Here is a 55214-nt window from a genome sequence, read left to right on the forward strand (position 1 = left end):
TACGTCACACCTCTGTAGCGATCGTTTGTCGATCGGGTCGCCGGGTAGCAGAGTGTGGGGAGGAGGTTCTCAACAACCGTGCGACCTATCGTCGGAATTACGTCCTATGTAGAACCCGCTTCCTGGGGTGTGTGGATCGACCAGGATGCGGCGCTGATCAGAAAGTCCTACGTCGATGCGGTGACCGCAGCCGGCGCGCGGGCGGTGATACTTCCCCCGGATGACACTGATGCGGACGTACTCCGCGCCCTCGATGCACTGATCATTGCCGGGGGCGCGGATCTTGGGCCCGACCTGTACGGGGAGGAGCCCGGCCCACTGACCGACAGCCGCCCCGACCGCGATCGGGGCGAGTCTCTGCTGCTCCAGGCGGCCCTGCGGACCGACCTGCCGGTGCTGGGCATCTGCCGTGGCATGCAGTTGCTGGCGGTGACCTGCGGCGGCCGGCTCCACCAGCACCTGCCCGACGTGGTGGGCTCGGACAAGCACCGCCCGGGTCCGGGCGTCTACGGCTGGCACGGCATCACCTTGGAGCCCGGCTCCCTGGCCGCTGAGGTGGCCGGCGACGGACCCGAGGGCGACGGCCGCATAGAGGTCAACACCTACCACCACCAGGGCGTGGCCGACCCGGGCTCGCTGACGGTCACGGCCTGGGCCGACGACGGCGTGGTCGAGGCGGTCGAAGACCCGACCAAGCCCTTCGTCCTGGGCGTCCAGTGGCACCCGGAAGAGGCAGGCGAACGCCGCATCTTCGAGTCCCTGGTAGACGCGGCCCGCACGTAACGTCAATCCGCCACCCACCCGCCGCACCGACACGCGGCGCGTGGGTGGCGCTGGCTTGTGTGCCGCGAGCCTGGCTCGAAGCGCCAGCGAGTTTCTCCGGCGGGAGCAACGGTCCGTACCCCAATGGATCCGGGACAGCGAATTTCGAGCCTTTGGTTTCCGGAAATCCCGCTAGAGTGAGCTGATGTCCCGGCCTGTGATTGGCCTGACGACCTACGCCGAAGAGGCGAGGTTCGGGCTCAACGACACGTTCGCCGCCGTGCTGCCGCTGGCCTACGTCCAGGCGGTGCACAACAGCGGCGGGCGTGCGGTCCTCATCACTCCCGACGCGCCCGATGTCGACGCCCTCGACGGTCTCGACGGGATCGTGTTCACGGGAGGCTCCGACGTCGACCCGGCCCTCTACGGCGAGCCGGCGCACCCGACCACCCAGGTCAAGCCCGAGCGGGACGCCGCCGAGCTGCTGTTGCTGCGCGCCGCGCTGGCGGCCGACCTGCCGACGCTGGCGATCTGTCGCGGCATGCAGCTCATGACCGTCGCCTACGGCGGCAAGCTGCACCAGCACCTGCCCGAGGTGCTCGGCCACGACAACCACCGGCCGGTGTCCGGGCCCAAGTTCGGCTTCCACCGCGTCGATCTGGCGCCCGGGTCGCTGGCGCGCGGTCTGCTCGGCGAGTCGGTCGAGGTCAACTCGTTTCACCACCAGGGCGTGGCCGACCCGGGCAAGCTGACCGCGACCGGCTGGTGCCCCGAGGACAACCTGATCGAGGTCGTCGAGGACCCGGCGCTGCGGTTCGCCATCGGCGTCCAGTGGCATCCGGAGGACACCACGGACCACCGGCTCTTCGCGGCGCTGGTGGGCATGACTTCCAGCAGCTGAAATCGGGTTCGAAGGCCGCGCGGGCCGGTGGCACCATCGAGGTCATGAAACTGCACGAGAAGATCGACGGCCGCCTGCGGGAGTTCGTCGAGGCCCAGCACATGTTCTTCGTGGCGACCGCCCCGTCCGGTGACGAGGGCCACGTCAACCTGTCGCCGAAGGGCATGGCCGGCACGTTCGTGGTGCTCGGCGAGCATCGGGTGGCCTACCTCGACTTCCACGGAAGCGGTGCGGAGACGCTCGCCCACCTGCGGCAGAACGGCCGCATCACGATCATGTTCTGCGCGTTCGAGGGTCCGCCCAACATCGTGCGGCTGCACGGGCGGGGCACCCACACGCCGATCGGGAGCCCCGACCTCGACGCCCTGCTCGCGCTGTTCCCGACCGCGCCCGACCTGCACGGGCTGCGCGGGGTGATCACGGTCGAGGTGGACCGGGTCAGCGACTCGTGCGGCTACTCGGTGCCGCTCATGAGCTACGAGGGCGACCGCGACCTGCTGCTGCGCTGGGCGCAGCGGAAGGACGAGGCGGGGCTGGCGGACTACCGGCGCGTCAAGAACGCCACCAGCATCGACGGGCTGCCGGCCTTCGACGTCGACGCTCAGGAAGCCGAGACGCCGATCAAGGTGCCGATGCCGTAGGTGGCCGCTGCGGCCAGGGCGCCGAGCACGAGCTGGCGTAGGCCGCCGCTCCACCAGGGGCGCTGGGTGAACCGTCCGACCAGCGCACCGGCCAGGAAGAGCCCGGCACCGCCGGCACCGAGCGCCGCCCAGAGGTTGGACAGGCCGAGCAGGTACGGCAGCAACGGGATGACCGCCCCGATCGAGAAGAACACGAACGAGAGCAGCGCCGCCGCCCACGGGCTCGGGTGGTCCTCGGCGTCGACGCCCATCTCCTCCTGTACGTGCACCCGCAGCGCCTCGCGGGGGTTGTCGCGCAGGGCGTGCGCCACCTGGGTGGCCAGCTCCCGGGGCAGCCCGCGGCGGACCCAGGCGTCGGCCAGCTCCTGGGCCTCCTGCTCGGGGTGCCGCTCCAGCTCCAGGCGCTCCTTGGCCACCTCGGCGCTGACCTGCTCGTTCTGGCTGCGCACGCTGGTGTATTCGCCCAGGCCCATCGAGATCGCCCCGGCGACCAGGCCCGCCACGCCGGTGAGCACCAGGGTGTGCGAGCTGACTCCGCCACCGCCGACGCCGGCGATCAGGGCGATGTTGGTGACCAGGCCGTCCATCGCGCCGAACACGGCCGGGCGCAACCGGCCGCCGGAGACGTCGGCGTGGTGGTGCGGAGCGGGTAGCTCGGGGTCCAGCGCGGTCACGGAAGGGTCAGGATCTCGTGACCGTCGTCGGTCACCACGATCGTGTGCTCGAACTGGGCGGTCCACTTGCGGTCCTTCGTCACGACGGTCCAGCCGTCGCTCCACATGTCGTACTCGTACGTGCCCAATGTGATCATCGGTTCGATCGTGAACGTCATGCCCGGCTCCATCACGTCGGTCGGCCGGGGGCTGTCGTAGTGCGGCACGTAGAGACCGCTGTGGAACGCCTCGCCGATGCCGTGCCCGGTGAAGTCGCGAACGACGCCGTAGCCGAACCGCTTCGCGTAGGACTCGATGACCCGGCCGATCACGTTGATCTGCCGGCCCGGCGCGACCGCCTTGATCCCGCGCATCATCGCCTCGTGGGTGCGCTCGACCAGCAGCCGGTTTTCCTCTGCCACGTCACCGACCAGGAAGGTGGCGTCGGTGTCGCCGTGCACGCCGCCGATGAACGCCGTGACGTCGACGTTGATGATGTCGCCGTCCTCCAGGACGGTGGTGTCCGGGATGCCGTGGCAGATGACCTCGTTGAGGCTGGTGCAGCAGGACTTCGGGAAGCCCTTGTAGCCCAGCGTCGAGGGGTAGGCGCCGTGGTCGACCAGGAACTCGTGCACCACCTTGTCGATCTCGTCCGTGGTCACCCCCGGCTTGCAGTGCTCACCGGCGAGCTGGGTGGCCTGCGCGGCCAGCCGAGAGGCGACCCGCATCTTCTCGATCGTCTCCGGCGTCTGCACGTTGGAGCCACGCCAGGGGGTGGGCGCCTTCTTCCCGACGTATTCCGGACGGGGGATCGAAGGCGGCACCTGGCGCCACGGCGAGATCTTGCCGGGGGTCAGGGGAGCACGGTCGGACATGCTTCACACACTAGCGACGCCGAGGGGTTGCTTGCCGGGGCCAGAGGGGTGTGCCAAGGTTGTGCCGTGGATCAAGAGGAGACGGTCTTCTCCGCCACCAGCGAGGGTGACGCCGACCACCGCCGTGTGGTCGTGACCGGCGAGGTCGACATGGCCACCGCGGACCAGATGTTCCAGGCCGCGACCCGAGAGTCGGCCGAGCACGTCACCCTGGATCTGCGTGCCGTGACGTTCTTCGACTCAGCGGCCATCCAGGCCCTCGTGCGCCTCACCGACCGCATCCCCCACCTGAGCGTGATCCCGTCGCGCCGAGTGAGGCGAGTGCTGGATATCGCGGGGCTGGGCGATCAAGCCTGGCTGTCCGCCGAATAGCACGAAGATCAACGGTCGAAGAGATCGCTGACCGTGCCGTCCACCGGGCGGCCGCGGTCGGCCAGGTCCTTGGCCTGGTCACGCAGGATGATCCCCAGTTCGGACAGGTCGGCCGAGGCCACGCCGGTGCGGCGGACCGCGTCCGCGCCGTTGCGGAAGTACGTGCGGGTCAGCAGGCCGGTGACCGTCGCGGCCGCTAGGCGGGCCTCGGCCAGCATGAGCAGGGCCGTGTCGGTCTCGTACCAGGCCGCGAGGCGGGTGGCTCGGGCGTGTGCGCTGGCGCCGCGGCACCAGGCCTCGCGGGCCAGTGCGGTGAACTCGGCGGTGCGGGCCTCGGCCAACCGGCCAAGGTGGACGTCGCGGAGTCGCTCCAGCCACGCGTCGGGGTCGTGGATCGGTTTCGTGGTGACGTACCGGTCGGCGGCCAGCGGCCAGGACGTGGTCAGGGTGCGGGCGTGCCGCAGGTATTCCTCGGCGCCGACGACGCCGAGGTCGACCAGGACACCGTCGACCCTTCGGGTGACGGGCCGCGGTCCGGCGCCCTGCCGGTAGGTGACCACGACCAGGTCGACGTCGCTGGTGTCGGTGTCGTCGCCGTGCGCGAGTGAGCCGTGCACGCCGATCGCGAGAATGTCGGCCGGATGGCGCCGGCGGGCCGCGTCGGCGACGAGCTCGGCCACCACCCAGCGGGGGTTCGCGAGGTACGGGTTCGGCTCATCGGGCACGGGCGCCATTGTGTCGCCTCAGGTGGGGCCGATCCAATGGATGACCGTCATGCCGCCAATCGTGGGCGCGCTCCCGGCGGGACGCTCGTACCTGTCGATTCGATGGCACGATGCCGGGACACCGCCCCGTCAGACGGGGTCCAACCGGAAGATGTGCATCCGCCGCTCCGGCGCCCGGGTCTGGTAGGTCACGTAGCCCGGCCAGGCCGCGACCAGCAGCCCCCACGCCCGCTCACGCTCCTCGCCGTCCAGGAGTCGGGCCTTCACCGGCACCGCCGCGCCGCCCATGGTCAGCGTCGCGGCAGGGTCGGTGAGCAGGTTGAGCGCCCAGGCCGGCTGCTCAGGACGGCCCCAGTTGGAGCCGATCACGATGAAGCCGTCGCCGTCGGGCAGGCAGAGCAGCGGGTTGTCGCGCGGCGCCCCGGTGCGCCGGCCCCGAGTGGTCAGCAGCGCCGACGGGATCAGGCCGAGGGCCACCACGCGACCGCGGGTGAGCCGGCTGACGATCCGGTCCAGCGGCACGAGCAACGGACCCACCCGGTAGAGAAAGCGGGTGGGTCCGAGGCGCCGGGCCGTCGCCCGAAAGAGTGACATCGACACATTCTGCGGGTACGGGCGCCCGGAGGGGAGGGGCGCCCGTCGATCACTCGGCCGGGCGCCCGTCGATCAGTCGGCCCGGCGCTCGATCGGCAGTCGGGCCCGGGTGACCAGGCCGGTGCCGAGCATCGCGATCACCGGGATCGACACCAGCAGCAGCAGGACGACGCCGGGCACCGCGAACGGGTACGGGATCTCCTGTGGCCAGTGGTCGGTGAACCCCCGGTTGTACGAGGCCAGGATCGCCCAGCCGGTGCCGAGCCCGGCCACCGTGCCGAGCAGTGAGCCGAGCCCCGCGATCACGCCGGCCTGGCTGAGCGTGAGCACCCGCCGCATGCTCGGCGCCGCCCCGATCGCGGCCAGCGTCGACAGGTCCGCCCGACCGTCGGCCGCGGCGAGCCCCGTCGCCACGAAGGTGGCGCCGAGCGCCACGATGATCGCGGCGGCCGCGAGTACCAGCGCTACGAGCGGCACCCCGGTCGGCGCGCCCAGCTCGATCGACGCGTAGCCCCGGCCGGGCAGCTCGGCGACCGCGGCCGCCAACCGGTCCTGGGCGGCCTGGTCGGGCACCTTCGCGGTGGAGACCACGAACCCTTCGGGCACGGTGCTCAGTCCGAGCGCCGCGACCGCGGCGGGCGACACGTAGATGCGCTGCGTCATGCCGATCGCCGGCGGGCCCTGGGAGGCCTCGACGCCCGTGCGCAGTGCGTAGCCCGCGACGGTGGCCGTCCGGAGCACCTTCTCGATGCCGTCGCCGGAGCCGTCGTCGCCGCGTACCTCCAGGGTGAGCTTGCCGTCGGTGAGCAGGTTCGGATCGCTGACCACGGCACCGCCGGCGGCGAGCACGGTGGCCGCCCCCCGGAGGTCCTCCTGCGATGGTGCCGACAGCGCCGCCATGTTGGCACCGGACCCGACCACCGTGTTGAACGACGAGATGCCGATCTGGTAGGCGGCCGTCTTGCAGCGCGGGTCGGCCAACGCCTGCTTCTGCTGCTCCGCGGGGAGCTCGCCGGCGTTGCGGTCGAACGGGCAGGCCAGCGCGGCGGGCATCTTGGCCGACACGTAGCACCACTGGCTCTCGCCGGTGCCGTCCTTCGGGCAGGAGATCCCGTCGACCTGCTGCACACCGGTGACCGCGAGGCTCGGTGCCGCTGCGGCCGCGACCCGTTCCGGTGTCGGCACGCCCTTGTCGGCGTTGGCGAGCTGGATGGCGGCGTAGCCGAGCGGCAACCCGGTCCGGTACTGGTCGACCTGGCGGTCGGTGTCACTGGCCAGGAACGTGCCGAGCGCGACGCAGCTCGCCACCGCGGCCATCACCGCGGAGATCGCCGGAGCGGCGGCCGCGCGGTTCCGGGCGGTGTCCCGCAGCGCGATCCGCGGCCCGAGCGGCAGGGACCGGCCGAGCGACGCGATCACACCGACCAGCGCCGGGGTGATCAGCACCAGGCCGAGCTCGGCCAGCACGAGGCCGCCGAGGATGCCGACGGCCCGCGAGGTCAGCGCGCCGGCGACGGCCACGAGGCCACCGAACACGACGAGCAGGACACCGAGCACCACCCAGCGGCGCCGGGAGCGCAGCGCGCCACGCCGGCCGGTCAGGGCCGCGACCACGTCCTGCCGGGCAGCGGACACGGCCGGGACCAGCGCGGCCAGGACTCCGGTGACCAGCGCGAGGGCCGCCACCAGGGCGAGCGCGACCGGGAAGAACCGGTAGCCGCCGGCCCGTTCGCCGGCCACGTAAACCTCGACGAGCGGCCGGGCGATCACCGCACCGATGGCACCGAGGGCGATGCCGAACACCGCGCCCGCGAGACCGAGCACGATGCCGTCGGCGAGCACGATCCGGCGCAGGTGAGCCGGGGTGCCGCCGTTGGCCGAGACGAGCGCCAACTCGCGGCGGCGCCGCCGGGCGCCGATCGCGAAGGCCGGGCCGGCCAGCAGCACCACCTCGAAGAGGCCGAGGCCACCGATCACGGCGGCGATCTGCAGCCCGTCCGTGTGGCCGCCGCCGTTTTCAGGCAGTACGCCCTCCGGGTTGGCCGGCGGGTCGAGGTTGACCGACCGCGACGCGACCGCGATGCCCTGTGCGTTGAGCTGCCGCACGTCGGACCACAACACGGGACCGGGCGTGTCGACCAGCCAACCGCCGACCTGGGTGAGGTCCGGCGGGGTGACCATCAGCTCGCCCAGGTTGCTGGGCGACTCGACCACGCCGACGACCGAGTACGTCTTGGTGCGGGCGGCGTCCTGCACTGTGCCACCCACGTGCGCACCCATCCGGTCCATCGCCTTGCGGCTCAACGCCACCTCGTTGCCGGCCTTCGGCGCCCTGCCGTCAAGGACGGTGACGATGCCCTTGGCCAGCGGGCTGGCGGCGTCGATGCCGACCACCTCGACGCTGCCGATGCCCGCGGCGGTGCGCATATCCACCCAGGCGCCGCTCATCGGGATGACGGTGCTGCCGGCCGGAAGCTGGGCGAGCACGTCGCGCTCGGTGGGCTGGAACGGCTTACCCGGCCCCGCCTGCTCCTGCTCGTTGGTCCAGCTGTCGCCCGAGAGGTTCTGCTTGACCGGCGTCTGGTCGTACCACTGGAGCTTCGCGTCGGCCGCGCCGATCTGCCGGTCGATCTTCTCGGACGGGCGCAGGTCGAACATGTCGTAGGTGACCGCCGCGAACGCCAGGCCGAGCACCGGAAGGCTGATCAGGACGAGCACCATCGCGGTGCGGCCCTTGGCCCGCCGAGCCTCACGCACCGCGATCCGCAGCGACGTACGCCAAACGCTCATGCCGCCGCCTCCCTTCGGTCGGCGGAGCAAGAGCTCGGACGGCTGAGTTGACTGCGCTCGCTTCGCTCGCTCATGCCTTGGCCTCGAGGAGCTGCTCCGGCTCGCCGACCGGGCTGGTGGTGTCGACCACGACGCCGTCGCGCAGGAAGACCACGCGGTCGGCCCAGGCGGCGTGGCGGGCCTCGTGGGTGACCAGGACGCCGGCCGAGCCCGCGTCGACCCGGTTGCGCAGCAGCCGCAGCACGGCCTCGCCGGTCGTCGAGTCGAGCGCCCCGGTCGGTTCGTCGGCGAGCACCAGCCGTCGTTCGCCGACCAGCGCCCGCGCGATCGCGACCCGCTGCTGCTGCCCGCCGGACATCTCGTCGGGGAAGCGCCGGGCCAGGTCGGCCAGGCCGACCTCCTCCAGCGCGGCTTCGGCCAGCTTGCGGGCCTTGCGTACGGCCATGCCGTCGAGCTCCAACGGCAGCGCCGCGTTCTCGACCGCGGTCAGGCTGGCCAGCAGGTTGAGGTCCTGGAAGACGTAGCCGACGTGCCGGCGGCGCATCCGGGCGAGCTGCTTGCGGTTGAGGTCGCCGAGCACCTCGCCCTCGACCAGCACCGCGCCCTGGCTGGGCGAGTCGAGCCCGCCGGCCAGGTTGAGCAGGGTCGACTTGCCGGAGCCGGACGGGCCCATGACGGCCACGAGCTCGCCGGGAGCCACGCCGATGTCGACGCCGCGCAGGGCGTGTACGGCGGTCTCTCCGGTGCCGTGGGTGCGGTGCACACCGCGCAGTTCGAGGATCACCGGTTGGCCTCCGTCCGGTCGTCGGTGTCGGCGCCTTCCGGCGCGGGGGTGGGAGTGAGCGCGGAGGGCTGGTGGCGGAGCAGGCTGGCCTCGCAGTGGTCGAGCCAGCGCACCTCGGCCTCCGCCTGGAAGACCATCGCGTCGAGGATCAGCCGCCAGGACAGGTCGCTGGGTTTATCGGACCTGTTCTTGAGGCGGGTCAGTTCCTGGAGGGTCTGGATGGTCGACGTGCGCTGGGTCTGCACCACCGCGCGCACGTCGACGCCCGGCGTGGTCAGCGCGAGGGCCAGCTTGATCGCGAGCTCGTCGCGGGGCCGGTCCGTGCGGCTGATCGGGGTGACGAACCAGACCGTGATCTCGGCCCGGCCGAGGTCGGTGAGCTGGTACGGCCGCTGGCCCCCGTCGTTCTCGGGCAGCGGTCGCACCAGGCCGTCGCGCTCCAGGCGGGACAGGGTCGTGTAGACCTGCCCGATGTTGAGCGGCCAGGTGGCGCCGGTCGACTCCTCGAAGGCGGCCCGCAATTGATAGCCGTACATGGGGCCACGCTCGAGCAGCGCGAGGAGCCCGTGTCTGATGGACATGGCTACTGAGTATGCATACGGAGTATGCGGCTGGCAAATCGCCCCAAGATCGGGCTAAGCAGGTGCCTTCCCCGGGAAAGCGACCGTGATCGGGTCGATCTTGGCGAAGCGGCGCCAGCGGGTGGCTCGGACGGCGCAGCCGGTGAGCGCTTCGAGGGCCTGGCGGCGCTGGGTGTCGACGGTGGCCGACAGCGCGGCCCGCCAGACCGCCGCCGTCTTCTCCTCGACGGAGATCGCCACCCGCAGCGCGGCCGCGCGGTCGACGACCGGCTCGGGGAGGCGGTAGGCGGCCGCGGCGGGCGGCAGGCCGGAGCCGGTCAGGGCGAGCACCAGCGCGTCGCGCAGCGTGCGGTGGGCGGCCTCGGCGGCCCGGGCGGCCGACTGCTCGGCACCGGTCAGGTGCACCCCGATCGGCCCGTACGCGAAGATCGCCGCGTACTCGGCGGACAGCGCGGCGGTGAGCTCCCCGGTCACTTGAGTGCCTCCAGGTGGGTCGCGCGGGCGGCGGCGATCGAGCCGACCAGCGCCGCGCGGTGGTTCGGTGTGCGCAGGCAGGCCTGCACCGCCGCCTCGTAGGCGGCCTTCTCGGCCACCCGCAGCGACTCGATCCGCTCCTCGGCGGTCGGTGTGGACGCGGCGACCGAGCCCGACGCGGCGGGGCTGGGCGCCGGGGTGGCCATGATCCGCGACAGCTCCTTCGCGTGCGCGTCGTGCGCCTCGGCGATCGCGGTCAGGGCCGCCGCCCGCTCGGGGAGCTCCGCCGCGGCCGACCGGTGCAGCGCGGCGAGCCGGACCGCGTCGTCGGCCAGCGGGAGCAGGGGGTCGGGCGGTGGTGGCTCGTCGGGCGTCCGGTCGAGCAGCCCGCACCCACCCGCGGCACCCACCGTGAGGGCGGCGCCGAACGCGAGCACTGCGCGGCGTCGTACTCGAAGGGGGGTTTTGTCTTTTTCATCACCACCGTGCACCACGTCAGTCAACACCATGGCCCGCCCGCTCGGGGGGTTCGGTGCGCCGCCCGGCTGGCCCGTGGCGCAGCGCGTTAGGCTCTGCCCAGCCACCGGACGTGGGTCCGGTGGCTCAGCGTCATGGGCATGGGCGCCGACCGACATGAAGGGTGGCCCCGATGGCACAGCGAAGCCGAGCCGCCGGCGGGCGCCCCGCGCCCGGCCCACGGCCGGCCGCACCCCGCGGTGACCTGGCCGCGCGCCGGGCCCGGCTGCGTGCCGTGGTCGAGCCGGTGGTCGACAGCGCCGGCTACGACCTGGAAGACCTGAACATCTCGCGGGCCGGCCGCCGGTTCGTGGTGCGGGTCGTGGTCGACCGCGACGGCGGCCTCGACCTCGACGCCGTCGCCGACATGTCCCGGGCGGTCTCCGTGGCCCTGGACGCCGCCGAGGAGGAGGGCGACGAGCTGGTGGCGGGCGAATACCAGCTCGAGGTCAGCTCGCCCGGTGTCGACCGGCCGCTGACCCTGCCCCGGCACTGGCGGCGCAACATCGGCCGGTTGGTGAAGGTCGGTCCGATCACCGGTCGCGTGGTCGGAGTCGACGACGCCGGTGTCATGTTGGACGTGGCCGGAGAGCACACTGCGATCGCGCACGGCGACCTCGGCCCGGGCCGGGTCCAGGTCGAGTTCAGTCGGGCCGAAGAGGTCGCGGATGACGATCTCGCGGAGTTCGACGACGACGACGAGGACGGATTGGAGGACGAGCAGAGGTGAACATAGACCTCGCGGCGCTGCGCGCACTGGAGCGCGAGCGGGAGATCCCGTTCGAGACCATCCTCGCGGCGATCGAGACCGCACTGTTGACCGCCTACCGGCACACCGAGGGCGCCGAGCCGCATGCCCGGGTGGAGATCGACCGCAAGACCGGGGCGGCTCAGGTGTTCGCGCAGGAGGTCGACGAAGACGGCACGGTGACAAGGGAGTGGGACGACACTCCGCATGACTTCGGGCGGATCGCCGCGATGACGGCCAAACAGGTCATCTTGCAGCGGTTGCGCGAGGCCACTGACGAGGTGCACTTCGGCGAGTACGTGGGCCGCGACGGTGACCTGGTCACCGGCGTGATCCAGGCACACGAGGCGCGCTCCGAGAAGGGCATCGTCACCGTCGACCTGGGCAAGCTGGAGGCGGTCCTGCCCCAGTCGGAGCAGGTCCCCGGCGAGGTCTACGGGCACGGCCAGCGGATCCGCTGCGTCGTCGTGCACGTGGCCAAGGGCTTCCGCGGCCCGCAGATCACCCTGTCGCGGTCGCACCCGAACCTGGTGAAGAAGCTGTTCGCCCTCGAGGTGCCGGAGATCGCCGACGGCAGCGTGGACATCGCCGCGATCGCGCGCGAGGCCGGGCACCGCTCCAAGATCGCGGTGCGCGCCACGGTGGCCGGCGTCAACCCCAAGGGCGCCTGCATCGGGCCGATGGGCCAGCGGGTCCGGGCGGTGATGAGCGAGCTGCACGGTGAGAAGATCGACATTATCGACTGGTCGGACGACCCGGCCCAGTTCGTCGGCAACGCCCTGTCTCCGGCCAAGGCGCTGCGGGTCGAGGTGGTCGACCTGGCCACCCGCACCGCGCGGGTGACCGTGCCCGACTACCAGTTGTCCCTGGCGATCGGGCGGGAAGGGCAGAACGCCCGGCTCGCGGCCAGGCTGACCGGCTGGCGGATCGACATCCGGTCTGACAGCGAACAACCAGCGGCCGATGAGCGCGGCGTGGATCACGCGCCGGAGCCGGGCGGAGCGCCCGCCGGGGCATAGGGGTAGACTGAATGACGGCTCGACGTGCGCGGCCGGAGCGCACCTGCATAGGTTGCCGGCAACGCGCGCCAGCCAACGAGCTCCTGCGGTTCGTGGCGGTCGGCGACGGAGATCATTACCGACTTCGGCCGGATCCGGACCGCAGACTGCCGGGGAGGGGCGCGCATTTGCACCCCGAGCCGGCTTGCCTCGCGCTAGCGTTCAAACGCCATGCCTTCGGGCGGGCGCTACGTAAAGTTGGTGTCGTTGACACCGGCGAGCTAGCCGAGCACATTCACGCGTCAACCATCACGCCCGATCATCCGACTGGGCGGGTTTCGCAGCAGCAGGGTAGGACGACCGACATGAGCACACGATGAAGTCCCAGAAATGACCAGGCTTCAAGTGCACGAGTGAGGTCGCTGCGGGTGCTGCCCGCACGGCCTCGGAGTGAGGAGTGCAGTGGCAGGCAAGGCCCGCGTACACGAGCTTGCAAAAGAGCTCGGGGTCGACAGCAAGACCGTTCTCGCCAAACTCAAGGAGATGGGCGAGTTCGTCAAGTCCGCGTCAAGCACGGTGGAGGCGCCCGTCGCCCGCCGTCTTCGTGGCGCATTCGTAGAGGGTTCCCAGGCACCGGCGCCGTCCGCGCCGCCGGCCGGAAATGGGCGCCCCACTCCCAGTGAGCCGAGGATCTCGGCCAAGCCAATGCCGCCCCGCCGCCCGTCGGCGCCGGCGACACCGTCAGCTCCTTCGGCTCCGACTGCGCGTCCGAAGGGCCCGGTTCCGGGCCCGCCGGCGCCGGTGGCCAAGCCGGCGAGCGCGCACGACATCGAGGTGGCGGCCGCCGAACAGCGTGCCGCGCAGCTCAAGGCAGACCAGGAAGCCACGGTCAAGGCCGCGCAGGAAGCCCGCGCTCAGGAGCGCGAGCAGGTCCGGCGCGAGCCTCCGGCCGACGGTGGCGCACCCTCCCGGCCCCGTCCGGGCCCGGGCAGCGTCCCGCCGCGGCCCGGTTCGCCGGCCGCGCGGCCGGCGTCCGGCCCCACGCCGGGCGGCAACGGCCCGCGTCCCGGTCCTGGCCGTCCGCCGGCACGTAGCGGCGGCAACAACCCGTTCGGCATCACTCCCGGTGGTGGCGGCGGTCGCACGGGCAATGCGCCCAGCGGCGGTTCGCGGCCCAACCCGGGTTCGATGCCGCCTCGGCCGAGCCCGGCCTCCATGCCGCCTCGGCCCAGCCCGGCCTCCATGCCCACGCAGCGTCCCGGCCGTCCGGCCGGTGCTGGCACCGGCCGTCCCGGCGGTCCCGGCGGCGGCGCTGGTCGTCCCGGTGGCGGCGGCGGCGGTTACCGCGGCGGCCCAGGTGGCGGCGGCGGTGCCGGCGGTGGCTTCCGCCCCGGTGGCGGTGGCGGTGCCGGTGGTGGCGGTTACCGCGGCGGTCCTGGTGGCGGTGCCGGTGGTGGCGGCGGTTACCGCGGCGGCCCCGGTGGCGGCGGCGGTCCGGCGGGTGCCGGTGCGCCGGGTCGTCCCGGTGGTGGCGGTCGTGGTCGTGGCGGCGGCGCCGCGGGTGCCTTCGGGCGTCCGGGTGGCAAGCCGACCCGCGGTCGCAAGTCGAAGAAGCAGCGGCGTCAAGAGTTCGACAATCTGTCCGCGCCGACGATGAGCTCGGGTGCCCCGCGGGGCAGCGGGCAGGTCGTCCGGCTCTCGCGCGGTGCGTCGCTCTCCGACTTCGCTGACAGGATCGACGCCAACCCGGGTTCGCTGGTCCAGGAGATGTTCAACCTGGGCGAGATGGTGACGGCGACCCAGTCGTGCTCCGACGACACGCTGTTGCTGCTCGGCGAGCACCTCGGCTTCGACGTGCAGATCGTCAGTCCTGAAGACGAGGACCGCGAGCTGCTGGCTCAGTTCAACATCGACCTCGACGCCGAGGTCGCGAAGGACCGTCTGGTCAGCCGTCCGCCGGTCGTGACCGTCATGGGTCACGTCGACCACGGTAAGACCAAGCTGCTCGACGCGATCCGCAAGGCAAACGTGGTCGAGGGCGAGTCCGGTGGCATCACCCAGCACATCGGTGCCTACCAGGTGCACGTCGAGCACGAGGGCATCGAGCGGGCGGTCACGCTCCTCGACACCCCGGGTCACGAGGCGTTCACCGCCATGCGTGCCCGTGGTGCCAAGGTCACCGACATCGTCATCCTCGTGGTGGCGGCTGACGACGGCGTGATGCCGCAGACCATCGAGGCGCTCAACCACGCCAAGGCGGCCGACGTGCCGATCGTGGTGGCGGTCAACAAGATCGACAAGCCGGAAGCCAACCCGGACAAGGTTCGCCAGCAGCTGACCGAATACGGTCTGGTCGCCGAGGAATACGGCGGCGAGACGATGTTCGTCAACGTGGCCGCCAAGCCCGGCATCGGCATCGACGAACTGCTCGAAGCGGTGCTCCTGACCGCCGACGCGTCGCTGGACCTCACGGCTCCGATCGACGGGCCGGCGCAGGGTGTCGCGATCGAGGCCCACCTCGACAAGGGTCGCGGTGCGGTGGCGACCGTCCTCGTGCAGAAGGGCACGCTGCGGGCGGGTGACTCCATCGTCGCCGGTGGCGCACACGGCCGCGTGCGGGCCCTCTTCGACGAGAACGGCACTCCGGTCGTCGAAGCGGGTCCGGCGCGTCCGGTCCTGGTGCTCGGTCTGACCGCGGTGCCAGGTGCGGGTGACACGTTCCTGGCTGCCGAGGACGACCGCACCGTTCGGCAGATCGCCGAGCAGCGGCAGGCACGGCGGCGAGCGGCGAGCTTCGCCAACTCGCGGGGCCGGGCCACGCTCGAGACGCTCATGGAGCAGCTCAAGGAGGGCGAGAAGACCTCGCTCAACCTGGTGCTCAAGGGCGATGTCTCGGGTTCGGTCGAGGCTCTCGAGGACGCGCTGTTCAAGCTCGACATTCCGGAAGAGGTCCAGCTTCGGATCATCCACCGGGGCGTCGGCGCGATCACCGAAAGCGACGTCATGCTGGCCAGCGCCTCGTCCGAGGCCGTCACGATCATCGGCTTCAACGTCCGGGCCTCCAACAAGGTCCGCGAGACGGCCGACCGCGAGGGCGTGGAGATCCGGTACTACACGGTCATCTACCAGGCCATCGAGGAGATCGACGCGGCGCTCAAGGGGCTGCTCAAGCCGGAGTACGAGGAGGTCGACCTCGGTTCGGCGGAGGTCCGCGAGGTCTTCCGTTCGTCGAAGGTCGGCATGATCGCCGGTTGTATCGTGCGGTCCGGCCTGTTGCGCCGGAACGCCAAGGCACGGGTGCTGCGCGACGGCGCGGTCGTGGCGGAGAACGTCACGATCAGCTCGCTCAAGCGGTTCAAGGACGACGCGACCGAGGTCCGCGAGGGCTTCGAGTGTGGTCTGACCCTGGCCGGTTACGGCAACCTCCAGATCGGCGACTCCATCGAGACGTTCGAGATGCGCGAGAAGCCGCGCTGATCACGGCTTGACGAAACGGGCGGGTGGCTTCGGCCACCCGCCCGTTCCAGTTCGACTGAAATAGCTATTTGATCTTCCTGGTACGGGGTTAGGCTGTGCGCCGATGTTCACAGGAACCGCGGTATTCGACGTGCTTCTGCCGGGCGACTCGCGATCGCTGAAGGCCAAGCGCTCCTACGTCCGGCCGATCGTCGCGGCGCTGCGACGCTTCGAGATCTCCGTCGCCGAGGTGGGCTCGCTCGACCTGGTCGGGCGGTCCGAGATCGGCGTGGCGGTGGTGTCCGCCGACCACGGTCACGTGGCCGAGGTGCTCGACGCGTGCGAGCGCCTCATGGCGGGCCGGCCGGAGATCGAGTTGCTCTCGGCGAAGCGCCGGCTGCACGGCGAGGATGACTGACAGTAGTGGGCCGTGGTGCCCGGGTGACGGGCCACGGCGGTCCGCTCGCCCAAGTGGCACGCGGGTAATGTCTGAGCGTAGGCAAGACGGCGGAGGTGACGAGATGACGGACCCGGCCAAGGTGCGCCGGCACGCCGAGCGCGTGCGGGAACTGGTGGCTTCGGTGGTGCGCACCCAGATCAAGGACCCTCGGCTAGGCATGATCACGATCACCGACTCGCGGATCACCGCCGACCTGCGCGACGCGACCGTCTACTACACGGTGCTCGGTGACGTCGCCGAGCAGGAGGCGACCGCGGCCGCGCTGGAGAGCGCCAAGGGCGTGCTGCGCAGCACTGTCGGTAAGGCCCTGGGGCTGCGGCACTCGCCGACCCTGACGTTCGTCCAGGACAACGTGCTGGACCAGGCGAAGCACATCGACGAGCTGCTCGCCAAGGCGCGCACGTCCGACGCCGAGGTGCAGCGGCTGGCGGCCGGTGCCACCTACGCCGGCGAGGCTCAGCCCTACAAGCTCGACGAAGATGACGACGAAGACGACGACGAGGTCGCCAACGACGCCCCGATGGAGGATCGCCGGTGACCGACCTCTCGGCCACGGCGGTGGCCGCCGGCGCACCCGCTGGACCGGGTGAAGCCGACTGGGCCGCTGCCGTCGCGGCGGTGCGCGGGCTGCGCCCGACCGACAAGGTGCTGCTCATCTGCCACGTCAACCCCGACGGTGACGCGCTGGGCAGCATGCTGGCGTTCGGCCTCGGGCTGCGCCGCCTCGGCGTCGCCAACCTGCAGTGCACGTTCCCCGGCCCGCTGGACGTCCCCGAGCCGTTCGTCGCCCTGCCGGGCCTCGACCTGCTGGTGCCGGAAGCCGACGCCGCACCCGCGCCCGAGCTGGTCCTCTGCTTCGACGCGGCGGCCACGTCGCGGCTCGGCGGTCTGGTCGACCGGCTGACCACCGCGAAGACCGCCGTGGTGCTCGACCACCACGCCTCCAACCCGGGCTTCGGCACCATCAACATCGTCGACCCGGACGCGGCGGCGACCTCCGTGGTCGCCGACGAGCTGCTGCGGCGGCTCGACGTGCCGCTCGACGCAGAGATCGCCGAGTGCCTCTACGTCGCGCTGGCCACCGACACCGGCTCGTTCCGGTTCGCGATGACCACGCCCTCCGTGCACGAGATGGCCGCGCGGCTGCTGGCGACCGGGATCAGCCCGGGCGACATCTCCCGCCGAGTCTTCGACACGCGGCCGTTCGGCGCGGTCCGGCTCTACGGCGACGTGCTCGGTCGGGCCACGCTGGAGCCCGCGGCCGCCGGTGGTCGTGGTCTGGTGTGGACCTACGCGACCCTTGACGACCTGGCCCGCCACGAGCAGAAGCCCTACGTCCTGGAGCCGCTGATCGACTCGGTGCGGTGCGCGGCCGAGGCCGACGTGAGCCTGGTGGTCAAGCAGGTCGGTGCGGCCGAGTGGGCGGTCTCCATGCGCAGCAAGGGCGCGATCGACGTGAGTCGGGTCGCGGTCGCGCTCGGCGGTGGCGGGCACAAGTTGGCCGCCGGCTTCACCGGCCGGGGCACCGTCGACGAGGTCATCGAGGCCATCCGCTCCCAGCTGGGGTAGCCGCTCACACGCGCCTCCGGCCACAATCGATGGATGGAGGAGCTGGAGCTCGCCACCACCGACGCACCGCCCCACTGGGACCGTGCCGTGGTCACGCTGCCGGTGCTCGGGTTCCTCTCGCTGATCGGTGGCCAGCTTCCGTCCTATTCGACCCGGGCCAACGTCTACACGATCTGCGTCGGCGGGGCGATGCTCTGGCTCGGCCTCACCGGCAAGGTCCGTCGCCCACTGCCCGGCCGGTTGGGTCCCGGCACCACCTGGTGGCTGCTGCCGATCGGGATCTTCGGGGTCTTCGAGGGAAGCACGTTCCTGCTCGGCTCCACGCCGGACTTCCCGACGTTCTCCCGGTTGGCGGACCCCCTGCTGGAAGACGAGCTGCTGCGCACGGCCGGCTATTTCGTGTGGCTGTCGAGCTTCTGGGCGCTGGTGCGCCGATGAGCCTGACCAGGGCCATCGCCATCGCCGGCTTCCTCGTGGCCATTGTGGCCTGTGCGGTGGTCGAGGTGCTGGCCCGTCGGCGGGACTCGACCATCCCGACGCTGGGCGAGGTCTGCGCGCACGCGATCGCGTACGAGGTGGGCAGGGTGCCCGTGGGGCGGATCGGGTTCTTCGGTTTCTGGTGGTGGCTGGGCTGGCATCTGTTCGCGCGCTGAACGATCGTTCCGCCTATTGGGAACGTCGCGCGAACTCTGGGACCTGAACGCTAGCTTGGTTGGTGACACGGTGGTAACCCGCCGTGCTGCCTCCAGGGTCACACCAGACCCGGGCTCGACGCAGCGACGCGTTCCGCGCCGGTGATCCCGGCGCCGCCGTCGGGCGACCACCCGCCAGCTCCGCCCTGGAAGGACGCTGTTCATGAGCACGAAGCGCAAGCACGAAAAGCAGAGTGACGAAGAGCGCGAGGCCGCCCGGCGCGCGCTGCAGACGTCGATGGACACCCGCCAGTAGGGGGTCTTCGGCAGATCGTCCAAGGACCTGCTGTCGCGGTTCGCCGTTCGGCCGAACCACGACAACAGGTCCTTGTGCGTTGAAGCTCCGCGCGAGGTAAGGCACGTGTCGCGGTTGCATCCCTTACAACTCGCGTGTCAGGATGCCTCCCGATGGACACCGCGACCACCTCCCGCAAGATCGCCGGCCTGGCCCTGCCGGCCCTGGTCGTGCTGGCCGCCGAGCCGCTCTACGTGCTGGTCGACACCGCCGTCGTGGGCCACCTCGGCAGCGTCCCGCTGGCCGCCGTCGCGGTCGGCGGCACCGTCCTGACGATGGCCGCGTGGCTGGGCACGATCCTGGCCTACGGCACCACCGGCCGCGCCGCCCGGCGCTTCGGGGCCGGTGACCGCGCCGCCGCGGTGCAGGAGGGTCTCCAGGCGTCCTGGCTGGCGTTCAGCACCGGCGTCGTGATCGCGATCGGCATGCAGGCGGCGGCCGGCCCACTGGCCCGCGCGCTGGCTGGCAACCCGGAGATCGCCGGCGCGGCCGCGCAGTGGATGCGGGTCGCGGCGATCGGCGCGCCCGGCCTGCTGCTCGCCGCCGCCGGCAACGGCTGGATGCGCGGCGTCCAGGACACCCGGCGACCGCTGCGCTTCGTCCTCGGCGCCAACCTGCTCTCCGCGGCCCTGTGCCCGATCCTGGTGTATCCGGCCGGCCTCGGCCTGGTCGGTTCCGCGATCGCCAACGTGGTCGCGCAGACGGTGTCCGGCGTCTGCTTCGCGGTCGCCCTGCTCCGCGAGGACATCTCGTGGCGGCCGCACCTCCGGGTGATCGGCGAGCAGTTGCGGATGGGGCGCGACCTGCTGATCAGGGGTGGGGCGTTCCAGCTCAGCTTCCTGTCGGCGACCACCGTGGCGGCGCGGTTCGGCACCGCGACCGTGGCCGGGCACCAGATCGCGATGCAGCTCTTCTTCTTCACCGCGCTGGTGCTCGACGCCGTGGCGATCGCGGCGCAGTCGCTGGTCGGCGCCGCCCTCGGTGCCGGTGACGCGGCGGGTGCGCGGGTGCTGGCCCGGCGGATCGCGTTCATCGGAGTGGTCTGCGGCGTGGCGTTCGCGGTGGTCATCGCCGCCGGCTCCGGGGTCGTGCCGCGGCTGTTCAGCTCCGACACGGCGGTGCTCGACCAGGCCGGCGTGGCCTGGCCGTGGTTCGTGGCGATGCAGCCGGTGGCCGGCCTGGTGTTCGCGCTGGACGGAGTGCTGATCGGAGCCGGCGACGTGCGCTACCTGCGCGACCTGACCGTGGTCGCGGCGCTGGGCTTCTTCCTGCCGGCCATCTGGACCGCGTACGTGCTGGACTGGGGCCTGGCCGGCATCTGGGCGGGGTTGACCCTGTTCGTGGTGGTCCGTTGCGTGGCCCTGCTGATGCGTCTGCGCACCGGCGGCTGGGCCGTGGTGGGAGCGGTCCGTTGACCGTCTGGCAGGCTTGACCGCCGTGACGGTTGACGGGCTGATCGTGGTGGACAAGCCGGGCGGGATGACTTCGCATGACGTGGTCTCCCGGTTGCGGCGGTTGGCGCGCACGCGGCGGGTCGGGCACGGCGGGACGCTGGACCCGATGGCGACCGGGGTGCTGGTGATCGGGGTCAACAAGGCGACCCGGCTGCTGACGTACGTGATCGGTGCCGAAAAGTCGTACGCGGCGACGGTCCGGCTCGGGCAGTCGACCGTCACCGACGACGCCGAGGGCGAGGTCGTGGCGACCGTCTCCGCCGCAGGAGTGACCGACGCGGCGATCCACGCGGCCCTGGAGGCCCAGCGCGGTGAGATCGACCAGGTGCCCAGCGCGGTCAGCGCGATCAAGATCGACGGGCAGCGGGCGTACAAGCGGGTCCGGGGTGGCGAAGAGGTCGCCATCCCGCCGCGGCGCGTGACGATCTCGCGGTTGGAGCTCCTCGACATCCGGCGGGTCGGCGACGCGGTCGACGTGGACATCGACGTGACCTGCTCGTCCGGGACCTACATCCGGGCCATCGCCCGCGACGCGGGTGCGGCGCTCGGAGTCGGCGGGCACCTGACGGCGTTGCGGCGCACGGCCGTCGGCGGCTTCACCCTGGCCGAGGCGCGGACGTTGGAGCAGCTCGAAGCGGTCTCGCCGGACGTGGTCAACCTGCCGATGGCGGACGCGGCGCGGCGCTTCATGCCGACCCGGGAGGCCTCGGACGAGGAGGCCCGGACGCTCTCGCACGGTGGGCCGCTGGTGGCCGCCGGGATCGAGGGTCCGTACGCGGTGGTCGGGCCGGCCGGTGAGCTGCTGGCCGTGGTCAGCGAGCAGGGCGCCAAGGCCAAGCCGGAGATCGTGCTCGCGGCGGCGGGGTGACCCCCGCCCTGATCTAGGCTTTGCGCATGGAGCGGTGGCGGGGATATCAGGCTGCGCCGGGTGGGTGGGGGCGGTCCGCCCTGACCATCGGCGTGTTCGACGGGGTGCACCGCGGACACCAGGCGATCATCGGGCACCTGGTGAAACGGGCCAACGACCTGAGTGTGCGGTCGGTGGTGGTCACGTTCGACCCGCATCCGGCCGAGGTGGTGCGGCCCGGGTCGCACCCGGCCATCCTGACCGAGCCGAAGCGCAAGGCCGAGTTGATCGAGGCGCTCGGGGTCGACGTGCTCTGTGTCGTGCCGTTCACCCAGGACTTCTCGCGGGTGCCGGCCGAGGAGTTCGTCCACGACGCCCTGGTCCAGAGCCTGCACGCGGCGCTCGTGGTGGTGGGGGAGAACTTCCGGTTCGGGCACAAGGCCGCCGGAGACGTCCCGCTGCTCGAGCGGCTGGGGCGCACCTTCGGGTTCGGCGTGGAGGGGGCACCGCTGGTGTCCGAGGACTCCACCGTCTTCAGCTCGACGTACATCCGGAGCTGCATCGACGCCGGTGACGTGCGGGCGGCGGCCGCGGCGCTCGGGCGGCCGCACCGGCTGGAGGGGATCGTCGTGCGCGGCGACCAGCGGGGGACCGAGATCGGCTTTCCGACCGCGAACCTGAGCGTGCACCGGTACGCGGCGGTGCCGGCCGACGGGATCTACGCGGGGTGGCTGCTGCGCCGAGGCGAACGGCTGCCGGCCGCCATCTCGATCGGGACGAACCCCACCTTTTCCGGTCGTGAACGGCGCGTCGAGGCGTATATCCTCGATTTCGACGGTGACCTCTACGGCGAGCGGGTGGCCCTCGACTTCGTCGTGCGGCTTCGTGACATGCTCAAGTTCGACGGCGTCGAGCCGCTGGTGGCGCAGATGCACGACGATGTCGCGCAGACCCGGCAGGCGCTGGCCAGGTGACGTCCCGGCGGCCGATCGATGCCAGGCTGGTAGCCTGGTAAAGACGTCGGTTCACCGACGCCCGGCCTCGCGTGCCTGCACGACGCCGCGGGAGCGAGGTTCGTCACCATCACACGAATGCAGGAGATCATGGCGCTCGATCAGGAGCAGAAGAGCAAGATCCGCGCGGAGTACGCGACCGCCGAAGGTGACACCGGTTCGCCGGAGGTCCAGGTGGCCGTGCTGACCAAGCGCATCGCCGACCTCACGGAGCACCTCAAGGTGCACAAGCACGACCACCACAGCCGGCGCGGCCTGCTGTTGCTGGTCGGCCGCCGGCGGCGGCTGCTCAACTACCTGCAGAAGTCCGACATCACCCGCTACCGTGCGCTCATCGAGCGCCTCGGCCTGCGGCGTTGACGAAGCGGGGGAGTGACCGTCCGGTCGCTCCCCCGCTCCACAACTTCACACCCACATTGGCCAGCTTGACCGTCGGCGATCGGTAGTTGTCGACGCACCGGTCCTCGGTAGTGGCCCCCGGGCCGGCCGGCACACAGATGCCGGCTCCCCCGGGCGCTTCGATCGAAGACCGGACGCAGAGCAGCTCCCCCTCGCATCGGGGTCGAGCCGTGCCACGACCGAAGGAGCACAACGCACTCATGACCGAGACCAAACTCGGCGACAAGCAGAGCACTGCGGTGATCGACAACGGGGCCTTCGGGACCCGCGAGATCACCTTCTCCACCGGCAAGCTGGCCCGGCAGGCGCCCGGCTCCTGCATCGCGCAGCTTGGCGACACCACCGTCCTGTCGACGACCGCGGCCGGCAAGTCGCCGCGCGACCAGTTCGACTTCTTCCCGCTGACGGTCGACGTCGAGGAGCGGATGTACGCGGCCGGGCGGATCCCGGGCTCGTTCTTCCGTCGCGAGGGCCGCCCCAGCGAGGACGCGATCCTCACCTGCCGCCTGATCGACCGGCCGCTGCGCCCCTCGTTCGTCAAGGGCCTGCGCAACGAGGTCCAGGTCGTCGAGACCATCCTGTCGCTCGACCCGGCCCACCCGTACGACGTCGTCGCGATCAACGCGGCCTCGCTGTCGACCAAGCTGTCCGGCCTGCCGTTCTCGGGCCCGATCGGCGCGACCCGCATGGCGCACATCGACGGCACCTGGGTCGCCTTCCCGACCCACGAGGAGCTGGCCCGGGCCACCTTCGACATGGTCGTGGCCGGCCGCGTGCTCGCCGACGGTGACGTCGCGATCATGATGGTCGAGGCCGAGGCCACCGTTAACACCATCAAGCTCATCGCCGAGGGTGCGACCGCGCCGACCGAGGAGGTCGTCGCCGGCGGTCTCGAGGCCGCCAAGCCGGCCATCCGCGAGCTGTGCCGCGCGCAGAGCGAGCTCGCCGACGTGGCCGCCAAGCCGGTCACCGAGTTCCCGGTCTTCCTCGACTACCAGGACGACGCCTACGAGGCCGTGTCCGGTGCCGTCCGCGGCGAGGTCGCCGAGGCGCTGAAGATCATCCTCAAGGCCGACCGCGAAGAGGCGCTCGACCGGATCAAGGACAAGGTCCACGAGCAGCTCGACGCCCAGTTCGAGGGGCGCGAGAAGGAGCTCTCGGCCGCGCTGCGGTCCGTGACCAAGAACGAGGTGCGCAGCCGCGTGTTGCGCGACCAGGTCCGCATCGACGGCCGCGGCCCGCGCGACATCCGGCCGCTGTCGGCCCAGATCGAGGTCCTGCCCCGGGTGCACGGCTCGGCGCTGTTCGAGCGCGGCGAGACGCAGATCCTCGGCGTCACCACGCTCAACATGCTTCGGATGGAGCAGCAGCTCGACACGCTGTCGCCGGAGAAGCACAAGCGCTACATGCACAACTACAACTTCCCGCCGTACTCGACCGGTGAGACCGGCCGGGTGGGCTCGCCCAAGCGCCGCGAGATCGGCCACGGCGCGCTGGCCGAGCGGGCGCTGGTGCCGGTGCTGCCGGCTCGCGAGGAGTTCCCCTACGCGATCCGCCAGGTCTCCGAGGCCCTCAGCTCCAACGGCTCCACCTCGATGGGCTCGGTCTGCGCCTCGACGCTGGCCCTGCTCTCGGCCGGTGTGCCGCTGAAGGCGCCGGTCGCCGGCATCGCGATGGGCCTCATCTCCGACGAGGTCGACGGCAAGACGCAGTACGTCACGCTGACCGACATCCTCGGCGCCGAGGACGCGTACGGCGACATGGACTTCAAGGTCGCCGGCACGCCGGACTTCGTCACCGCGCTCCAGCTCGACACCAAGCTCGACGGCATCCCGTCCGACGTGCTGGCCGGCGCGCTGCAGCAGGCGCACGAGGCCCGCACGACGATCCTCGGCGTCATGCACGACGCGATCGAGGCTCCGGCCTCGATGTCCGACCACGCGCCGCGGGTGACCACGGTGAAGATCCCGGTCGACAAGATTGGCATGGTCATCGGGCCCAAGGGTCAGACGATCAACGCGATCCAGGACGAGACCGGCGCCGAGATCTCCATCGAGGACGACGGCACGATCTACGTCGGCGCGACCAACGGCCCCTCGGCCGAGGCTGCCGTCGAGCGGATCAACGCGATCGCCAACCCGACGCTGCCGAAGGTCGGCGACAAGTTCCTCGGCACCGTGGTGAAGACGGCCGCGTTCGGCGCGTTCGTCTCGCTGCTGCCGGGCCGTGACGGCCTGCTGCACATCTCCAAGGTGGGCAACGGCAAGCGGGTCGAGCGGGTCGAGGACTTCCTCAACGTCGGCGACAAGGTCGAGGTCCAGATCGCGGACATCGACGCGCGCGGCAAGATCTACCTCGACAAGGTGCGGGCCGAGGGCGAAGAGGCCCCCGCCGCCGAGGAGGGCGCTTCCGAGCGTCCGCCGGCGCGGTCCGGTGACCGTGGCCCGCGCGACCGGGGCGACCGCGACCGCGGCGACCGTGGCCCGAGCGGCGACCGTGGCCCGAGCCGCAGCGACGACGGTGGCCAGGGCGGCGAAGGCGGCGAGGGCGGCGAGCCGCGGCGGCGGCGCAACCGGCACAGCTGAGATGACAACGCGTGAGCGGGCCGGCGCTTCGGCGTCGGCCCGCGCCGTCACCCGTACCCTCATCACCGACCCCCTCGGCGGCACGATCCGGCGCACCGTACTCCCTTCGGGGTTGCGGATCCTGACCGAGGCCGTGCCGGCGATGCGCAGCGTGTCGTTCGGCATCTGGGTGTCGATCGGCTCCCGGGACGAGACGCCCTCGCAGTCCGGCTGCTCGCACTTCCTGGAGCACCTGCTCTTCAAGGGCACCAAGAAGCGCACCGCCCTCGACATCTCGGCGCAGATCGAGGCCGTCGGCGGCGAGACCAACGCCTTCACCACGAAGGAATACACCTGCTACTACGCGCGGGTGCTGGACGCCGACCTGTCGATGGCGATCGACGTCATGTGCGACCTGATCTCCGACTCGGTGCTGGCCCCGGCCGACGTCGAGACCGAGCGCGGCGTGATCCTCGAAGAGATCGCGATGCACGAGGACGAGCCGGGCGACGAGGTGCACGACATCTTCAGCTCGGCGGTCTACGGCAAGCACCCGCTGGGCCGGCTGATCTCGGGCACCGAGGAGACCATCTCCCCGATGACCCGGCGCCAGATCGACACGTTCTACCGCCGCAACTACGTGGCGCCGTCGATCGTCATCGCCGCGGCCGGCAACCTCGACCACAACACCGTCGTCCGGCGGGTCCGGGCCGCGCTGGCCGGCACCGTGCTGGACAGCCCGGCGGCGGCACCGGGCGGGCACCGTCCGGCCACCCCGGCGGTGAAGCTGCGCAGCGGTCAGGTCGTCGTGACCAACAAGGACAGCGAGCAGGCACACGTCGTGCTCGGCGGTGCCGGCATCTCGCGGCTGGACCAGCGGCGGTTCGCGCTCAGCGTGCTCAACAACGTGCTGGGCGGCGGCATGTCGAGCCGGCTGTTCCAGGAGATCCGTGAGCAGCGCGGGCTGGCCTACTCGGTCTACTCGTACGCCAGCCAGTTCGCCGACAGCGGCCTGTTCGCGGTCTACGCGGGCTGCGCGCCCGGCAAGGTCGAGGAAGTGCTCGACCTGACCCGCAACTCGCTCGCGGCGGTGGCCCGGGACGGCGTGACCGCCACCGAGGTGGCCCGGGGCAAGGGAATGGCCAAGGGCTCGTATGTGCTCGGCCTCGAGGACACCGGCTCGCGGATGAGTCGACTGGCAAAGGGCGAGTTCCTCTACGACGACCCGCTGTCTGTGGACGACCTGCTCGCCAAAGTCGACGCGGTGACGGTCGACGAGGTCAACGCGCTGGCCGCCGAATTGTGCGGGCAGCCCATGTCTCTGGCCGTGATCGGCCCCTTCGAAGACGGCGACGTCCGTTTCTCCTAAGGTGAATCCCGTGAGTGACGTGCGCGAACCTGTCCGGGTCGGTGTGCTGGGCGCCCGTGGGCGTATGGGTGTCGAGGTCTGTAAGGCGGTCGACGCGGCCGACGACCTGGAACTGGTCGCGATGATCGACCAAGGCGACGGGCTGTTCGCCGCCTCCGACGCCGGCGCCGAGGTGATCGTCGACTTCACCACCCCCGACGTGGTGATGGACAACCTGCACTGGTGTGTCGAACAGGGCATCAGCGCCGTCGTCGGCACCACGGGCTTCAGCGAGCAACGGCTCGATCGGATCCGCGGCTGGCTGTCCCACAAGCCCGAGGTCGGCGTGGTCGTCGCGCCCAACTTCGGCATCGGCGCCGTGCTGATGATGCAGTTCGCGGCCAAGGCGGCCCGGCACTTCGAGTCCGTCGAGATCATCGAGCTGCACCACCCGCGCAAGGTCGACGCGCCGAGCGGCACCGCGACGCACACCGCCCGGCTCATCGCCGCCGCGCGCGCCGAGGCCGGGCTCGGTCCCGTGCCCGACGCGACCAAGGACGAGGTCGACGGCGCCCGCGGTGCCGACATCGACGGGGTGCGGGTGCACGCGGTCCGCTCGACCGGGCTGATCGCGCACCAGGAGGTGCTGTTCGGCACCCTCGGCGAGACGCTGACCATCCGACACGACTCGCTGGACAGAGCGTCTTTCATGCCGGGTGTGCTGCTTGCCGTCCGCGAGATCCGCAACCGGCCGGGTCTGACCGTGGGGCTTGACGCACTGCTCTGAGCAAGCGAAGGAAGGGTCCCTTGTTAACGCGCTGTGCGTTAACAAGGGACCCTTCCTTTCACACTCAGTGGTGACGGGGGAGGGCCAGCTTCAGCGTGTCGGGCAGGCCGGTGACCGTGGCCGAGCCATCCGCGCCGACGACCACGTCGATAGACGCGTCGCCGATGCGCAGGCCGCGGGCCGTTACCGCGCCGAGCGGGGCGCCGGGCAGCGGCGCCAGGGCCACCGTGCCGGCCGGCACGTCGGGGCGGAGGCCGACCGCCGCGTGCAGCAGGGTGACTCCGGCCGCTGCGGCCCAGGCCTGGGGGCGGCAGGCTGCCGGGTAGGGGACCGGACGACCTAGCTCGGTGCGGTCGTCGCCGCCGAAGAGCTCCGGGAGTTGGTAGTCGAACGACTCCGCCGCGGCCAGCAGACCCGAGGCCAGCGTCGCCGCCGCGGCCGGGTGGCCGGCTCGGGCCAGGCGGTCGACCACGATCGCGGTGTCGTGTGCCCAGACCGAGCCGCAGTGGTACGACAGCGGGCTGAACGCCGCGTCGTGTGTCGACATGGTCCGCAGCCCGAAGCCGCCGGCCAGCGCCGACGAGGCCAGCAGGTCGGCGACCTGTGCCGACTCCTTCGCGGTCAGCAGGCCGGTGCCCAGCAGGTGGCCGATGTTGCTGGTCAGCGCGTCGACCGGCCGCTTGTCGCCGTCCAGCGCCAGCGCGGGGTGCGCGCCGCCCGGGCCGTCGACCCAGAACGTGTCGCGGAACCGGGTCGCCATTTGCTCGGCGTACTCCCGCCAGCGCGGACCCCCGGGCCGGCCGAACGCGTCCAGCAGGGCGGCGCCGTGCAGGGCCGCCTCGTACGCGTATCCCTGCACCTCGACCAGCGCGATCGGCGCCGTGGCTTGCGAGCCGTCGCGGAATCGGATCGAGTCGCCGGAGTCTTTCCAGCCCTGGTTGGCCAGCCCTCGGCCGCTCTCGTCGATGTACTCCAGGAATCCGTCACCGTCCGCGTCGCCGTAGTCGGCCAGCCAGCCGAGGGCGGCCTCCAGCGCGGGCACCAGCGACTCGACCGCGGCCGGTGACATGCCCCAGCGCCAGGCGTCGTGCAGGAGCGAGATCCAGAGCAGGGTCGAGTCGACCGAGCCGAAGTACGCGGCCGGCAGGTGCGCCTGCGCGTCGGCCCGGCGCAGCTCGTGCAGGATCTTTCCCGGTGCCTGGCCGGTGTCCTTGTCGACGGCGGTGCCCTGGTGCGCGGCGAGCACCCGCAGCGTTCCCTCGGCGATGTCGGTGCCCAGCGGGAGCAGCATCCGGGCCGCCCACAGGCTGTCGCGGCCGAACAGCGTCAGGTACCAGGGCACGCCCGCGCCGAGGAAGGTGTCGCCGTCGCCCGCCGACAGGCGCAGCCGCAGCGACTCCAGATCGTCGAGCGAACGTGCGGCCAAACGCGAGAGCCGGCGGTCGTCGGCGGTCACCGTGGGGCGTGACCACTCCACGGCCACCGCGGGCTCGCGGACCAGGGCGGCCGGGTCGCTGACCCGCAGTTGCCACGACACCGTCACCGACGTACGCGGCGCGACCGTCAAAGACCAACGCACCGTGCCGTCGTCGTCCACCTCTGCGCCGGGCGCGGTCGCCACCACCGTCACGGCACCGGCTGACCAGGTCAGGCCCGAACGCACGACGCCCGAACCGTCGACCGCGCGACCGGCCTTGACCGGTGAGATCGGCGCCAGGTCCGCGTCGAGCGCCAACGACAGCTCCGTCGCCACCACGGAAGCGGCGGTCGAGGTGACGGTGATGGTCTCGTCGAGCCCGGTGGGCACCAGGCGTCGTTCGCGGGTGACCCGCACCGTGGGGTCGGGCCCGGGGTCACCGAGCCAGCGGGCAAGTCCCACGAAAGCCGTCACGCCCGGGCCGAGCGGAGAGTTCGCCACAGGCTCGACAGATCGCCCGTCGAGCAGCAGCTCAGCGCGGCTCAGTACCCGTACGTCGGCATGGAACATCCCCTGCACCCCGACCGCCCGGATCTGGCCGGACGGTTCGCACAGGACACTGGCGGGTGCCCGCACCGTCGAGATCAGATCGTGGAGCAGCGGCTGAAGGTTGCGGTCTGGCACGAAATCTCCTGTGAACGTCGGCGCCATCTTGACAGAGCCGGGATGGCGGCGGCAGAGTGCGAAACAACCCTGCAACTTGAACGATCCAATAATGCACTTTCGACTTTGAACGTTCAAGACCGTGAGAGGTAGCAAATGGCGGAGAAGGTCACCATTGCCACCGTGGCGGCGCGCGCCCAGGTTTCCCGGCAAACGGTGTCCAATGTGCTCAACAGCCCGCAACTCGTGCGGGAGGAGACGCGTCGCCGTGTCGAGGAGGCGATCGCCACTCTCGGTTACCGGATCAACCAGGCTGCGCGCCAGATGCGCACCGGGCGTTCCCAACTGCTCGCCGTGCGTATCGAACCCACTCGCGACGGCATCAACGGCTCGGTGCTCGACCGGTTCCTGCACGGACTTACCTTCGCCGCCGCCGCGGCCGGCTACCGGGTGATGCTCTACACGGCCGACGACGACGGCGACGAGATCAAGACCTTCGACAACCTGCTCGCCTCGTACGACCTCGACGGCTTCGTCCTGACCGGCACCGACCACGGCGACGTCCGCACATTCTGGCTCGCCGAGCGCGGCGTGCAGTTCGTGACGTTCGGCCGCCCGTGGGACGAGCCCGAGCGGCACTCGTGGGTCGACGTCGACAACGCCGACGGCACCGCGCAGGCGACCCGCCGGCTGATCGACACCGGGCACCGCCGGATCGGGTTCATCGGCTGGCCGAGCGGGTCCGGCGTCGGCGACGACCGGCGCGAGGGCTGGCAACGCACGATGAAGGCCCACGACCTGGACCCGACGGGCCTCGACCGCGGCGCCGCCGACGGCATCGCACAGGGCGCGGAGTGCGCCCGGGACCTGCTCACCACGGCCGAGCCGCCCACCGCGTTCGTCTGCGCCAGCGACTCGCTCGCGCTCGGCGCCCTCCAGGCCGCCGGCGGACGCACGGCGGTGATCGGCTTCGACGACACCCCGGTCGCCCAGGCGATCGGCCTGACCAGCGTCAGCCAGCCGCTGCCGGAGGCGGCCGCCCGCTGCATCGACCTGCTCATCGACCACCTCGACGGGCACCCCGTCGGCACCACCCAGGTGCTGCTCGAACCGTCCCTGATGATCCGCACCACCGCGTAACAGACCCCTTCAAACCCCCCTTCTCCAGGAGTACGACATGAGACGAAACAGGTTCCGCGGCGCGGCCGTAGCGGTCCTCGCCGCCGGCACGCTCCTCGCCTCCGCAGCTTGTGGCGACAGCTTCGACGACGGCGCCGCACCGGCGCAGCAGTCGTCGGGTCCTGCCGCCCTGCAGATCCTCATCGGCTCCTCGGGCGACGCGGAAACCGCGGCGGTCAAGGACGCGGCGGCGGCTTGGGCGACCAAGAGCGGCAACACCGCGACGGTCACCCCGGCCCAGGACCTGACCCAGCAGCTCGGCCAGTCGCTGGCCGGCGACAACCCGCCGGACGTGTTCTACGTCGACGCCGGCCGGTTCGCCGACTACGCGAGCGTCGGTGCGCTGGAGCCCTACGGCGACAAGGTCGACAACCCGGGCGACTTCTACCAGAGCCTGAAGGACACGTTCACCTTCGACGGCAAGTTCTACTGTGCGCCGAAGGACTTCTCCACGCTGGCCCTGGAGATCAACACTGACCTGTGGACCAAGGCCGGGCTGACCGACGCCGACGTCCCGACCACCTGGGACCAGCTCACCAGCGTCGCCCAGAAGCTCAAGGCCAAGGGCACCATGCCGCTGGCCGTCGCGGACACCCGCGACCGGGTCGGCGCGTTCATGGTCCAGTCCGGCGGCTGGATCGTCAGCAAGGACGGCAAGCAGGCCACCGCCGACAGTGCGGAGAACGTCACCGCGCTGAGCTACGTGCAGTCGCTGCTCAAGGGCGGTCTAGCTTCGTACCCCAAGGCGCTTGACGCCGGCTGGGGCGGCGAGGCGTTCGGCAAGGGCAAGGCCGCCATGACGATCGAAGGCAACTGGATCAAGGGCGCGATGACCAACGACTTCCCGAACGTGAAGTACACGGTGCACGAGCTTCCGGCCGGCCCCAAGGGCAAGGGCACGCTGTCGTTCACGAACTGCTGGGGCATCGCCGCCAAGAGCAAGTTCAAGGACCAGGCGATCGACTTCGTCAAGGCGATGACCTCGGTCGACCAGCAGATGACGTACGCCAAGGCGTTCGGTGTCATGCCGTCCCGCCAGTCGGCGCGTGACCAGTACACCGCCGCGTTCCCCGCGGACAAGGCGTTCATCGACGGTGCCGAGTACGCGCAGGGCCCGGTCAACGCGCCGAAGATGGACAGCGTCCTGGCCGACTTCGACGCCTCGCTGAACACGCTGGCCAAGGCCGACCCGAAGGCGCTGCTCGGGACGCTGCAGAAGAACACTCAGGCGACGCTGGGCGGCTGAGTAGATGTCGACCGTTACGACCGCCTCCGCGGACCGGGATGACCGGTCCGCGGGTGGCGGCCGGCCGGCCACCAACGGGCATGGTGGCCGGCCGCGGTTCGGCCGCGGGATCAGGAGCAACGAGCGGATCGCGGGCTGGCTCTTCGTAGCCCCCGTCATCGTCTTGCTCGGCGTCTTCTTCCTCGCGCCGATCATCATGGCGTTCTGGGTCAGCCTGACCGACTGGCAGGGCCAGGGCAGTCCGTTCAAGTCGGGCGTGCCGTTCGTCGGCGGCGACAACTACACGCGGCTGTTCACCGAGGACGGGCTGGCCCGCCGGGACTTCATGACCAGCATCCGCAACAACCTGTACTACGTGGCGATCGTCGTGCCGGTGCAGACCGTGCTGGCGCTCGGCCTCGCCCTGCTGGTCAACAACCGGATGCTCAAGGGCAAGAGCTTCTTCCGCACCGCCTTCTACTTCCCGTCCGTGACGAGCTCGGTCGCCATCAGCGTGGTGTTCCTGTTCATGTTCGCCAACTCGGGCGCCATCAACGGGATCCTGTCGTTCTTCGGCATCGACGGCCCGGCCTGGTTCTCGGACGCCCGCGGCCTGATCCACCTGATCCTCGGCGTGGTCGGCGTGGACAACCCGCCGCAGGCGCTGAGCAGCGGTGGACCGCTGGGGCTGACCTGGTGGGACTGGCTGTCCGGGCCGAGCGTGGCGATGTGCGCGATCATGGCGCTGGTCATCTGGACCACGTCCGGCACCTTCATGCTGATGTTCCTCGCCGCGCTGCAGAGCGTGCCGGTCGCGCTCGACGAGGCCAGCGAGCTCGACGGCGCGTCCCGCTGGCAGCGGCTGCGCTACGTCACGCTGCCGCTGCTCAAGCCGACCATGTTCCTGGTGCTCACGCTCGGCCTGATCGGCACCTGGCAGGTGTTCGACCAGATCTACGTGATGAGCCAGGGCAACCCGGCGAAGACCACGCTGACCCCGGCGTTCCTGTCCTACCGCACCGCCTTCAAGGACTTCGACTACGGGCGGGGCGCGGCGATCTCGTTCGTGCTGTTCCTGATCATCGTCGTGCTGACCCTGGCCCAGCGCTGGGTGATGCGCGACCGCGACGAGCCCCGCCGGAGGTTCCGATGGCTACGTTGACGGAGGCGAAACGACGCCGCCACGGCGGCATGGTCAACACCGTCGTCGGGTACGCCGTCCTGATCTTCTTCGCGCTGGTCTTCATCTACCCGTTCGTGATCCAGCTCGCGAACTCGTTCAAGTCGGAGCCGGACGCGGCCGCCAACCCGCTCTCGCCGGTGCCGCATCCGGTCACCACGGATTCGTTCGCGCGCCTGCTCGACGGCGACTTCCCGCTCTGGCTGGGCAACTCGGTGCTGGTCGCGGTGGTGGTCACGGTCGGCCGGGTGTTCCTGGACTCGCTGGCCGGCTACGCGCTGGCCCGGCTCCGGTTCGGCGGCCGAAAAGCGATCTTCGCGACCATCGTGGCGATCATGGCCGTACCCGGCGTCGTCCTCTTCATCCCGAAGTTCCTGGTGCTGAACCAGCTCGGCATCTACGACACGTACACGGCGCTGATCCTGCCGTTGCTCGTCGACGCCGCGGGCGTGTTCATCATGAAGCAGTTCTTCGAGTCGATACCGCTGAGCCTGGAAGAGGCCGCCCGGATCGACGGGGCGGGCGTGTTCCGCACGTTCTGGTCGGTGGTGCTGCCGTCGGCCCGGCCGGCACTGATCACGCTGACGATCCTGTCGTTCCAGGGCACGTGGAACGAGTTCCCGCACACCCTGGTCGCGGTCCAGGACCCGAGCCTGTTCACGCTGCCCCGGGGGGTCGCCAACCTGGTCTCGGGCGCACTCGGCTCAGGCACGCAGTACCCGCTGAAGCTGGGCGCGGCCCTCCTGGCCACGATCCCGGTGGCGATCATCTTCGCGATCTTCCAGCGCTACTTCGTCCGAGGCGCCACCGAAGGCGCGGAGAAAGGCTGACCCTAGCGCCCGAGGTCTAGGTAATTCATTGCTGCTCCAGCGGCAACGAATTACCTAGATCTGCGGGTTGGGTTGAGCGTCACCTGGCGCGGCGGTGATGTGCTCCCAGGCGAAGCCGTCCGGGTCGGTGAAGGGTCCGGATTCGCTGCCGAACGCGATCCGGTGCGATCCGGTGCCGTCCTCGGAGACGCCGGCGGTCTTGGCGAGGGAACGGCGCTTGTTGAGCGTCAACTTGATCGGACCCGAGTCGAACTCGACGTACTTGCTGCCGAAGCTCTTGGCCACGGCCAGGCCACGCTCGACGTAGAACCGCTTGCTCGCGGCCACGTCCGTGGATCCCAACTGGAGCACGAGGTCGTCGACCTGTCTGACGGCGGGGCCGGTGTCTTTCTTCGAGGAAGACGCGACCGTGACGAGCGTCCCGTCCGGGGCTTGCACAACGCCGCCGTAGCCCCACAGCGACTTCGCGGCCGGCTTCAGCACGGTGGCGCCGGCGTCGACGGCGGCGCCGATGAGGGCGTCGGCGTTGGCCGGCTGGGACACGATGAGTGACAGCGTGTATCCGCGGAAGCCGGTCGTCGGTGCCTCCGAGGCGCGCGTGCGTACCTGCTTTCCCAGTCCGAGGGCCTGCGTGTAGAACCGGTCGGCGGTCGTGGGGTCGGCAACTTCGAGGATGACGTACTCGATGGAGGTCATGGTCGGCTCCCTGTGGGTGCGTTCTGTAGGTCAATAATCAGGTCAGACGCACGCCATTGTCGCTTTTCCCGGGCCTGCCTTCGCCGGGCGTCGCGGAGCGTGATCTGGCCGATACGGTGTTGCCTGACCTCGATCTGAAGGGCCTGGCATGCGCGGTCGACAGTGGCGTCATGGTGGGCCGACTGCGGGCCTCGCGCTGCTCACGCGGCGGTGGCTGCTCGGGCTGGCTGCGGCGGCCGTTGCGGTGCTGGCCGGGTGCGGGCTCTGGTTGTGGGCCGTCGGGCCGCCGTTCAGCAAGGGCGAGTCCGATCCCGAGCTGGAGGTCCGCAACGAGCGGACGGCCCCGTTGACGATCGAGGTGTCGACCGACGCGGACAAGCGCCAGTTCGTGGTGCCGGCCGGCGGGGACCTGGGCATCCGCGTCAACGACGAGTGCGGCACCGGCGAAGTGACGGCACGGGTCGCCGACCGGGTCGTGGCTCGTCTCGACGACCCGTTCTGCACAGCCAAAACCTGGATAATCCACGCCAACGGCACCGCCGAACTGGTCGGTGGCTAGTGCCCTGAAGATCTTGAATTGAGCTATTCGTCGCTGGGCGTGGCTGTGAGGTCGACATGGAGTCTTAGCTGGTAGACCAGCATGTCTTCGACGTCCAGGGCCCGCCCGGCTCCGTCTGGCGCCCAGCCCGCCGCGGTCAGGAACTTGCGGGTGGCCGCGTCCCCGTCATATGCCCAGGCCACCGCGAACGCGAACTCGTCCTCGCGCCACAGGTCGACGCTGGCCGCGAGCAGGCGGCTGCCGTGCCCGCGACGGCCGAAGCGGGGCTCGATCAGCAGGTCCGTGATGGCCGCCACATCGTCCGGCAATGCTGGCTCTTCCGGCGCCAGAGCCTGCTCGTCGGCGGGGCCGGAGGCCGCAAAACCCACCAGATACGATTGTTCGGCCTGCTCGACGGCCACCAGCACCCGGTGCCGCGGCGACGGCGGCTGCTCGACCGCGGCGCTCCAGCGCTCGGCGATCCACGCCTCGTCGAGGTTGTCGAGCACGTGTCGGGGAAGCATCCGTTTGTACGCGACCCGCCAGGTCGCGACCTGGATGCGAGCGATCTCGGCGACGTCCTCGGGACGCGCCGGGCGGACGAACCCGAGTGCCATGAGTGGTGAGCCTACGGAGTGGGAGCAGCGGGTGATCGAGCGGGCCGCGCGCCGCGAGGCCGTGATCGTCGCGGGCCTGGCGGTCGCCGTCGGTGCGTTCGTGGCGGTCTTCGCCGTCCGGCACGGGTTCTTCGACCTCAAGGTCTACTACGGCGCGGTCAACTACTGGATCCACGACCACGGCATGCTGTACGACTTCCTCAAGCCGAACAGCAAGTACGGCTTCACCTATCCACCGTTCGCCGCGATCGCGATGGTGCCGATGGCGGTCGTGCCCTGGGTGCTGGCCATCCTGATCAGCATCGGCCTGACGCTGGGCGCCACGTACGCGCTGCTGCGCTGGCTCGTGCTGCCGGTCGCCCGCCGCGAGGGCTGGACGCCGTGGTTCGCGATCGCGGTCGCGTTCCTGCTGATGCTGGCATTCGAGCCGTACCGGGAGACGCTCAGCTTCGGCCAGGTCAACCTCCTGCTGCTGTTCCTGGTCGCGCTGGACGTGCTGGTCGGCGTGGCCGGCGGGCGGCGCTGGGCCGGGGTGGGCATCGGCCTGGCCACCGCGATCAAGCTGACCCCGGGCGTGTTCATCGTCTACCTGCTGGTCACCCGGCGCTGGCGGGCCGCGCTGGTCGCCAGCGGCACCGCCGCGGTGGCCACCCTCGCCGCCGCCGCGGTCGACCCGGGCGCCTCCCGGGAGTTCTGGACCAGCGCGCTCTGGGACACCGACCGGGTGGGCTCGCTGGCCTTCGTCTCCAACCAGTCGTTGCAGGGCCTGGTCGCCCGGCTCGATCCGGAGCACCCGTCGTCGCTGGCCTGGGCGGTGCTGGTGATCGGGGTGCTCGGCGTCTGGGCGTGGCGGGTGCGCTCCGCCTCGCTGGCCGAGGGGCTGGCGCTGACCGGCGTGCTCGGCTGCCTGATCAGCCCGGTGACCTGGGTGCACCATCTGGTCTGGCTGCTGCCGGCGCTTTTCCTGCTGTTCGACGCGGGTGTGCGGGCCTCGGGCCAACGCCGCCGCGTTCTACTGGGGTGCGCGGTCGTCTTCTACGCCGTGCTGTGCAGCCGGCTGGTCTGGGCCTGGGAGCACGGGTTCGGGGGAGTGGGCGGCTTCCTGGGCAGCAATGCGTACGTGTGGATCAGCCTGGCCTTGTTGATCTTCTTGCCGCTGCGGTCCTCAGTCGAGGACGCGGCTGTAGCGGAGCTCCGGCAGCGGGACGCGGTCGCCGCTTGAGGGCACGACGACGTCGTAGGTGGCGCGCTCGCCGTCCGGGGTGAAGCCGGCCTTCGCGTAGAAGCGCCGCGTGCGGTGGTTGTCCTCGAGCACCCAGAGGCGGACCTCTTTGTAGCCTCGCCGGGTCAGCTCGGTCAGGGCCGCGCGCATGAGCTCTCTGCCGATGCCGGTGCCGACCCGGTCGGGCTCCAGGTAGATGGCCAGCACCTCGCCGACCGTCGGGTCGAGGTCGGTGCGGTCCTGCTGGTTGCGGTACGGGCCGAAACTGACGAAGCCGAGCACGGCGTTGTGGTCGGTGGCGACCAGGGTCTGGAAGGCCTCCGCGCCGTGGTGCTGTCTGCGCTGCGCCGCTCGCTGCTCGGGGTCGAGGGCGTCGAGCACCTCTTGCGGGATGATCCCGGCATATCCGGACTGCCAGGCCCGCACGTGTACGGCGGCGACGTCAGGGATGTCGTCAGGCGTCTCCGGGCGGATGGTGACCATGTCGGGATGTCTATCGCACCGGCTCGTCCGCGCGCTGTGATTTTTGTCGGAGGGTTCCGATAGCGTCCCGGACGTGGCAGTCGAATCGTTGTCGCTGGCTCAGGCCCGCCGCATCGCTCTGGCCGCGCAGGGGTTCACCGACCCCGCGCCGGCCGGCGTCCCGACCGCCCGCCACCTGCGCCGGGTGGTGGGCCGCACCGGGTTGCTCCAGATGGACTCGGTCAATGTCCTGCAACGCGCGCACTACCTACCGCTCTACAGCCGGCTCGGTCCCTACCCGACCGCGTTGCTCGACCGGGCGGCCTACCGCCGTCCGCGCACGCTTTTCGAATACTGGGGTCACGAGGCGTCGCTGATCCCGGTCGAGCTCCAGCCGGCGTTCCGCTGGCGGATGTCCCGCGAGCACCAGTGGGGCGGCCTGCGCCGGTTCGCCGAGGAGCAGCCCGACATGGTCAAGTGGGTGCTCGACGAGGTGCGCGAGTCCGGGCCGCTGACCGCCGCCGAGATCGAGCGCGACGAGCCGCGCGACCGGTCCAACTGGGGGTGGAACTGGTCGTCGGTCAAGTCGGCCCTCGAATACCTCTTCTGGTCGGGCGAGGTGATGGCCGCGTCGCGCAACTCGTCGTTCGCCCGGGTCTACGACCTACCCGAGCGGGTCCTGCCGGCGTCGGTGCTGGCGGCGCCGACGCCGACCGAGGCCGAGGCACACCGCACGCTGGTCTCGGTCGCGGCCCGCTCGCTGGGCGTGGCGGCGGAGTTCGAGCTACGCGACTACTTCCGACTACCGGTGGCCGGCGCCCGCGCGGCGATCGCGTCGCTGGTCGCGGAGGGTGCGTTGCTGCCGGTCAAGGTCGAGACCTGGAAGCAGCCGGCCTACCTGGATCCCGCGGCCAAGCTGCCGCGCTGGGTGCGTGGTGATCGGTTGATCAGTCCGTTCGACCCGCTGGTCTGGGAGCGGGCGCGCACCGAGCGGCTGTTCCACTTCACCTACCGCATCGAGATCTACGTGCCGGCCCCGCAGCGGGTCTACGGCTACTACGTGCTGCCGTTCCTTCAAGGCGACCGGTTCACGGCGCGCGTCGACCTCAAGGCCGACCGCAAGGCCGGCGTCCTGCGGGTGCCGGCGGCCTGGGCCGAGCCCGGCGTCGACCGCGTGGCAACGGCTCGGGCGCTCGCCGCGGAGCTCGAGCGGTTGGCCGGCTGGCTAGGCCTTTCCTCGGTCGCGGCACCCGAAGGCGGCGATCTGGGCGGCCCACTAGCAGCCGCACTGGCGAGCACCGCCGGTGTACCGTGACGACCATGACGCCCGCACCCGGCCCGGCCGCACCGCAGGCGTCGCCGGAAGCGGAAACCGCGACAACGGAAGACTCCTCGATACCGGGTGCGCCGATCGCCGGCGGTGCGGACGCCGTTCCTGAGGGCGGCAACGACCCGTCCGCGATGCCGGGTCCTGACTATTCAGTCGGTTATGCGGCCTACGGCGGGCCGGATGGCGCCGTGCCTCCGACGTTTCTTCCGCCGTCCTACGCGCCGCCTCGGCGGGGTCGGGTCGGGCGGGCCTATCTGCGGATGCTCGAACGGGTGCCGCGGTGGTTGGCGCCGCTCGCGGTGCTGGGGTGCATCGGGGGAGCGGTCGGCTACACGCTGATCAGCAACCCGACCGACAGCGCTCCGGACGCGCCGCCGACCTGCATCCTCAAGCTGACCACCGGGCTCGACTGCCCGGGATGTGGCGGCACGCGCGCCGCCTGGTATTTGCTGCACGGCGACGTCGCCGCCGCGGCCCGGCACCATCTGGTGTTCGTGTTCGCGGTGCCGTTCATCATCTACCTCTACATCGCCTGGGCTGCGCAGCGCGCCTTCGGCCGCAAGCTTCCCCAGTTGAAGATCCCACCGGTGGCGATCGCCATCTTCATGGGCGCCTGGCTCGCGTTCTCGATCCTGCGCAACCTGCCCTGGGCGCCTTTCAACTGGTTCTACGTCTAAGAGACCGCGCAACACCGAAGGACCCGCCGGCTTGGCCGGGGGTCCTTGGTGGACGGCGGGGTCAGCGCCGGGTTGCTCCGCCGTCGTCGCGGTCGCCGCGCATGGCTCGGGCGACGCGCAGTGCGAGGTGGCGGCGCTCCGCGGTGCGGCGCATGGTGCGGTGGCGTTCGCCGGCGAGGGCCAGCAGGATGTTCGGGTTCTCGTACATGTGACTGTCCTTTCGGGTCAGGGTCAGGCGCGGTGGATGTCGATGTCGCCGCTCATGGTGCGCAGCTGGAGGGTGAGCTGGCCGCCGGCGGTCTCGGTGGTCTCGGCGGTGGGCTGGCTCATGTCGAGGCCGTTGCGGGTGTCGCCGGAGAGGGTCTTGACGTCGAACCAGACGCCGGTGCCGGCCAGGACGCCGATGCTGACGTCGCCGGACGCGGTGCTGATCCGTGCGGTGCCGCGCTGGGCCTTGCGGACGACCACATCGCCGGACGCGGTGTCCAAGCTGATGTCGCCGCCGGCCTCGTCGATCTGGACGTCGCCGCTCGCGTACTTGCCCGTGAACGTGCCGCCCACCGCCTCCACCCGCAGGTCGCCCGAGGCGCCCCTGGTGCGCAGGTGCCCGTCGACGCGGCCCACCCGGACGTCGCCGCTGGCCGTGCCGACCGTCGCGTCACCGCTGATGTGCTCGGCCCGGACGTCGCCGGACGCGGACTCGACCTCGACCCCGCCGACCCGGCCCTGGCACGTGATGTCGGCCGAGGCGGACTTGCCGCTGACGGTGCTGTCCAGCGGCACCAGCACGCGGATCGCCACCGCGCCACTGCGCAGCCGGAAGCCGCTCTGGTCGGGGGTGACGATCGTCAGCCGGCCGTTCTGGAACTCGACGGTGGTCTCGTCGGCGATCCGGCGGGACTCGCTGCTGCGGCCGGAGGCCTCGACCGTGGCGACGGCGGTCGCACGCTCCTCGGCGACCACGTCGACCGAGCCAGATGCGATCTTGAAGGCGACGGTGATCGGGCCGTCGACGGGGAACTCGGGCATCGTGCTGCTCCTTCGGGAGGGGTGGACGAGCAAAGACTCAGGCGCGGCCGTAGCCGGTGATGTGCCGGCGACCGCGGCCGGGCGGAGTGGCCCAGCCACCGGGAGGCGGACCCTGCGGCGGGGCGCCGGCGACGGCCGAGGCGATCGCCCGGACCAGCCAGGCGTTGACGGAGATGCCCTCGCCGGCCGCGGAACGCTCGACGGCGTCCTTGAGCCCCTCGGGCAGGCGCAGGGTGATCCGGGTGACGTCACCGCTGGCGTCAGGTGACGTCGCAGCGGCACCCGGCGGGGTGGGCGGTGCCGGCGGCTCCGGGGGCTGTGGCAGGTGCTCGGTGACCACGAGCTCCGGCTCGCGGCCGCGTAGTCGCAGCTCGACGCTGGCCGCGCTGAGCTTGGTGGTGACCTCGTCGGCAGCCTGGGCGAGCGCGTCGAGGAGGGCCAGCCGGGCGGCGGCGTCGATCGAGCCGCTCAGCAGCTCGGCCGCGCGAGCCACGTCGGGCCCGCCCGGCGCCGCTGCCGCGTTGAGATCGCGGCGGAGGCTTTCGACGAAAGGTGCGATGTCCATGACGTCACTATGCCATCGAAGTGACGTCACTGCAAGACACAATGACGGCACCGTGGTGTCGTGAACCGGTCCCCGTGGGGCAGGGTTAGAGTCTGGCGAGTCGTGCGAGGCAGAGGGGGCGCCGTGCCTGAGATCGTTCCGCCGCAGGTCAGGATCATTGCCTGGACCCATTTCGAGGCCCCGGATGACGTGCCGTGGAGCACTGACGCCGACGGCGGCCAGGCGCTCGCGGAGTTCGCCGGGCGGGCCTGCTACCAGTCGTGGAAGAAGCCGAACCCGGCCACCGCGACCAACGCGGGTTATCTGGAGCACATCCTCGACGTCGCGCACCTCTCGGTGCTCGAGCACGGGACCGTGACGTTCTACCTCAGCGGCGTCTCCCGCTCGTTCACCCACGAGCTGATCCGGCACCGGCACTTCTCGTACTCGCAGCTCTCCCAGCGCTACGTGCCCGGCCGGGACGCGGCGATGGTCGAGCCCGCGGTGATCGCCGCCGACCCGGACCTGCACAAGACCTTCGTCGAGGCGGCCGAGGCCAGCGTGCGGGCCTACAACGAGCTGCTGGAGGGGCTGGAGCAGAAGTACGCCGACGAGCCCAACGGCACGCTGCGTCGCAAGCAGGCCCGCCAGGCGGCCCGGGCGGTGCTGCCCAACGCGGCGGAGACCCGGATCGTGGTCACCGGCAACTACCGTGCGTGGCGACACTTCATCAACCTGCGCGCCACCGAGGCCGCCGACGTGGAGATCCGCGAGGTCGCCGTCGAGTGCCTCCGGCAGCTCCAGGGGGTCGCGCCGAACGTGTTCGCCGACTACTCGATCACCACGCTGCCCGACGGCTCCGAGGTCGCGTCGAGCCCGTACGCCGACCGCTCCTAGCACCCCGGCCCGGGGAGCAAACCCGACCGGACGAGACCGGCGCCGACCAGGCTTCCGCTAGGTTTGTCAGCATGACGCACGAGCACACTGTCGCGCGCCCGTTCGGTGAGCTGATCACGGCCATGGTGTCGCCGTTCACCGCCGACGGCGCGCTCGACCTCGACGGTGTCCAGCGCCTGGCGGCCCACCTCGTCGACGAGCAGGGCAACGACGCGCTGGTGATCAACGGCACGGCCGGCGAGTCGCCGACCACGACCGACGCCGAGAAGGAGGCCCTCGTCCGGGCCGTGGTCGAGGCGGTCGGCGACCGGGCCAAGGTGCTCGCCGGTGTAGGCACCAATGACACCCGGCACACGATCGAGCTCGCCCTGAGCGCCGAGAAGGCGGGCGCGCACGGCCTGCTGGTCGTGACGCCCTACTACAACAAGCCTCCGCAGGCCGGCCTGCTCCGCCACTTCACCGCGGTGGCCGACGCCAGCGGGCTGCCGATCCTGCTCTACGACATCCCGCACCGCAGCGGCGTGCCGATCGAGACCGAGACGCTGGTCCGGTTGGCCGAGCACCAGCGCATCGTGGGCGTCAAGGACGCCAAGGGCGACCTGGTCGCGACCTCGTGGGTGCTGGCCCGCACCGACCTCGCCTACTACTCGGGCGACGACGCCGGCACGCTGCCGGCGCTCGCGGTGGGCGCGGTCGGCATCGTCGGCACCTCGACGCACTTCACCGGCCCTCAGACCAAGGCGATGATCCAGGCGTACGCGCGCGGCGACGTCGCCGAGGCACTCGCCCAGCACCGCCGCGTGCTGCCCCTGTTCACCGGCATCTTCCGTACCCAGGGAACGATCCTGGTCAAGGCCGGCCTCGCCCTCGCGGGCCTGCCGGCCGGCCCGGTCCGCTCACCCCTGGTCGACGCGACGCCTGAGCAGGTCGAGCAACTGCGCGCCGACGCCGCCGCGTGCGGACTGGAGTTCCCTGCATGACACTCGCGCACCTCGAGCTCGAACCCCCGCCGCCGTTGCCGGCGGGTGGCCTGCGGGTCACCCCACTGGGCGGCCTCGGCGCCATCGGCCGCAACATGACCGTCTTCGAGTACGACGGCAAGCTGTTGATCGTCGACTGTGGAGTGCTGTTCCCCGATGTGGAGCAGCCCGGCGTCGACCTCATCCTGCCCGACTTCGCGCCGATCCTCGGCCGCCTCGACGACGTGCAGGCGATCGTGCTCACGCACGGCCACGAGGACCACATCGGCGCGGTTCCGTACCTGCTGGCCCACAAGTCCGACATCCCGCTGGTGGGCTCGCAGTTCACCCTGGCGTTGGTCGAGGCCAAGCTCCAGGAGCGGCGGATCGAGCCCTACACGCTGACCGTCACCGAGGGGCAGCACGAGCGGCTCGGCCCGTTCGACGTCGAGTTCTTCGCGGTCAACCACTCGATCCCGGACGCGATGGCGGTGGCCATCCGCACGCCGGCCGGGCTCGTGCTGCACACCGGCGACTTCAAGATGGACCAGCTACCGCTCGACGGCCGGATCACCGACCTCGCCGGCTTCGCCCGGCTCGGTGCCGAGGGCGTCGACCTGCTGCTCTCCGACTCGACCAACGCCGAGATCCCGGGCTTCGTGACACCGGAGCGGGAGATCGGCCCGGTGCTCGACGCCATCTTCGCGAAGGCCCGCGGCCGGGTCATCGTCGCGTCGTTCGCCTCCCACGTGCACCGCGTGCAGCAGGTGCTCGACGCCGCCGCGCTGCACGGCCGGCAGGTCGCGTTCATCGGTCGCTCGATGGTGCGCAACATGGGCATCGCCCGCGACCTCGGCCTGCTCCGGATCGAGCCGGGGCTGGTCGTCGGCATGGACGAGGCCATGCAGGCGCCGCCGGAGCGGATCGTGCTGATGTCGACCGGTTCGCAGGGCGAGCCGATGAGCGCGCTCGGCCGCATGGCCAACGGTGACCACCGGCACATCACGATCGCCCAGGGCGACACCGTCGTGCTGGCGAGCTCGCTGGTGCCGGGCAACGAGACCTCGGTCTACCGGGTGATCAACCGGCTCTCCCGGGCCGGTGCCAACGTCATCCACAAGGACGTCGCCAAGGTGCACGTCTCGGGCCACGCACCGGCCGGTGAGCTGCTCTACCTGCTCAACGTGGTGCGGCCGAGCAACCTTTTGCCGGTGCACGGCGAGTGGCGGCACCTGCGCGCGCACGCCCGGATCGGCGTCGAGTCCGGCATCGCGCCGGAGAACGTGGTGCTCTGCGAAGACGGCGACGTGGTTGACCTGGTCGACGGCCAGGCCCGGCTGGTCGGGCACGTGCCCAGCCGCTACATCTACGTCGACGGGCTGGCCGTGGGCGACATCGGCGAGTCGCTGCTGACCGAGCGCCGCATGCTGGGCGACGGCGGTTTCATCGCCGCCACCGTGGTGATCGACTCGGTGACCGGCAAGGTGGTCGGCGGCCCGGCCGTGTCGGCCAAGGGCTTCTCCGAGAACCCCGAGGCGTTCGACGCGGTCATCCCGCTGATCACCGAGGCGCTGCTGCGGGCCGCGGCGGACAACATCACCGACCCGCACCAGCTTCAACAGTTGGTACGCCGGACGGTGGGCCGCTGGGTCAACGACACGTACCGCCGCCGCCCGATGATCGTGCCGACCGTGGTCGAGGTCTGAGCCGGAGATGCACGCGGGCGAGTTCCCGATCAGCGCCGAGCTGGTCGCGAAGCTCGTCGCTGCTCAGTTCCCGGAGTGGTCCGGGCGACCACTGACCCGGGTCACCTCGTCCGGCACGGTCAACGTGCTGTTCAGGCTCGGCGACGACCTGGTAGTCCGGCTGCCCCGGGTGGACTGGTCACTCGGCGACATCGAGACGGAGGCGACCTGGCTGCCCTGGCTCGCGCCGCGGCTGCCGGTCACCATCCCGACACCGGTCGCGGCCGGCGCGCCCGGCGAGGGGTATCCCTGGCCGTGGGCGATCTACCGCTGGCTGCCCGGTGCCGTGCCGGTCGAGGGCAGGCTGGCGGACCCGCTCGGGCTGGCCGCCGACCTGGCCGAGTTCGTCAAGGCCATGCGCGCGGTCGACCGAGTGGCATTGCCGGGAAGCCCGCCGGCGGCGTATCGCGGTGGCGGCCATTCGTTGCTTGACGAGACTGCCCGCAACGCGCTCGACGGTCTGGGTGGGCAGCTCGACGCGGACACGCTGGCGGCGGCTCGGGAGGCCTGGGCGGCGGACCTCGCGGTGCCGGACTATGCCGGGCCGCCGGTCTGGCTGCACGCCGACCTGATGCCGGGCAACCTGCTGGTCGACCCGCGCGGCCGGCTGACCGCCGTGATCGACTTCGGCACCCTCGGCGTCGGTGACCCGTCGTGTGACCTGATCGTCGCGTGGAACCTGCTCACGCCCGAGGCCCGGGCCGCGTTCCGGGCCGCGCTCGACGTCGACGAGCCGACCTGGCGGCGCGGCCGCGGGCGCTCGCTGGCGATGGCGTTGGGCTCACTGGTCTACTACCACGAGACCAATCCGCCGTTCGCGGACAACGCCCGCTACGTGATCCGCGAGGTGCTGTGCGACCTGTCGAGGAGCCGCTGACCGGCAACGTCACGGCGGGCATCGTGCGCGTCGGCGACACCGTCCGGCGCCCGGTCGGGCCGCACACCGACGCCGTCGACGCGCTGCTGCACCATCTGCACGACGTGGGCTTCACCGGCGCACCCCGGCCGCTCGGTCGGGACGAGCAGGGCCGCCAGGTGCTGGAGTTCGTGCCCGGCGAGTCGACGATGGACATCGACCCGCGCGACCTGCCGGACCTCGGCGGGCTGCTGCGCGACCTGCACGCCGCGACGGCGGAGTTCACGCCGCCGCCGGACGCGGGTTGGCACATCGAGATACCGCCGGTCGGGGTGCCGGGCTCGCCGGTCGGCGAGGTGATCTGCCACCACGACGCCGCGCCGTGGAACCTGGTCCGCGCCGAGCGCGGCTGGGTGCTGATCGACTGGGACAACGCGGGTCCGGGCTCCCGGACCTGGGAAGTCGCCTATTCGGCGCTGACCTGCTGCGGGATGCGCCCCGACCGCCCGGTCGAGGAGTCGGCGGCCCGGCTGCGGTCCTTCGTGGACGGCTATGGGCTCGACCCGGCGCTGCGGCCGGCCCTGGCGGGACTGCTCGGGGTCAACGCGGGCGCCATGTACGACCTGCTGGCGACCGCCGCCCGCGACGGCCGCCAACCTTGGGCCCGGATCTACACCGAGGACGGCCCGTACTGGCGCGGCGTCGCCGACTACCTCGACAGCAACGTCGCAGCGTGGCGCGCTGAGCTGTAAGGAAGGGACCCTTGTTAACGCTATCCGTTAATAGGGGTCCCTTCCTTGCTCCTCATCCCTGGCTGAGGAGCAGCCCGACTTCCTTGGCCCGGTCGCCCAGCACGGCCCGCAGCAGGTCGGCCTGTTCTTCCGGGGTGGCTACGGCGCCGAGCCGGTCGATGACCTGGTCGTCGACCGTGTCGATCGCCGCGCGGCTGTCCGCGAGTCCGGCGTCGATCTGGTCGAACTCGCCGCGAAGCTGTGCGGCCACGGCCTCGTCGACGCCGGCCAGCGCGGTGAGCACCGCCGACATCTTCTGTTCGAGGGCGACGCGGGCCGCCTTGGCCACGTTCTGCTCGACGCGGGTGCTGCCGTTGCTGATCTTGAATGTGATCTTGTCCAGGTCCTGGTAGAGACCCAGCGCCCGGAAATTGGCGCTGGTCAGAGCGTCGCGGTCGCGGGCCTCGAACATGTCGTCCTCCTCGGTGAACCAGGGTTTGGTGCTGCGCTCGTGCGACTGCCGGGTGTTGAAGTGCACGTGCTCGGTGTGCGGACTGGTCCCGGTGTACGGGCGCCACGTGCCCAGCCCCCAGGACCGGCTGGTGATCCGCCGGTTGTAGATCACGTACTGGATGGACTCGTGCCTGATGGCGGCGTTGATGACCTTCGGCACGTCGACCCCGTCGACGTCCATGTCCCAGGCGTCGACGGAACCGTCCTTGTCCGGGTTGTGGTCGGAGTCGGTCTCCTGGTGGGCCGCGTCGCCGATGGTGCCGTCCGAGGTCTTGTCGCGCCGCGGCCAGCGGCTGTTGACCTCGTTGCGGAAGCGGGTCAGGGCGGGGTTCAAGAACCAGGCCATAGGCCCGAAGCTACCGGTCCACACCGGCCATTCGAATCCCCCGACAGCAGGACAGCGGGACAACCGTCAGCCTTGCCACTCGTCCGCGACCAGCCCGAACACCGCCTCGTCGAGGAACGCACCGTCCACCCAGGAGTTTTGGCGCAGCGTGCCCTCGCGGCGGAAGCCGACCCGCTCGGCGGCGGCGACCATCGCGGCGTTGTCGGCCAGCGTCTCGAGTTGGAGCCGGTGCAGGCCACGCACCCGGAAGCCGTAGCGGCAGAGCACCCGGACGGTGTCGACGCCCAGCCCGGAGCCGCGGACCGCCGGACGCAGTGAGATGCCGACGTGGCCCGACCGGTTGTGCAGGTCGATGCCCCAGAGCAGCGCGTCGCCGGCGAGCTCGCCGTCGGCCAGCCGCACGACGCTGAAGATGGCCGCGTCGGCGCTGGGTGCCGACGGTGTGAACGGGGACTCCGGCAGGCCGGGCGGGATCGGGCGCCAGGCCCGGCCGTCGGCCCGCGACCGGGTCGCGACATCGTCGTAGAGGTCGGCGTGCAGCACCGGCACGTCCTCGTCGTGTCGGGCCCGCAACAGCACCTTCTCGCCACGCAGCATGCGGCGTTAGTACCGGACGCCGGTGGCCGTGATCAAGCGAGTAACCGAATCCGACATCTTGCGCGAGCCCGGCGCAATAGCCTGAACGGGTCGGATCGCCCCAGGGAGGCCGGATGTCGCTGTACGCCGGGAAGCCGCCGGAGCCCCGGCCGAGCCACCGGGCCGGCAACGTCGTCGCCACGGTCGCCAACCCGAACTACGGCCGGGAGTTGACGGTGCCGGTCGCCGCGCTCGGACCCGATCCGGTGCCGGCCGAGGTCGCGTACCAGCTCATCCACGACGAGCTCCTGCTGGACGGCAACGCGGCGCTGAACCTGGCGACGTTCGTGACCACCTGGATGGAGCCGCAGGCCGGCGTGCTGATGACCGAGTGCGCCGACAAGAACATGATCGACAAGGACGAGTACCCGCTGACCGCCGAGATCGAGCGGCGGTGCGTGGCGATCCTGGGCGACCTGTGGCACGCGCCCGACCCGGTGGCCACCATCGGCTGCTCGACCACCGGGTCGAGCGAGGCCTGCATGCTCGCCGGCCTCGCGTTCAAGCGGCGCTGGGCCAAGAACTCGATGGGAGCGCGGCCCAACCTGGTGATGGGCGGCAACGTCCAGGTGTGCTGGGAGAAGTTCTGCAACTACTGGGAGGTCGAGCCCCGGATGGTCCCGATGGCCGGGGACCGGTTCCACCTGTCGGCGCAGGAAGCGGTGGCCCGCTGCGACGAGAACACCATCGGCGTGGTCGCGGTGCTGGGTTCCACCTTCGACGGATCGTACGAGCCGGTGGCGGAGATCGCCGCCGCCCTCGACGAGCTCCAAAAGACCCGCGGCTGGGACATCCCGATCCACGTCGACGGCGCGTCCGGCGGCATGATCGCCCCGTTTCTCGACCCCGATCTGGTCTGGGACTTCCGCCTGCCCAGGGTCGCCTCGATCAACACCAGCGGGCACAAGTACGGCCTGGTCTACCCCGGCGTCGGCTGGGTGCTCTGGCGGGAGAAGCACCTGCTCCCCGAGGAGTTGATCTTCAACGTGAACTACCTCGGCGGCAGCATGCCGACCTTCGCGCTCAACTTCTCCAGGCCCGGCGCCGAGGTGATCGCGCAGTACTACATGTTCCTGCGGCTGGGCCGCGAAGGCTTCCGTGCGGTGCAGCAGGCGTCCCGGGACGTGGCCACCTACCTGTCCGGGAAGATCGCCGACACCGGGGAGTTCCGGTTGGTCAGCCGGGGCGACGAGCTGCCGGTGTTCGCGTTCACCACGGCGCCCGACGTCACCGCGTACAACGTCTTCGACGTGTCCCGGGCGCTGCGCGAACGCGGCTGGCTGGTGCCGGCTTACACGTTCCCGAAGAACCGCACCGACCTCGCGGTGCTTCGCGTGGTGGTGCGCAACGGCTTCTCCCACGACATGGCCGACCTGCTGCTCGACGACCTCGGGAGGGCGTTGCCCGACCTCAAGAAGCAGTCAGGGCCGATCCGCAGCGGCGCCGACGAGTCGTTCCACCACTGAAGGGACAACAACCGTGTGTCGCTGGCTGGCCTTCTCCGGCTCACCGCTGCTGATCGACGCGTTGCTCTACCGGCCCAAGCATTCTCTGATCGACCAGAGTCAGCACGCCGAGCTCGGTGCGGAGACGACCAATGGGGACGGATTCGGGCTCGGCTGGTATCCGACCGACCCGGTGGCCAAGCAGACACCCGGCACGTTCCACGGTGTCGGGCCGGCCTGGAGCAACCGCAACCTGCGTGACCTGGCCGAGCACCTCCGCTCGCCGTTGTTCTTCGCGCATGTGCGGGCCTCGTCCGGCGCGCCTGTGCAGGAGACCAACTGCCACCCGTTCCGGCACGATCGCTGGCTCTGGATGCACAACGGCTCGATCCGGGACTTCAGCCGGCTCAAGCGGGACCTGCTGCTGGAGGTGGACCCGGAGCTCTACCCGCTGATCGAGGGCAGCACCGACTCGGAGGCGATGTTCTACCTGGCCCTGACGTACGGGCTGCGGGACGACCCGGTCGCGGCGGTGGAGCGGATGGTCGGGTTCGTCGAGTCGACCGCCGCCCGGCACGGCGTCTCCGACGCGGTGCAGATGACCGTGGCCACCACCGACGGGGAGCGGATCTGGGCGTTCCGCTACTCGACCGCGCACCAGTCCCGCACGTTGTTCTACTCGCAGACCGTCGACGGCCTGCGTGCCGTGCACCCCGAGGTGGAAGCGCTGCGGCTGCTCTCGGACCAGGACCGGCTGGTGGTTTCGGAGCCTTTGGGTGTAATGCCGGATGCGTTCAAAGAGGTGCCGGAGTCGAGCTACAGCATCATCTACGACGGTCAGGACGAGATGTCCGCCTTCAACCCGCGCTGAGCTGGGTTCGCGTACTCGCGAAATGGCCGGCGGATCCGTCATACGCTCGCGATCGTGGGGTGGAAAGAGCTCGCGACCGTGTTCCTGGGCCTGCACTTCGCCTTCGTGGCCTACGTGCTGTTCGGCGGCTTCCTCGCGTGGAAGTGGCCGAAAGCGATCTGGTTCCATCTGCCCGCGGTCGGGTGGGGCATCGCGCTGATCGGCTTCGGGCTCAACTGCCCGCTGACGTACGCCCAGAACTGGGCGCTCGGTCACGCCGGTGAGCCTCCGCTGACCCGCGGGTTCGTCGACACCTACATCGAGGGAATCCTCTATCCCGAGCGGTACGTGCACGTCGCCCAGGCGATCTTGGCATTGATCGTGCTGGTCTCGTACGTGGGCTTCTTCGTGCTGCGGCGCCGCCGGAAGTCCCGCGCCGAGGCAGTCTCGATGCGCGGCCAGCGGGTGTCTTAGGGCAGATCCGCCACGGCCGCCGCGAACGTGGTGCCGGTCGCGATCGCCGCGTTGACCAGGCTGGCCAGTTGGCCGGTCGTCGCGCCGTGCTCCAGGTCAGTGGTCACCTCGCCGGCCAGCAGCAGGAGGCCTTCGCCGCCGTCGTGCACGTACACCTTGGGCATCAGCTTGTCGTGGTTCCAGGCGTTGCAGAACGCGTAGGCCTCGACCAGCCGGTTGGCCGGCAGCCGGCGCTCGGCCACCACCCGCACCTGGAGGATCTCCCGGCGCTCGCCCAACCGCTCGAACTGGATGTACGCGCCCGGCCAGCGGCCGCCGACCATCCCGTCCTCGTCGACCGTGAAGTGGTCGCCCCGGGCGTCCAGCACCTCGATGATCGACTCGAGGGTCAGCGGGCCCAGCGGCGTGTCGCCAAGCTCGTCGAGCCGGATCGTGCCGCCGCTGACCACGGGCAGCTCGGCCAGCCAGTCGCCGACCAGCCGGGACTGGTGGTCGGTCCCGTTGCGGTTGTCGAACCGGGCCGCCAGCGTCGCCGCCACGGCCGCGAGCACCGTGCCCAGCTCGCGCACCGAGAGGTCGGCGGCCGGCCGCTCGCCGTGCGTGGGCCGGTGCACCCGCCGGTCGCCCAGCCCCTCGGCCGTGGCCCGCCGGCAGACCAGCGTGCCGGCCGCCGCGAAGCGCATCGCGGACAGCTCGTCGTACGGGTCGTCCAGGTCGCCGATGTGGGTGGTGAGCAGGTCGACGCCGCGGCCCGCCAGCCCGGCCAGCGCGCAGAACCGCAGGTGGTCGGCGAGCATCGGGAACGACGACCGGTCCAGCCGGTGCCCCCGGTAGGCGCGCAGGTGCGCGGTCACCGCCTCGTCGACCCGGCCCAGGTGCAGGTAGGGGATCATCAGCGCGGCCAGCGCCCGTTCCGGCTGCTCGGGGCAGGAGGTTCCGGCCCGCAGCACGGGTTCGGCCGCGTCCACCGCCGCCTGCCAGTCGCCCCAGGCCGCGTGCAGGAACGCCTGGTCGGCGGGGTAGCAGGACGGGCAGAAGCCGGCGTCGCCGGGCTGGCCGTCGGAGAACCACTCGCTGTCGCCGACCGCCGGCAGCTCCGCCGTGCAGCGCGCCAGCCACGCTCTGGCCGCGGGCAGGTCGCCCAGGTGGTCGGCGAGCTCCGCGCGCATCCGGTGGATCGCGAACAGCGGGCGTTGGTCTTCGCGGAACCGGCGCTCCAGGTCGTCGAGCAGCGCCTCGGCCTCGGCCCGCCCGACGCCGGGCGACGCGCGGAACGTGCCGACCGCCCACAGGTGGTAGTAGCGCAGCAGGGCCAGCTCGGAGTCCGAGAACAGCAGGGGCTCGCGGTCGGCCGCGGCCCGGCACCACGCGAACAACCCGAGCACCCGGGCCGGCTCGGCGGCGTCGAGGCAGGCGTCGATCAGGTCGAGCCGCGCCTCGAAGCCGAGCCGCACGTCGCCGGCCCGGTCGGCCGCGGCCACCACGGCGTCGAGCTCGGCCAGCTTGGCGGGGCCGGGCGGCAGGTCGCGGGCGTCGGAGAGGGCGTCGCTCACCAGGTCAGCCCTTCCAGCGAGTCGGCGAGCTGGCATCCGCTGCTGATCCCGCAGGCCAGCAACTGGTCGAGCTGGTAGCTGGTGACGCCGTGATCGAGGTCGGCCACCACCTCTCCGAGGACGCGTACGGTGCCGTCGTCGTTGACGTGCACGAACGCCTTCGGCCACAGCTTGTCCTGGTTCCAGCCGTTGCAGAACTCGTAGAGCGGCAGCACGTCGTCGATCCCGAAGACCCGGCTGGCCAGCGTGCGGATCTGGAGGATCTCGCCGGACCGGCCGAGCCGGAAGAAGTAGATGAGGTTGTCGTCCCACCGGCCGACGAGGTCGCCGTCGGCATCCTGGGTGAACGCGTAACCGTGCCCGTCGAGGATGCCCGCGATCAGCTCGTTGGACAGCGGCAGCAACGTTCCGCCCGGCGACTCCACGCGAGCGATAGTAGGCGCGCGGCGCGGCGGTCAGCCAGTGCCGACGAATGTTAGGAAGGGACCCTTCCTATGCGGAAAGCGTTAATAAGGGACCCTTGCTTAAACCTGAGGGGATATCGCGGCGTGGCGCGTGGCGCGTGACCTGTGGGCCCTTACCGTGAGACCATGCCAGGTCGTGCGACGCAGACCAACCGGCGTCGCACAGCGACGTCGAGCCGGGCGAGCACGACCACGCGCGGTCGCACCACCAACACCACCGCGGCGGCCCGGGCCCGCCAGCAGGCCTATCGGCGGCGGCAGCCCAACGGCTTGGGTGTGCTGGTCGGCCGGGCCGGCGGCGCGCTCTGGATGGGGCTCGCCCACAGCGTCGGCTGGATGGTCCGGGGTCTCGGTCGGCAGGCCGCCACGGCCCGCGAGCTCGACCCTGAGCACCGTCGCGACGGTGCCGGCCTGTTGCTGCTCGGCCTGGCCATCCTGACCAGTGTCGCGGTGTGGTTCTCCTCGGCCGGCCCCGTCGGCCAGCGGATCGAAGACGGCATGCGGCTGTTCATCGGCGCGATCGCCGTCGCGTTGCCGGTGTTGCTGCTGTTCTGGGCGATCCGGCTGATGCGGCCGCTGGTCGAGCCCGAGCACCGCGGCCGGGGCCTGGTCGGCTGGGGCTCGGTGCTGATCGCCGCGGCGGCGATCCTGCACATCAGCCAGTCGCCGATCGACACCGCACAGCGCGACCACGCCGGCGGCCTGGTCGGTGCCGCGGTCGGCTCGGCGCTCGAGCGCGCTTTCACCCAGTGGGTGGCGGTGCCCCTGCTGGTCCTACTGCTGTTCTTCGGCGTGCTGGTGGTCACCGCGACCCCGATCAGCAAGGTGCCGGAGCGGATCGGGCTGCTGTTCGCGGTGCTGCTCGGCCGGCCGCTGCCGGCCGAGGAGCTGGATCCGGAGCCGTTCGACGAGGAAGACGAGCAGCCGGTCGCCCGGCGTAAGCCCGCCCGCCGGCGGCAGGGCACCAAGGTGCTCGGCCTCGGCGACGACGACCCGCTCGACGTGGACGACGAGGTCATGCACGACACCGTCGCGCTGCCCCGCTCCAAGTCGGGCAAGCCGGTCAAGGTGCCCGCGGTGCGCAAGCAGGCGCCGCAGCCGCCGGTGCACTCGCCGCTGCCGACCCGGGCCGAGCAGCTCGCGATCGACGCGGTCGAGGGCGCCTACCTGCTGCCTCCCGCCAACCTGCTGCGAGGCGGCAGCGCGCCGAAGACCCGCAGCAAGGCCAACGACGAGGTGATCGCGGCGCTGACCGGGGTCTTCGAGCAGTTCGACGTCGACGCCGCGGTGACCGGCTACACCCGCGGCCCGACGGTCACCCGCTACGAGGTGGAGCTCGGCCACGGCGTCAAGGTCGAGCGGATCACGCAGCTTTCCCGCAACATCGCGTACGCGGTGAAGTCGCCGGACGTGCGGATCCTGAGCCCGATCCCCGGCAAGAGCGCGGTCGGCGTGGAGATCCCCAACTCCGACCGGGAAGACGTGGCGCTCGGCGACGTGCTGCGCTCGCACGCGGCCACCTCCGACAACCACCCGATGGTGGTCGCGCTCGGCAAGGACATCGAGGGCGGCTACGTGGTGGCCAACCTCGCCAAGATGCCGCACATCCTGATCGCCGGCGCCACCGGCGCGGGCAAGTCGTCCTGCCTCAACTCGCTGCTGGTCTCGATCCTCAGCCGGGCCACCCCCGACGAGGTGCGGCTCGTGCTGATCGACCCGAAGCGCGTCGAGATGACCTCCTACGAGGGCATCCCGCACCTGGTCACGCCGATCATCACCAATCCCAAGAAGGCGGCGGACTCGCTCGACTGGGTCGTGCGCGAGATGGACATGCGCTACGACGACCTGGCTGCCGCCGGTGTACGCCACATCGACGACTACAACCGCAAGGTGCGGGCCGGACAGATCAAGCCGCCGCCGGGCAGCGAGCGGGAGATCCGGCCTTATCCCTACCTGCTGGTCGTCGTCGACGAGTTGGCCGACCTGATGATGGTCGCGCCGCGCGACGTCGAGGACTCGGTCGTCCGGATCACCCAGCTCGCCCGGGCCGCCGGCATCCACCTGGTGCTGGCCACCCAGCGCCCGTCCGTCGACGTGGTGACCGGCCTGATCAAGGCCAACGTGCCGTCCCGGCTGGCGTTCGCCACCTCGTCGCTGGCCGACTCGCGGGTCATCCTCGACCAGCCCGGTGCGGAGAAGCTGATCGGCCGGGGCGACGGGCTGTTCCTGCCGATGGGCGCCTCGAAGCCGGTCCGGATCCAGGGCGCCTGGGTCGGCGAGGGCGAGATCGCCGACATCGTCAACTTCTGCAAGAAGCAGCGCGAGCCGGAGTTCCGGCCCGACGTGCTGACCAAGGTCGAAGACCCGAAGAAGAAGATCGACGAGGACATCGGCGACGACCTCGACGTGCTGATCCAGGCGATCGAGCTCGTGGTCACCTCGCAGTTCGGCTCGACCTCGATGCTCCAGCGCAAGCTCCGGGTCGGCTTCGCCAAGGCGGGCCGACTCATGGACCTCATGGAGACGCGCGGCATCGTCGGGCCGTCCGAGGGTTCGAAGGCGCGCGACGTGCTGGTCAAGCCTGATGAGTTGGAGGAGGCGCTGGCCGGTCTCCGCGTCGAATGACCCGGGCGACCAGCGACGCCGCCGAGACGATGGCCCAGGTGCCCTCCAACAGGAGGAAACCCCAGCTCTGCTGCGACAGCGCGATCACGGCCAGGATGGCCGAGCCGACAATGTTGAGCACCAGGTAGGGCACGGAGTGGGCGTCCAGCTTCCCGAGCTGCGACGCGGCGAAGCCCGCGAGGATGAGCAGCGAGCCGATGATCTCGACGATGT

59 protein-coding genes (2 of these 59 running past the window's edge) are annotated in these 55214 nt (G+C 71.0%); 38 read left to right on the forward strand and 21 right to left on the reverse strand.

Annotated elements, in window-relative coordinates:
- The 4 genes from BLV39_RS19575 to BLV39_RS19590 form a co-directional block, all read left to right on the forward strand.
- Positions 1 to 18: the 3' end of a 3-oxoacyl-ACP reductase gene (locus tag BLV39_RS19575; RefSeq protein WP_090794348.1), read on the forward strand. The gene continues 747 nt to the left of window position 1, outside the view; only the last 18 of its 765 coding nucleotides appear in the window; its start codon lies beyond the left edge, outside the window; its stop codon occupies positions 16 to 18.
- A gap of 60 nt (positions 19 to 78) precedes the next feature.
- A complete protein-coding gene (locus tag BLV39_RS19580; RefSeq protein ID WP_090794354.1) occupies positions 79 to 783 on the forward strand; it encodes a gamma-glutamyl-gamma-aminobutyrate hydrolase family protein in 705 nt (234 codons plus the stop codon).
- A gap of 184 nt (positions 784 to 967) precedes the next feature.
- Positions 968 to 1663 (forward strand): gamma-glutamyl-gamma-aminobutyrate hydrolase family protein, encoded by a 696-nt coding sequence (locus BLV39_RS19585; protein ID WP_090794357.1) that lies wholly within the window; start codon positions 968 to 970, stop codon positions 1661 to 1663.
- 44 nt (positions 1664 to 1707) lie between these two features.
- The gene (locus BLV39_RS19590; RefSeq protein ID WP_090794360.1) at positions 1708 to 2304 is read left to right on the forward strand and encodes a pyridoxamine 5'-phosphate oxidase family protein; all 597 of its coding nucleotides are present in this window, start codon (positions 1708 to 1710) and stop codon (positions 2302 to 2304) included.
- Here BLV39_RS19590 and BLV39_RS19595 read toward each other — a convergent pair.
- A complete protein-coding gene (locus tag BLV39_RS19595) occupies positions 2265 to 2891 on the reverse strand; it encodes a VIT1/CCC1 transporter family protein (RefSeq protein WP_090797552.1) in 627 nt (208 codons plus the stop codon). The genes BLV39_RS19590 and BLV39_RS19595 overlap by 40 nt on opposite strands.
- A gap of 83 nt (positions 2892 to 2974) precedes the next feature.
- Positions 2975 to 3832 (reverse strand): type I methionyl aminopeptidase, encoded by an 858-nt coding sequence (gene map / locus BLV39_RS19600; protein WP_090794363.1) that lies wholly within the window; start codon positions 3830 to 3832, stop codon positions 2975 to 2977.
- 66 nt (positions 3833 to 3898) lie between these two features.
- On the opposite strand from map, the gene BLV39_RS19605 reads away from it, so the two are divergent.
- Complete coding sequence (locus BLV39_RS19605; protein ID WP_090794366.1) at positions 3899 to 4204, forward strand: STAS domain-containing protein; 306 nt, start codon at positions 3899 to 3901, stop codon at positions 4202 to 4204.
- A gap of 8 nt (positions 4205 to 4212) precedes the next feature.
- Here BLV39_RS19605 and BLV39_RS19610 read toward each other — a convergent pair whose 3' ends face one another.
- The 7 genes from BLV39_RS19610 to BLV39_RS19640 all read right to left on the reverse strand — a co-directional run bounded on the left by BLV39_RS19610 (position 4213) and on the right by BLV39_RS19640 (position 10589).
- Positions 4213 to 4929: a nucleotidyltransferase domain-containing protein gene (locus BLV39_RS19610; protein ID WP_239083836.1), complete on the reverse strand. Its 717-nt coding sequence runs from the start codon at positions 4927 to 4929 to the stop codon at positions 4213 to 4215.
- 129 nt (positions 4930 to 5058) lie between these two features.
- On the reverse strand, positions 5059 to 5523 hold the full coding sequence (locus BLV39_RS19615) for a nitroreductase/quinone reductase family protein (protein ID WP_090794373.1): 465 nt from the start codon (positions 5521 to 5523) through the stop codon (positions 5059 to 5061).
- A gap of 72 nt (positions 5524 to 5595) precedes the next feature.
- A complete protein-coding gene (locus tag BLV39_RS19620; RefSeq protein WP_090794376.1) occupies positions 5596 to 8313 on the reverse strand; it encodes an FtsX-like permease family protein in 2718 nt (905 codons plus the stop codon).
- Between the two features lie 70 nt (positions 8314 to 8383).
- The gene (locus BLV39_RS19625) at positions 8384 to 9097 is read right to left on the reverse strand and encodes an ABC transporter ATP-binding protein (protein ID WP_176984986.1); all 714 of its coding nucleotides are present in this window, start codon (positions 9095 to 9097) and stop codon (positions 8384 to 8386) included.
- A complete protein-coding gene (locus BLV39_RS19630) occupies positions 9094 to 9678 on the reverse strand; it encodes a PadR family transcriptional regulator (RefSeq protein ID WP_090794381.1) in 585 nt (194 codons plus the stop codon). The genes BLV39_RS19625 and BLV39_RS19630 overlap by 4 nt, the downstream gene beginning before the upstream one ends.
- 54 nt (positions 9679 to 9732) lie before the next feature.
- Positions 9733 to 10152, reverse strand: a complete 420-nt coding sequence (locus tag BLV39_RS19635) for a ferritin-like domain-containing protein (RefSeq protein WP_090794384.1) — start codon at positions 10150 to 10152, stop codon at positions 9733 to 9735.
- The gene (locus BLV39_RS19640; protein ID WP_090794387.1) at positions 10149 to 10589 is read right to left on the reverse strand and encodes a hypothetical protein; all 441 of its coding nucleotides are present in this window, start codon (positions 10587 to 10589) and stop codon (positions 10149 to 10151) included. Before BLV39_RS19640 ends, BLV39_RS19635 begins: the two co-directional genes overlap by 4 nt.
- 212 nt (positions 10590 to 10801) lie before the next feature.
- On the opposite strand from BLV39_RS19640, the gene rimP reads away from it, so the two are divergent.
- From rimP to dapB, 16 genes are all read left to right on the forward strand, one after another.
- Entirely contained in the window at positions 10802 to 11398 is a 597-nt protein-coding gene (gene rimP / locus BLV39_RS19645; protein ID WP_090794390.1) for a ribosome maturation factor RimP, read from the forward strand.
- On the forward strand, positions 11395 to 12435 hold the full coding sequence (gene nusA, locus BLV39_RS19650; RefSeq protein ID WP_090794394.1) for a transcription termination factor NusA: 1041 nt from the start codon (positions 11395 to 11397) through the stop codon (positions 12433 to 12435). The genes rimP and nusA overlap by 4 nt, the downstream gene beginning before the upstream one ends.
- Before the next feature lie 11 nt (positions 12436 to 12446).
- The gene (locus tag BLV39_RS19655; protein ID WP_090794398.1) at positions 12447 to 12794 is read left to right on the forward strand and encodes a YlxR family protein; all 348 of its coding nucleotides are present in this window, start codon (positions 12447 to 12449) and stop codon (positions 12792 to 12794) included.
- An 82-nt stretch (positions 12795 to 12876) separates the two neighbouring features.
- Positions 12877 to 15891, forward strand: coding sequence for a translation initiation factor IF-2 (gene infB / locus BLV39_RS19660; protein ID WP_090794401.1), 3015 nt, complete (start codon positions 12877 to 12879; stop codon positions 15889 to 15891).
- Between the two features lie 103 nt (positions 15892 to 15994).
- A complete protein-coding gene (locus BLV39_RS19665) occupies positions 15995 to 16288 on the forward strand; it encodes a DUF503 domain-containing protein (protein ID WP_090794404.1) in 294 nt (97 codons plus the stop codon).
- A gap of 103 nt (positions 16289 to 16391) precedes the next feature.
- The gene (gene rbfA / locus BLV39_RS19670; RefSeq protein WP_090794407.1) at positions 16392 to 16868 is read left to right on the forward strand and encodes a 30S ribosome-binding factor RbfA; all 477 of its coding nucleotides are present in this window, start codon (positions 16392 to 16394) and stop codon (positions 16866 to 16868) included.
- On the forward strand, positions 16865 to 17899 hold the full coding sequence (locus BLV39_RS19675; protein WP_090794410.1) for a DHH family phosphoesterase: 1035 nt from the start codon (positions 16865 to 16867) through the stop codon (positions 17897 to 17899). Before rbfA ends, BLV39_RS19675 begins: the two co-directional genes overlap by 4 nt.
- Positions 17900 to 17932: 33 nt before the next feature.
- The gene (locus tag BLV39_RS19680; protein WP_090794413.1) at positions 17933 to 18337 is read left to right on the forward strand and encodes a hypothetical protein; all 405 of its coding nucleotides are present in this window, start codon (positions 17933 to 17935) and stop codon (positions 18335 to 18337) included.
- Positions 18334 to 18552 (forward strand): DUF6186 family protein, encoded by a 219-nt coding sequence (locus tag BLV39_RS19685; RefSeq protein WP_176984987.1) that lies wholly within the window; start codon positions 18334 to 18336, stop codon positions 18550 to 18552. The genes BLV39_RS19680 and BLV39_RS19685 overlap by 4 nt, the downstream gene beginning before the upstream one ends.
- 447 nt (positions 18553 to 18999) lie before the next feature.
- Positions 19000 to 20301 (forward strand): MATE family efflux transporter, encoded by a 1302-nt coding sequence (locus BLV39_RS19690; protein WP_090794415.1) that lies wholly within the window; start codon positions 19000 to 19002, stop codon positions 20299 to 20301.
- Between the two features lie 22 nt (positions 20302 to 20323).
- Positions 20324 to 21208: a tRNA pseudouridine(55) synthase TruB gene (gene truB, locus BLV39_RS19695; RefSeq protein WP_090797554.1), complete on the forward strand. Its 885-nt coding sequence runs from the start codon at positions 20324 to 20326 to the stop codon at positions 21206 to 21208.
- A 26-nt stretch (positions 21209 to 21234) separates the two neighbouring features.
- Positions 21235 to 22161 carry a bifunctional riboflavin kinase/FAD synthetase gene (locus BLV39_RS19700; protein ID WP_090794418.1) on the forward strand — a complete coding sequence of 309 codons (927 nt, stop codon included), beginning with the start codon at positions 21235 to 21237 and terminating at the stop codon, positions 22159 to 22161.
- 129 nt (positions 22162 to 22290) lie between these two features.
- Positions 22291 to 22560, forward strand: a complete 270-nt coding sequence (gene rpsO, locus BLV39_RS19705) for a 30S ribosomal protein S15 (protein WP_090797556.1) — start codon at positions 22291 to 22293, stop codon at positions 22558 to 22560.
- Between the two features lie 239 nt (positions 22561 to 22799).
- Positions 22800 to 25184 carry a polyribonucleotide nucleotidyltransferase gene (locus BLV39_RS19710; protein ID WP_090794421.1) on the forward strand — a complete coding sequence of 795 codons (2385 nt, stop codon included), beginning with the start codon at positions 22800 to 22802 and terminating at the stop codon, positions 25182 to 25184.
- A 1-nt stretch (position 25185) separates the two neighbouring features.
- Positions 25186 to 26532: a M16 family metallopeptidase gene (locus BLV39_RS19715; RefSeq protein WP_090797558.1), complete on the forward strand. Its 1347-nt coding sequence runs from the start codon at positions 25186 to 25188 to the stop codon at positions 26530 to 26532.
- A 10-nt stretch (positions 26533 to 26542) separates the two neighbouring features.
- Positions 26543 to 27298, forward strand: a complete 756-nt coding sequence (gene dapB / locus BLV39_RS19720) for a 4-hydroxy-tetrahydrodipicolinate reductase (protein WP_090794424.1) — start codon at positions 26543 to 26545, stop codon at positions 27296 to 27298.
- A gap of 64 nt (positions 27299 to 27362) precedes the next feature.
- Here dapB and BLV39_RS19725 read toward each other — a convergent pair whose 3' ends face one another.
- Complete coding sequence (locus tag BLV39_RS19725) at positions 27363 to 29399, reverse strand: amylo-alpha-1,6-glucosidase (RefSeq protein WP_239083835.1); 2037 nt, start codon at positions 29397 to 29399, stop codon at positions 27363 to 27365.
- Between the two features lie 135 nt (positions 29400 to 29534).
- Between BLV39_RS19725 and BLV39_RS19730 the strand changes: the two genes are divergently transcribed.
- The 4 genes from BLV39_RS19730 to BLV39_RS19745 are packed head-to-tail and all read left to right on the forward strand — an operon-like array spanning position 29535 to position 33792.
- Positions 29535 to 30518 carry a LacI family DNA-binding transcriptional regulator gene (locus BLV39_RS19730; protein WP_090794430.1) on the forward strand — a complete coding sequence of 328 codons (984 nt, stop codon included), beginning with the start codon at positions 29535 to 29537 and terminating at the stop codon, positions 30516 to 30518.
- Positions 30519 to 30555: 37 nt separating this feature from the next.
- Positions 30556 to 31803: a sugar ABC transporter substrate-binding protein gene (locus BLV39_RS19735; protein WP_090794435.1), complete on the forward strand. Its 1248-nt coding sequence runs from the start codon at positions 30556 to 30558 to the stop codon at positions 31801 to 31803.
- A 4-nt stretch (positions 31804 to 31807) separates the two neighbouring features.
- Positions 31808 to 32944, forward strand: coding sequence for a carbohydrate ABC transporter permease (locus BLV39_RS19740; RefSeq protein WP_090794439.1), 1137 nt, complete (start codon positions 31808 to 31810; stop codon positions 32942 to 32944).
- On the forward strand, positions 32932 to 33792 hold the full coding sequence (locus tag BLV39_RS19745; protein WP_090794442.1) for a carbohydrate ABC transporter permease: 861 nt from the start codon (positions 32932 to 32934) through the stop codon (positions 33790 to 33792). Before BLV39_RS19740 ends, BLV39_RS19745 begins: the two co-directional genes overlap by 13 nt.
- A gap of 54 nt (positions 33793 to 33846) precedes the next feature.
- On the opposite strand, the gene BLV39_RS19750 is transcribed toward BLV39_RS19745, so the two are convergent.
- Positions 33847 to 34488 (reverse strand): VOC family protein, encoded by a 642-nt coding sequence (locus BLV39_RS19750; RefSeq protein WP_090794445.1) that lies wholly within the window; start codon positions 34486 to 34488, stop codon positions 33847 to 33849.
- Between the two features lie 148 nt (positions 34489 to 34636).
- On the opposite strand from BLV39_RS19750, the gene BLV39_RS19755 reads away from it, so the two are divergent.
- Positions 34637 to 35047: a hypothetical protein gene (locus tag BLV39_RS19755; RefSeq protein ID WP_090794449.1), complete on the forward strand. Its 411-nt coding sequence runs from the start codon at positions 34637 to 34639 to the stop codon at positions 35045 to 35047.
- 23 nt (positions 35048 to 35070) lie between these two features.
- Here BLV39_RS19755 and BLV39_RS19760 read toward each other — a convergent pair whose 3' ends face one another.
- Positions 35071 to 35643, reverse strand: a complete 573-nt coding sequence (locus BLV39_RS19760; protein ID WP_090794454.1) for a GNAT family N-acetyltransferase — start codon at positions 35641 to 35643, stop codon at positions 35071 to 35073.
- Here BLV39_RS19760 and BLV39_RS19765 point away from each other — a divergent pair.
- Positions 35642 to 36865 (forward strand): glycosyltransferase 87 family protein, encoded by a 1224-nt coding sequence (locus BLV39_RS19765; protein WP_090794457.1) that lies wholly within the window; start codon positions 35642 to 35644, stop codon positions 36863 to 36865. The two genes, BLV39_RS19760 and BLV39_RS19765, sit on opposite strands and share 2 nt — an antisense overlap.
- On the opposite strand, the gene BLV39_RS19770 is transcribed toward BLV39_RS19765, so the two are convergent.
- Complete coding sequence (locus BLV39_RS19770; protein WP_090794460.1) at positions 36809 to 37348, reverse strand: GNAT family N-acetyltransferase; 540 nt, start codon at positions 37346 to 37348, stop codon at positions 36809 to 36811. The genes BLV39_RS19765 and BLV39_RS19770 overlap by 57 nt on opposite strands.
- A 73-nt stretch (positions 37349 to 37421) precedes the next feature.
- Between BLV39_RS19770 and BLV39_RS19775 the strand changes: the two genes are divergently transcribed.
- Both BLV39_RS19775 and BLV39_RS19780 read left to right on the forward strand, forming a co-directional pair.
- Positions 37422 to 38642: a winged helix-turn-helix domain-containing protein gene (locus tag BLV39_RS19775; protein WP_090794463.1), complete on the forward strand. Its 1221-nt coding sequence runs from the start codon at positions 37422 to 37424 to the stop codon at positions 38640 to 38642.
- A complete protein-coding gene (locus tag BLV39_RS19780; RefSeq protein WP_373315388.1) occupies positions 38639 to 39334 on the forward strand; it encodes a DUF2752 domain-containing protein in 696 nt (231 codons plus the stop codon). The genes BLV39_RS19775 and BLV39_RS19780 overlap by 4 nt, the downstream gene beginning before the upstream one ends.
- 61 nt (positions 39335 to 39395) lie before the next feature.
- Here the strand turns inward: BLV39_RS19780 and BLV39_RS43055 are convergent, their stop codons facing one another.
- Genes BLV39_RS43055 through BLV39_RS19790 form a run of 3 tightly spaced genes read right to left on the reverse strand, consistent with a single transcriptional unit; the run spans position 39396 to position 40928 of the window.
- On the reverse strand, positions 39396 to 39542 hold the full coding sequence (locus BLV39_RS43055; protein WP_176984988.1) for a hypothetical protein: 147 nt from the start codon (positions 39540 to 39542) through the stop codon (positions 39396 to 39398).
- 23 nt (positions 39543 to 39565) lie between these two features.
- Positions 39566 to 40363, reverse strand: coding sequence for a DUF4097 family beta strand repeat-containing protein (locus BLV39_RS19785; protein ID WP_090794466.1), 798 nt, complete (start codon positions 40361 to 40363; stop codon positions 39566 to 39568).
- 37 nt (positions 40364 to 40400) lie between these two features.
- A complete protein-coding gene (locus BLV39_RS19790) occupies positions 40401 to 40928 on the reverse strand; it encodes a hypothetical protein (protein ID WP_090794470.1) in 528 nt (175 codons plus the stop codon).
- A gap of 132 nt (positions 40929 to 41060) precedes the next feature.
- Here BLV39_RS19790 and thyX point away from each other — a divergent pair, with 132 nt between their 5' ends.
- The 5 genes from thyX (at position 41061) to BLV39_RS19815 (ending at position 46116) form a co-directional block, all read left to right on the forward strand.
- Positions 41061 to 41804 carry an FAD-dependent thymidylate synthase gene (gene thyX, locus BLV39_RS19795; protein ID WP_090797562.1) on the forward strand — a complete coding sequence of 248 codons (744 nt, stop codon included), beginning with the start codon at positions 41061 to 41063 and terminating at the stop codon, positions 41802 to 41804.
- Between the two features lie 71 nt (positions 41805 to 41875).
- Entirely contained in the window at positions 41876 to 42784 is a 909-nt protein-coding gene (gene dapA, locus BLV39_RS19800) for a 4-hydroxy-tetrahydrodipicolinate synthase (RefSeq protein WP_090794473.1), read from the forward strand.
- Positions 42781 to 44469 (forward strand): ribonuclease J, encoded by a 1689-nt coding sequence (locus tag BLV39_RS19805; RefSeq protein ID WP_090794478.1) that lies wholly within the window; start codon positions 42781 to 42783, stop codon positions 44467 to 44469. The genes dapA and BLV39_RS19805 overlap by 4 nt, the downstream gene beginning before the upstream one ends.
- A gap of 7 nt (positions 44470 to 44476) precedes the next feature.
- Complete coding sequence (locus BLV39_RS19810) at positions 44477 to 45385, forward strand: aminoglycoside phosphotransferase family protein (protein WP_090794481.1); 909 nt, start codon at positions 44477 to 44479, stop codon at positions 45383 to 45385.
- The gene (locus tag BLV39_RS19815) at positions 45361 to 46116 is read left to right on the forward strand and encodes a phosphotransferase enzyme family protein (protein WP_090794486.1); all 756 of its coding nucleotides are present in this window, start codon (positions 45361 to 45363) and stop codon (positions 46114 to 46116) included. The genes BLV39_RS19810 and BLV39_RS19815 overlap by 25 nt, the downstream gene beginning before the upstream one ends.
- Positions 46117 to 46168: 52 nt before the next feature.
- On the opposite strand, the gene BLV39_RS19820 is transcribed toward BLV39_RS19815, so the two are convergent.
- Both BLV39_RS19820 and BLV39_RS19825 read right to left on the reverse strand, forming a co-directional pair.
- Entirely contained in the window at positions 46169 to 46954 is a 786-nt protein-coding gene (locus tag BLV39_RS19820) for a hypothetical protein (protein ID WP_090794490.1), read from the reverse strand.
- 66 nt (positions 46955 to 47020) lie between these two features.
- Positions 47021 to 47551, reverse strand: coding sequence for a GNAT family N-acetyltransferase (locus BLV39_RS19825; RefSeq protein ID WP_090794494.1), 531 nt, complete (start codon positions 47549 to 47551; stop codon positions 47021 to 47023).
- Positions 47552 to 47664: 113 nt separating this feature from the next.
- Here BLV39_RS19825 and gad point away from each other — a divergent pair, with 113 nt between their 5' ends.
- From gad to BLV39_RS19840, 3 genes are read left to right on the forward strand one after another with little or no spacing between them, the layout of a single operon-like run.
- Complete coding sequence (gene gad, locus BLV39_RS19830; RefSeq protein WP_090794497.1) at positions 47665 to 49056, forward strand: glutamate decarboxylase; 1392 nt, start codon at positions 47665 to 47667, stop codon at positions 49054 to 49056.
- Between the two features lie 13 nt (positions 49057 to 49069).
- Complete coding sequence (locus BLV39_RS19835; protein WP_090794499.1) at positions 49070 to 49906, forward strand: class II glutamine amidotransferase; 837 nt, start codon at positions 49070 to 49072, stop codon at positions 49904 to 49906.
- A 54-nt stretch (positions 49907 to 49960) separates the two neighbouring features.
- The gene (locus BLV39_RS19840; protein WP_090794502.1) at positions 49961 to 50359 is read left to right on the forward strand and encodes a DUF2784 domain-containing protein; all 399 of its coding nucleotides are present in this window, start codon (positions 49961 to 49963) and stop codon (positions 50357 to 50359) included.
- On the opposite strand, the gene BLV39_RS19845 is transcribed toward BLV39_RS19840, so the two are convergent.
- Together BLV39_RS19845 and BLV39_RS19850 are read right to left on the reverse strand one after the other, a co-directional pair.
- Entirely contained in the window at positions 50356 to 51912 is a 1557-nt protein-coding gene (locus tag BLV39_RS19845) for a type III secretion system chaperone family protein (RefSeq protein ID WP_239083834.1), read from the reverse strand. The two genes, BLV39_RS19840 and BLV39_RS19845, sit on opposite strands and share 4 nt — an antisense overlap.
- Positions 51909 to 52337 carry a YbjN domain-containing protein gene (locus BLV39_RS19850; protein ID WP_239083833.1) on the reverse strand — a complete coding sequence of 143 codons (429 nt, stop codon included), beginning with the start codon at positions 52335 to 52337 and terminating at the stop codon, positions 51909 to 51911. The genes BLV39_RS19845 and BLV39_RS19850 overlap by 4 nt, the downstream gene beginning before the upstream one ends.
- 165 nt (positions 52338 to 52502) lie before the next feature.
- Between BLV39_RS19850 and BLV39_RS19855 the strand changes: the two genes are divergently transcribed.
- Positions 52503 to 55001 carry an FtsK/SpoIIIE family DNA translocase gene (locus tag BLV39_RS19855; protein ID WP_090794508.1) on the forward strand — a complete coding sequence of 833 codons (2499 nt, stop codon included), beginning with the start codon at positions 52503 to 52505 and terminating at the stop codon, positions 54999 to 55001.
- Here BLV39_RS19855 and BLV39_RS19860 read toward each other — a convergent pair.
- Positions 54952 to 55214 carry the 3' portion of a CBU_0592 family membrane protein gene (locus BLV39_RS19860; RefSeq protein ID WP_090794512.1) on the reverse strand. The gene runs 13 nt beyond the window's last position, so 263 of the gene's 276 nt are visible here — the last part of the coding sequence; its start codon lies beyond the right edge, outside the window — the gene reads right to left on this strand; the stop codon is at positions 54952 to 54954. The two genes, BLV39_RS19855 and BLV39_RS19860, sit on opposite strands and share 50 nt — an antisense overlap.

Origin of the sequence: Asanoa ishikariensis, from assembly GCF_900107455.1 — a bacterium.
Lineage (GTDB): Bacteria > Actinomycetota > Actinomycetes > Mycobacteriales > Micromonosporaceae > Asanoa > Asanoa ishikariensis.

Coding starts and splice junctions, on each gene's coding strand:
- BLV39_RS19585 (WP_090794357.1), top strand. CDS start 968: ATGTCCCGGCCTGTGATTGGCCTGACGACCTACGCCGAAGAGGCGAGG.
- BLV39_RS19590 (WP_090794360.1), top strand. CDS start 1,708: ATGAAACTGCACGAGAAGATCGACGGCCGCCTGCGGGAGTTCGTCGAG.
- BLV39_RS19595 (WP_090797552.1), bottom strand. CDS start 2,891: ATGGACGGCCTGGTCACCAACATCGCCCTGATCGCCGGCGTCGGCGGT.
- map (WP_090794363.1), bottom strand. CDS start 3,832: ATGTCCGACCGTGCTCCCCTGACCCCCGGCAAGATCTCGCCGTGGCGC.
- BLV39_RS19615 (WP_090794373.1), bottom strand. CDS start 5,523: ATGTCACTCTTTCGGGCGACGGCCCGGCGCCTCGGACCCACCCGCTTT.
- BLV39_RS19620 (WP_090794376.1), bottom strand. CDS start 8,313: ATGAGCGTTTGGCGTACGTCGCTGCGGATCGCGGTGCGTGAGGCTCGG.
- BLV39_RS19630 (WP_090794381.1), bottom strand. CDS start 9,678: ATGTCCATCAGACACGGGCTCCTCGCGCTGCTCGAGCGTGGCCCCATG.
- rimP (WP_090794390.1), top strand. CDS start 10,802: ATGGCACAGCGAAGCCGAGCCGCCGGCGGGCGCCCCGCGCCCGGCCCA.
- BLV39_RS19655 (WP_090794398.1), top strand. CDS start 12,447: ATGACGGCTCGACGTGCGCGGCCGGAGCGCACCTGCATAGGTTGCCGG.
- BLV39_RS19665 (WP_090794404.1), top strand. CDS start 15,995: ATGTTCACAGGAACCGCGGTATTCGACGTGCTTCTGCCGGGCGACTCG.
- rbfA (WP_090794407.1), top strand. CDS start 16,392: ATGACGGACCCGGCCAAGGTGCGCCGGCACGCCGAGCGCGTGCGGGAA.
- BLV39_RS19680 (WP_090794413.1), top strand. CDS start 17,933: ATGGAGGAGCTGGAGCTCGCCACCACCGACGCACCGCCCCACTGGGAC.
- BLV39_RS19685 (WP_176984987.1), top strand. CDS start 18,334: ATGAGCCTGACCAGGGCCATCGCCATCGCCGGCTTCCTCGTGGCCATT.
- BLV39_RS19690 (WP_090794415.1), top strand. CDS start 19,000: ATGGACACCGCGACCACCTCCCGCAAGATCGCCGGCCTGGCCCTGCCG.
- BLV39_RS19700 (WP_090794418.1), top strand. CDS start 21,235: ATGGAGCGGTGGCGGGGATATCAGGCTGCGCCGGGTGGGTGGGGGCGG.
- rpsO (WP_090797556.1), top strand. CDS start 22,291: ATGGCGCTCGATCAGGAGCAGAAGAGCAAGATCCGCGCGGAGTACGCG.
- BLV39_RS19710 (WP_090794421.1), top strand. CDS start 22,800: ATGACCGAGACCAAACTCGGCGACAAGCAGAGCACTGCGGTGATCGAC.
- BLV39_RS19715 (WP_090797558.1), top strand. CDS start 25,186: ATGACAACGCGTGAGCGGGCCGGCGCTTCGGCGTCGGCCCGCGCCGTC.
- BLV39_RS19730 (WP_090794430.1), top strand. CDS start 29,535: ATGGCGGAGAAGGTCACCATTGCCACCGTGGCGGCGCGCGCCCAGGTT.
- BLV39_RS19735 (WP_090794435.1), top strand. CDS start 30,556: ATGAGACGAAACAGGTTCCGCGGCGCGGCCGTAGCGGTCCTCGCCGCC.
- BLV39_RS19740 (WP_090794439.1), top strand. CDS start 31,808: ATGTCGACCGTTACGACCGCCTCCGCGGACCGGGATGACCGGTCCGCG.
- BLV39_RS19745 (WP_090794442.1), top strand. CDS start 32,932: ATGGCTACGTTGACGGAGGCGAAACGACGCCGCCACGGCGGCATGGTC.
- BLV39_RS19750 (WP_090794445.1), bottom strand. CDS start 34,488: ATGACCTCCATCGAGTACGTCATCCTCGAAGTTGCCGACCCCACGACC.
- BLV39_RS19755 (WP_090794449.1), top strand. CDS start 34,637: ATGCGCGGTCGACAGTGGCGTCATGGTGGGCCGACTGCGGGCCTCGCG.
- BLV39_RS19765 (WP_090794457.1), top strand. CDS start 35,642: ATGAGTGGTGAGCCTACGGAGTGGGAGCAGCGGGTGATCGAGCGGGCC.
- BLV39_RS19760 (WP_090794454.1), bottom strand. CDS start 35,643: ATGGCACTCGGGTTCGTCCGCCCGGCGCGTCCCGAGGACGTCGCCGAG.
- BLV39_RS19770 (WP_090794460.1), bottom strand. CDS start 37,348: ATGGTCACCATCCGCCCGGAGACGCCTGACGACATCCCTGACGTCGCC.
- BLV39_RS43055 (WP_176984988.1), bottom strand. CDS start 39,542: ATGTACGAGAACCCGAACATCCTGCTGGCCCTCGCCGGCGAACGCCAC.
- BLV39_RS19785 (WP_090794466.1), bottom strand. CDS start 40,363: ATGCCCGAGTTCCCCGTCGACGGCCCGATCACCGTCGCCTTCAAGATC.
- BLV39_RS19790 (WP_090794470.1), bottom strand. CDS start 40,928: ATGGACATCGCACCTTTCGTCGAAAGCCTCCGCCGCGATCTCAACGCG.
- dapA (WP_090794473.1), top strand. CDS start 41,876: ATGACGCACGAGCACACTGTCGCGCGCCCGTTCGGTGAGCTGATCACG.
- BLV39_RS19805 (WP_090794478.1), top strand. CDS start 42,781: ATGACACTCGCGCACCTCGAGCTCGAACCCCCGCCGCCGTTGCCGGCG.
- BLV39_RS19810 (WP_090794481.1), top strand. CDS start 44,477: ATGCACGCGGGCGAGTTCCCGATCAGCGCCGAGCTGGTCGCGAAGCTC.
- BLV39_RS19820 (WP_090794490.1), bottom strand. CDS start 46,954: ATGGCCTGGTTCTTGAACCCCGCCCTGACCCGCTTCCGCAACGAGGTC.
- BLV39_RS19825 (WP_090794494.1), bottom strand. CDS start 47,551: ATGCTGCGTGGCGAGAAGGTGCTGTTGCGGGCCCGACACGACGAGGAC.
- gad (WP_090794497.1), top strand. CDS start 47,665: ATGTCGCTGTACGCCGGGAAGCCGCCGGAGCCCCGGCCGAGCCACCGG.
- BLV39_RS19855 (WP_090794508.1), top strand. CDS start 52,503: ATGCCAGGTCGTGCGACGCAGACCAACCGGCGTCGCACAGCGACGTCG.